The 57671-nt window shown below is 46.5% G+C and carries 59 protein-coding genes, 1 other RNA gene and 2 other annotated features (1 of these 62 running past the window's edge); of the genes, 7 read left to right on the top strand and 53 right to left on the bottom strand.

Features of this window, described 5'->3' with window-relative positions; genetic code table 11:
- Together cas3 and ACSNJE_RS01990 are read right to left on the bottom strand one after the other, a co-directional pair.
- A protein-coding gene (gene cas3, locus ACSNJE_RS01995; protein ID WP_495251868.1) for a CRISPR-associated helicase Cas3' crosses the window boundary here: on the bottom strand, nucleotides 1-1424 show its 5' portion. The gene continues 784 nt to the left of window position 1, outside the view; only the first 1424 of its 2208 coding nucleotides appear in the window; it begins with the start codon at nucleotides 1422-1424; its stop codon lies beyond the left edge, outside the window.
- Nucleotides 1425-1693: 269 nt separating this feature from the next.
- On the bottom strand, nucleotides 1694-3397 hold the full coding sequence (locus tag ACSNJE_RS01990; protein ID WP_495251867.1) for a peptidoglycan D,D-transpeptidase FtsI family protein: 1704 nt from the start codon (nucleotides 3395-3397) through the stop codon (nucleotides 1694-1696).
- A gap of 475 nt (nucleotides 3398-3872) precedes the next feature.
- Between ACSNJE_RS01990 and ACSNJE_RS01985 the strand changes: the two genes are divergently transcribed.
- Complete coding sequence (locus tag ACSNJE_RS01985; protein WP_495251866.1) at nucleotides 3873-5735, top strand: glycosyltransferase family 39 protein; 1863 nt, start codon at nucleotides 3873-3875, stop codon at nucleotides 5733-5735.
- Here ACSNJE_RS01985 and ACSNJE_RS01980 read toward each other — a convergent pair.
- The 10 genes from ACSNJE_RS01980 to ACSNJE_RS01935 all read right to left on the bottom strand — a co-directional run bounded on the left by ACSNJE_RS01980 (nucleotide 5693) and on the right by ACSNJE_RS01935 (nucleotide 14021).
- Nucleotides 5693-5926: a DUF4911 domain-containing protein gene (locus ACSNJE_RS01980; RefSeq protein ID WP_013120752.1), complete on the bottom strand. Its 234-nt coding sequence runs from the start codon at nucleotides 5924-5926 to the stop codon at nucleotides 5693-5695. The two genes, ACSNJE_RS01985 and ACSNJE_RS01980, sit on opposite strands and share 43 nt — an antisense overlap.
- A 12-nt stretch (nucleotides 5927-5938) precedes the next feature.
- On the bottom strand, nucleotides 5939-7180 hold the full coding sequence (locus ACSNJE_RS01975; RefSeq protein WP_495251865.1) for a peptidase U32 family protein: 1242 nt from the start codon (nucleotides 7178-7180) through the stop codon (nucleotides 5939-5941).
- A 28-nt stretch (nucleotides 7181-7208) separates the two neighbouring features.
- On the bottom strand, nucleotides 7209-7862 hold the full coding sequence (locus ACSNJE_RS01970) for an O-methyltransferase (protein ID WP_474660261.1): 654 nt from the start codon (nucleotides 7860-7862) through the stop codon (nucleotides 7209-7211).
- A gap of 108 nt (nucleotides 7863-7970) precedes the next feature.
- Nucleotides 7971-9137, bottom strand: coding sequence for an endolytic transglycosylase MltG (mltG, locus tag ACSNJE_RS01965; protein WP_052217180.1), 1167 nt, complete (start codon nucleotides 9135-9137; stop codon nucleotides 7971-7973).
- A 46-nt stretch (nucleotides 9138-9183) separates the two neighbouring features.
- Nucleotides 9184-9918 carry a P-loop NTPase family protein gene (locus tag ACSNJE_RS01960; protein ID WP_013120756.1) on the bottom strand — a complete coding sequence of 245 codons (735 nt, stop codon included), beginning with the start codon at nucleotides 9916-9918 and terminating at the stop codon, nucleotides 9184-9186.
- Between the two features lie 94 nt (nucleotides 9919-10012).
- On the bottom strand, nucleotides 10013-11539 hold the full coding sequence (locus ACSNJE_RS01955) for a VanW family protein (RefSeq protein ID WP_495251864.1): 1527 nt from the start codon (nucleotides 11537-11539) through the stop codon (nucleotides 10013-10015).
- A gap of 232 nt (nucleotides 11540-11771) precedes the next feature.
- The gene (locus ACSNJE_RS01950) at nucleotides 11772-12032 is read right to left on the bottom strand and encodes a DUF1292 domain-containing protein (RefSeq protein WP_013120758.1); all 261 of its coding nucleotides are present in this window, start codon (nucleotides 12030-12032) and stop codon (nucleotides 11772-11774) included.
- Nucleotides 12033-12164: 132 nt separating this feature from the next.
- Nucleotides 12165-12566 (bottom strand): Holliday junction resolvase RuvX, encoded by a 402-nt coding sequence (ruvX, locus tag ACSNJE_RS01945; protein ID WP_052217182.1) that lies wholly within the window; start codon nucleotides 12564-12566, stop codon nucleotides 12165-12167.
- Nucleotides 12567-12737: 171 nt separating this feature from the next.
- Entirely contained in the window at nucleotides 12738-13685 is a 948-nt protein-coding gene (locus tag ACSNJE_RS01940) for an aldo/keto reductase (RefSeq protein ID WP_052217183.1), read from the bottom strand.
- 78 nt (nucleotides 13686-13763) lie between these two features.
- Nucleotides 13764-14021, bottom strand: coding sequence for an IreB family regulatory phosphoprotein (locus tag ACSNJE_RS01935; protein WP_013120761.1), 258 nt, complete (start codon nucleotides 14019-14021; stop codon nucleotides 13764-13766).
- A 233-nt stretch (nucleotides 14022-14254) separates the two neighbouring features.
- Between ACSNJE_RS01935 and ACSNJE_RS01930 the strand changes: the two genes are divergently transcribed.
- Nucleotides 14255-14935, top strand: coding sequence for a hypothetical protein (locus tag ACSNJE_RS01930; RefSeq protein ID WP_495251863.1), 681 nt, complete (start codon nucleotides 14255-14257; stop codon nucleotides 14933-14935).
- Between the two features lie 56 nt (nucleotides 14936-14991).
- Here the strand turns inward: ACSNJE_RS01930 and alaS are convergent, their stop codons facing one another.
- From alaS to ACSNJE_RS01870, 12 genes are all read right to left on the bottom strand, one after another.
- Complete coding sequence (gene alaS, locus ACSNJE_RS01925; RefSeq protein WP_495251862.1) at nucleotides 14992-17646, bottom strand: alanine--tRNA ligase; 2655 nt, start codon at nucleotides 17644-17646, stop codon at nucleotides 14992-14994.
- A 75-nt stretch (nucleotides 17647-17721) separates the two neighbouring features.
- Nucleotides 17722-17942: a binding site (T-box leader), on the bottom strand.
- A gap of 51 nt (nucleotides 17943-17993) precedes the next feature.
- The gene (locus ACSNJE_RS01920) at nucleotides 17994-19034 is read right to left on the bottom strand and encodes an AI-2E family transporter (protein WP_474773245.1); all 1041 of its coding nucleotides are present in this window, start codon (nucleotides 19032-19034) and stop codon (nucleotides 17994-17996) included.
- Nucleotides 19035-19082: 48 nt separating this feature from the next.
- A complete protein-coding gene (locus tag ACSNJE_RS01915; protein ID WP_160315528.1) occupies nucleotides 19083-19259 on the bottom strand; it encodes a YtxH domain-containing protein in 177 nt (58 codons plus the stop codon).
- A 21-nt stretch (nucleotides 19260-19280) separates the two neighbouring features.
- On the bottom strand, nucleotides 19281-19451 hold the full coding sequence (locus ACSNJE_RS01910) for a YrzR-like zinc ribbon domain (RefSeq protein WP_013120767.1): 171 nt from the start codon (nucleotides 19449-19451) through the stop codon (nucleotides 19281-19283).
- Between the two features lie 21 nt (nucleotides 19452-19472).
- Complete coding sequence (locus tag ACSNJE_RS01905; protein ID WP_013120768.1) at nucleotides 19473-19979, bottom strand: PRC-barrel domain-containing protein; 507 nt, start codon at nucleotides 19977-19979, stop codon at nucleotides 19473-19475.
- Nucleotides 19967-20611, bottom strand: coding sequence for a DUF4126 domain-containing protein (locus ACSNJE_RS01900; protein ID WP_474773246.1), 645 nt, complete (start codon nucleotides 20609-20611; stop codon nucleotides 19967-19969). Before ACSNJE_RS01900 ends, ACSNJE_RS01905 begins: the two co-directional genes overlap by 13 nt.
- Nucleotides 20612-20623: 12 nt before the next feature.
- Entirely contained in the window at nucleotides 20624-21700 is a 1077-nt protein-coding gene (gene mnmA, locus ACSNJE_RS01895) for a tRNA 2-thiouridine(34) synthase MnmA (protein WP_013120770.1), read from the bottom strand.
- A gap of 11 nt (nucleotides 21701-21711) precedes the next feature.
- Entirely contained in the window at nucleotides 21712-22089 is a 378-nt protein-coding gene (gene nifU, locus ACSNJE_RS01890) for a Fe-S cluster assembly scaffold protein NifU (protein WP_013120771.1), read from the bottom strand.
- Nucleotides 22082-23266 (bottom strand): cysteine desulfurase NifS, encoded by a 1185-nt coding sequence (gene nifS, locus ACSNJE_RS01885; protein ID WP_052217188.1) that lies wholly within the window; start codon nucleotides 23264-23266, stop codon nucleotides 22082-22084. The genes nifU and nifS overlap by 8 nt, the downstream gene beginning before the upstream one ends.
- A gap of 37 nt (nucleotides 23267-23303) precedes the next feature.
- Entirely contained in the window at nucleotides 23304-23753 is a 450-nt protein-coding gene (locus ACSNJE_RS01880; RefSeq protein ID WP_013120773.1) for an RrF2 family transcriptional regulator, read from the bottom strand.
- Between the two features lie 311 nt (nucleotides 23754-24064).
- Nucleotides 24065-24319: a DUF1540 domain-containing protein gene (locus tag ACSNJE_RS01875; protein ID WP_013120774.1), complete on the bottom strand. Its 255-nt coding sequence runs from the start codon at nucleotides 24317-24319 to the stop codon at nucleotides 24065-24067.
- A 25-nt stretch (nucleotides 24320-24344) separates the two neighbouring features.
- The gene (locus ACSNJE_RS01870) at nucleotides 24345-25682 is read right to left on the bottom strand and encodes an AAA family ATPase (RefSeq protein WP_013120775.1); all 1338 of its coding nucleotides are present in this window, start codon (nucleotides 25680-25682) and stop codon (nucleotides 24345-24347) included.
- Between the two features lie 252 nt (nucleotides 25683-25934).
- Here ACSNJE_RS01870 and acsA point away from each other — a divergent pair, with 252 nt between their 5' ends.
- Nucleotides 25935-27632 (top strand): acetate--CoA ligase, encoded by a 1698-nt coding sequence (gene acsA / locus ACSNJE_RS01865; protein ID WP_495251861.1) that lies wholly within the window; start codon nucleotides 25935-25937, stop codon nucleotides 27630-27632.
- A 56-nt stretch (nucleotides 27633-27688) separates the two neighbouring features.
- Here acsA and ACSNJE_RS01860 read toward each other — a convergent pair whose 3' ends face one another.
- The 11 genes from ACSNJE_RS01860 to ACSNJE_RS01810 form a co-directional block, all read right to left on the bottom strand.
- Entirely contained in the window at nucleotides 27689-28591 is a 903-nt protein-coding gene (locus tag ACSNJE_RS01860) for a putative manganese transporter (protein WP_495251860.1), read from the bottom strand.
- 48 nt (nucleotides 28592-28639) lie between these two features.
- Nucleotides 28640-29059, bottom strand: a complete 420-nt coding sequence (locus ACSNJE_RS01855) for a Fur family transcriptional regulator (RefSeq protein WP_474773247.1) — start codon at nucleotides 29057-29059, stop codon at nucleotides 28640-28642.
- Nucleotides 29060-29234: 175 nt separating this feature from the next.
- Nucleotides 29235-29564 (bottom strand): thioredoxin, encoded by a 330-nt coding sequence (trxA, locus tag ACSNJE_RS01850; RefSeq protein WP_013120779.1) that lies wholly within the window; start codon nucleotides 29562-29564, stop codon nucleotides 29235-29237.
- A gap of 28 nt (nucleotides 29565-29592) precedes the next feature.
- Complete coding sequence (locus ACSNJE_RS01845) at nucleotides 29593-29871, bottom strand: metal-sensitive transcriptional regulator (RefSeq protein ID WP_013120780.1); 279 nt, start codon at nucleotides 29869-29871, stop codon at nucleotides 29593-29595.
- A 121-nt stretch (nucleotides 29872-29992) separates the two neighbouring features.
- Nucleotides 29993-30757 carry a tRNA threonylcarbamoyladenosine dehydratase gene (locus ACSNJE_RS01840; RefSeq protein WP_052217195.1) on the bottom strand — a complete coding sequence of 255 codons (765 nt, stop codon included), beginning with the start codon at nucleotides 30755-30757 and terminating at the stop codon, nucleotides 29993-29995.
- Nucleotides 30758-30794: 37 nt separating this feature from the next.
- Nucleotides 30795-30974: non-coding RNA, 6S RNA (ssrS, locus tag ACSNJE_RS01835), on the bottom strand.
- Nucleotides 30975-31133: 159 nt separating this feature from the next.
- Nucleotides 31134-32921: an aspartate--tRNA ligase gene (gene aspS, locus ACSNJE_RS01830; RefSeq protein WP_495251859.1), complete on the bottom strand. Its 1788-nt coding sequence runs from the start codon at nucleotides 32919-32921 to the stop codon at nucleotides 31134-31136.
- Nucleotides 32922-32960: 39 nt separating this feature from the next.
- Nucleotides 32961-34220 (bottom strand): histidine--tRNA ligase, encoded by a 1260-nt coding sequence (gene hisS, locus ACSNJE_RS01825; protein WP_495251858.1) that lies wholly within the window; start codon nucleotides 34218-34220, stop codon nucleotides 32961-32963.
- A 75-nt stretch (nucleotides 34221-34295) separates the two neighbouring features.
- Nucleotides 34296-34524, bottom strand: a binding site (T-box leader).
- Nucleotides 34525-34618: 94 nt separating this feature from the next.
- Nucleotides 34619-34990: a hypothetical protein gene (locus tag ACSNJE_RS01820; protein ID WP_013120784.1), complete on the bottom strand. Its 372-nt coding sequence runs from the start codon at nucleotides 34988-34990 to the stop codon at nucleotides 34619-34621.
- Nucleotides 34991-35204: 214 nt separating this feature from the next.
- The gene (hemZ, locus tag ACSNJE_RS01815; protein WP_495251857.1) at nucleotides 35205-36707 is read right to left on the bottom strand and encodes a coproporphyrinogen dehydrogenase HemZ; all 1503 of its coding nucleotides are present in this window, start codon (nucleotides 36705-36707) and stop codon (nucleotides 35205-35207) included.
- Entirely contained in the window at nucleotides 36691-37293 is a 603-nt protein-coding gene (locus ACSNJE_RS01810; RefSeq protein ID WP_474773252.1) for a GNAT family N-acetyltransferase, read from the bottom strand. Before ACSNJE_RS01810 ends, hemZ begins: the two co-directional genes overlap by 17 nt.
- A 56-nt stretch (nucleotides 37294-37349) precedes the next feature.
- Between ACSNJE_RS01810 and spoVB the strand changes: the two genes are divergently transcribed.
- Entirely contained in the window at nucleotides 37350-38909 is a 1560-nt protein-coding gene (spoVB, locus tag ACSNJE_RS01805) for a stage V sporulation protein B (RefSeq protein ID WP_474773253.1), read from the top strand.
- Here the strand turns inward: spoVB and surE are convergent.
- From surE to folE, 3 genes are read right to left on the bottom strand one after another with little or no spacing between them, the layout of a single operon-like run.
- Nucleotides 38895-39662 (bottom strand): 5'/3'-nucleotidase SurE, encoded by a 768-nt coding sequence (surE, locus tag ACSNJE_RS01800; RefSeq protein ID WP_474773254.1) that lies wholly within the window; start codon nucleotides 39660-39662, stop codon nucleotides 38895-38897. The two genes, spoVB and surE, sit on opposite strands and share 15 nt — an antisense overlap.
- Before the next feature lie 48 nt (nucleotides 39663-39710).
- Nucleotides 39711-39932, bottom strand: a complete 222-nt coding sequence (locus tag ACSNJE_RS01795) for a YpmA family protein (RefSeq protein ID WP_013120789.1) — start codon at nucleotides 39930-39932, stop codon at nucleotides 39711-39713.
- A gap of 41 nt (nucleotides 39933-39973) precedes the next feature.
- The gene (gene folE / locus ACSNJE_RS01790) at nucleotides 39974-40540 is read right to left on the bottom strand and encodes a GTP cyclohydrolase I FolE (RefSeq protein WP_013120790.1); all 567 of its coding nucleotides are present in this window, start codon (nucleotides 40538-40540) and stop codon (nucleotides 39974-39976) included.
- Between the two features lie 194 nt (nucleotides 40541-40734).
- Here folE and ACSNJE_RS01785 point away from each other — a divergent pair, with 194 nt between their 5' ends.
- Nucleotides 40735-41748, top strand: a complete 1014-nt coding sequence (locus ACSNJE_RS01785; protein ID WP_495251856.1) for a DUF2225 domain-containing protein — start codon at nucleotides 40735-40737, stop codon at nucleotides 41746-41748.
- A 222-nt stretch (nucleotides 41749-41970) separates the two neighbouring features.
- On the opposite strand, the gene ACSNJE_RS01780 is transcribed toward ACSNJE_RS01785, so the two are convergent.
- Entirely contained in the window at nucleotides 41971-42612 is a 642-nt protein-coding gene (locus ACSNJE_RS01780; RefSeq protein WP_013120792.1) for a hypothetical protein, read from the bottom strand.
- Nucleotides 42613-42714: 102 nt separating this feature from the next.
- On the opposite strand from ACSNJE_RS01780, the gene ACSNJE_RS01775 reads away from it, so the two are divergent.
- On the top strand, nucleotides 42715-43809 hold the full coding sequence (locus ACSNJE_RS01775) for a GGDEF domain-containing protein (protein ID WP_495251855.1): 1095 nt from the start codon (nucleotides 42715-42717) through the stop codon (nucleotides 43807-43809).
- Between the two features lie 23 nt (nucleotides 43810-43832).
- On the opposite strand, the gene ACSNJE_RS01770 is transcribed toward ACSNJE_RS01775, so the two are convergent.
- The 11 genes from ACSNJE_RS01770 to ACSNJE_RS01720 all read right to left on the bottom strand — a co-directional run bounded on the left by ACSNJE_RS01770 (nucleotide 43833) and on the right by ACSNJE_RS01720 (nucleotide 55408).
- Entirely contained in the window at nucleotides 43833-45056 is a 1224-nt protein-coding gene (locus tag ACSNJE_RS01770; protein WP_013120794.1) for a tetratricopeptide repeat protein, read from the bottom strand.
- Nucleotides 45057-45214: 158 nt separating this feature from the next.
- Complete coding sequence (locus ACSNJE_RS01765) at nucleotides 45215-46471, bottom strand: NAD(P)/FAD-dependent oxidoreductase (protein ID WP_495251854.1); 1257 nt, start codon at nucleotides 46469-46471, stop codon at nucleotides 45215-45217.
- A 15-nt stretch (nucleotides 46472-46486) separates the two neighbouring features.
- Nucleotides 46487-48394, bottom strand: coding sequence for an anaerobic carbon-monoxide dehydrogenase catalytic subunit (cooS, locus tag ACSNJE_RS01760; protein WP_495251853.1), 1908 nt, complete (start codon nucleotides 48392-48394; stop codon nucleotides 46487-46489).
- Complete coding sequence (locus ACSNJE_RS01755; protein WP_495251852.1) at nucleotides 48395-48895, bottom strand: 4Fe-4S dicluster domain-containing protein; 501 nt, start codon at nucleotides 48893-48895, stop codon at nucleotides 48395-48397.
- 126 nt (nucleotides 48896-49021) lie between these two features.
- Nucleotides 49022-50059, bottom strand: a complete 1038-nt coding sequence (locus ACSNJE_RS01750) for a tetratricopeptide repeat protein (RefSeq protein ID WP_474773260.1) — start codon at nucleotides 50057-50059, stop codon at nucleotides 49022-49024.
- Nucleotides 50060-50332: 273 nt separating this feature from the next.
- Entirely contained in the window at nucleotides 50333-50455 is a 123-nt protein-coding gene (locus tag ACSNJE_RS01745; RefSeq protein WP_474773261.1) for a hypothetical protein, read from the bottom strand.
- A gap of 189 nt (nucleotides 50456-50644) precedes the next feature.
- Entirely contained in the window at nucleotides 50645-51778 is a 1134-nt protein-coding gene (locus ACSNJE_RS01740; RefSeq protein WP_474773262.1) for an ABC transporter permease, read from the bottom strand.
- Nucleotides 51779-51785: 7 nt separating this feature from the next.
- Nucleotides 51786-52550 (bottom strand): ABC transporter ATP-binding protein, encoded by a 765-nt coding sequence (locus ACSNJE_RS01735; protein ID WP_474659353.1) that lies wholly within the window; start codon nucleotides 52548-52550, stop codon nucleotides 51786-51788.
- 54 nt (nucleotides 52551-52604) lie between these two features.
- A complete protein-coding gene (locus tag ACSNJE_RS01730) occupies nucleotides 52605-53633 on the bottom strand; it encodes an HlyD family secretion protein (protein WP_495251851.1) in 1029 nt (342 codons plus the stop codon).
- Nucleotides 53634-53672: 39 nt separating this feature from the next.
- A complete protein-coding gene (locus tag ACSNJE_RS01725) occupies nucleotides 53673-54425 on the bottom strand; it encodes an ABC transporter permease (protein ID WP_495251850.1) in 753 nt (250 codons plus the stop codon).
- Between the two features lie 2 nt (nucleotides 54426-54427).
- Complete coding sequence (locus ACSNJE_RS01720; protein WP_013120804.1) at nucleotides 54428-55408, bottom strand: daunorubicin resistance protein DrrA family ABC transporter ATP-binding protein; 981 nt, start codon at nucleotides 55406-55408, stop codon at nucleotides 54428-54430.
- 114 nt (nucleotides 55409-55522) lie between these two features.
- Here ACSNJE_RS01720 and ACSNJE_RS01715 point away from each other — a divergent pair, with 114 nt between their 5' ends.
- Nucleotides 55523-55921, top strand: a complete 399-nt coding sequence (locus tag ACSNJE_RS01715) for a TIGR04086 family membrane protein (RefSeq protein ID WP_052217214.1) — start codon at nucleotides 55523-55525, stop codon at nucleotides 55919-55921.
- A 117-nt stretch (nucleotides 55922-56038) separates the two neighbouring features.
- Here the strand turns inward: ACSNJE_RS01715 and ACSNJE_RS01710 are convergent, their stop codons facing one another.
- The 3 genes from ACSNJE_RS01710 to ACSNJE_RS01700 all read right to left on the bottom strand — a co-directional run.
- Entirely contained in the window at nucleotides 56039-57103 is a 1065-nt protein-coding gene (locus tag ACSNJE_RS01710) for a two-component system sensor histidine kinase NtrB (protein WP_495251849.1), read from the bottom strand.
- 115 nt (nucleotides 57104-57218) lie between these two features.
- Nucleotides 57219-57356, bottom strand: coding sequence for a hypothetical protein (locus ACSNJE_RS01705; protein ID WP_160315529.1), 138 nt, complete (start codon nucleotides 57354-57356; stop codon nucleotides 57219-57221).
- Between the two features lie 162 nt (nucleotides 57357-57518).
- A partial coding sequence (locus ACSNJE_RS01700; protein WP_495251976.1) for an iron-sulfur cluster-binding protein occupies nucleotides 57519-57671 on the bottom strand: 153 nt, incomplete at its 5' end.

Below are 57671 nucleotides of genomic sequence, written 5' to 3'. Positions count from 1 at the left end.
ATTTTTTCAAATATTAACCTGGCGTGTTTTTTGGAGTTGACTATACAAAGCACCTGATTATGGGATAGTAACTTTTTCGCCAGTAAATCGTCAGATAATGGCAAATCTCCAAGGTAGTTAACATTGACCCTTTGAAAAGCATTGTACAGTTTTTTGGAATCATCTATTATCTCTAAAGGTTTTATCTCCGATGGAAGGAACTTTTTTATGGCAGGCTGTGTAGCAGTGCACAAGACTACTGTCGTATGGTAGTTGGTAATTAATTCAACCAATGCGTTGATGCAAGGTTTGAGATAACCGGTAGGAATCATCTGAGCCTCATCAATTATTACTACGCTGTTGGCAATATTGTGGAGTTTTCGGCAACGGGAACTTCTGGCAGCAAACAATGATTCAAAAAACTGTACATTCGTTGTTGCTACAATAGGCATGTCCCAATTCTCAGCGGCCAATTTTAATTTTTCTGCAAGCCTCGTAAAGTTTTCAGAATCCGTTTCCCTAATATCATTTTCAGGATAATCGAAATTGCTGTGGTGCTCCAGAACCTTTTCTTCGCCAAAAATTTCCCTGAAAACCGCAGCATTTTGTTCAATTATACTAGTATATGGGATTACATAAATAACTCTATCCATGCCGTGGGTAACTGCATGTTTAAGGGCAAATGCCATAGAGGATAGGGTCTTGCCCCCTCCTGTCGGTACTGTCAATGTAAAAAGCCCCGGACTATTAACCGCCTTTTCCCTGCAGTTGGCCAGTATTTCTGCTCTGTGCCGATTAACTGGTGTAACAGGTGCGCTGCGGCATTTATTATCAAGAAAGGTATCAAGAATTGACAGCATTTCAGCCAAGGAGGCTCTGTTAATACGCTGTACCGATTTCCCAGGATCCAACGCCCGTTCCGTATCGAGAAAATCAGCATCTACAAGTGACGAATACAGGAACCTGATAAAGAATTGGGCGCTGAATCCACATCCCACAGGAGCCTTTTTTATTGGGAAAACCAGTTCTTCCGGCTCCATTAAATTAATTTCATTCATATATGCGCTATAATCCGGTAATGATTCTTTTTTCAACCGACTTTCCAGCGAAGTCTCATCTGCCACACTGCCCCAATCTGGAAGCCCGCAATGATGGCCGGCTATTACATAAGCCAATATCTTACCATACACTCCATAGCGCTTGTCTGACTCAATCGCTCCCGCCGTAGAATGATCGACCCTTATTTTGTCCCCTTCCAGACGTCTTTGAAATTCTTTTGAGTACTTGCCAATATCGTGTAAAAGACCGGCCAGGTAACCCAGCTTTTCCGCTCCAAAGCTCCCTGCAAAAACGGAAGCCAATTGTGCCGTATCCTCTAAATGGCGTTTTAGCAAGTGCCACTCCTTCTTGTTCTTTTGGCTGTCAGAATGCGCATAATAATTCATAACACCAACCTCTTGCTTATTTCAACCATTCTTACAATAGTTACTCAAAAATATCAACTCACCTTTCGCAAGATCACTAGCGCTGTAATGATGAAATAATAAATGCAAAAGTTGGATACCTTCTCTGTAATCATTTTACCATAATTGACATTTTTACTATTCGACATTATACATTATTTTCCTTGATACAAATTTCTACATAAAACGACACGTTAAAATTCATCAGTACTGGGAACAGTTGTTTAACCCTTATAAACATTGAAAAAAACTTATTTCAACAACAACATGGTTTCCATTATTTCCCTGAATACCGGCGCCGCCGATTTGCCTCCGCTCTCGCCGCCTTTAATCAGCACTGTTACTGCATATCTGGGCGCATCCAGGGGAGCATATCCCGTAAACCAGGCATCAACGATGCCCTGGTTCTTGTCAACCTGAGCCGACCCTGTTTTACCGGCGCTGCCCCATCCGGGTACATACGCCAGTTTTCCCGTTCCCATAGTAGTTACACCCTTAAACATCTCCCGTAGGGTACGGCTGGTTTCCGGACTGAGTGCCCGTTCACCTGCATCAGGCGCGAAGGCCTTTGTCAAATTATAATTGCTGTCAAGAATTCCCATAACCAGGCGCGGCTTTTTGTATATTCCGTTCCCGGCAATAGCCGCCATCATGGCCGTCACCTGGACAGGCGTAACCAGCACAGGCCCCTGTCCAATACTGCTGTTAACAATGGTGTAAGGTTCTGTCAGTTTGGCCAGGTTTTCACCGGCATCCCCGGCGTGTGGGATACCAATGATCCCGTTCTCGGCAAAGCCCAATTTGCGGGCATACTCAATCAAGTTAGCGGCGCCGATTTTCTGTCCTACCCGGGCAAAAACAGGATTGCAGGAATAAGCCATTGCTTCCGCAAAACTGATCAGCCCATGGCCTTCCTTACGGTAGCATTTAACCGGTTCATCTCGTTCACCCAGGCACAAAAACCTGGAATCGGGCCTGACAGCTCCCAATTCCAGCGCCGCTGCCGCGACAACAGGTTTAAAGACAGAACCCGGCTGTAAAAACTGGAGGCAGTTATCCAAAAAAACATTCCCCTGATCATTGTTTTGTAAAGCGGAACTTATGTTATTCGGGTCAAATACAGGTCGGCTGGCCAAAGCCAGGATATCGCCGCTCCGGATATCCATTACAACTACGGCGCCTGCCGCAATTTTATGCCTGTCCAGAGCCTGTTCCGCAATCAACTGGATGCGCTTATCTATGGTTAATATTAAATGATTTCTTCCGGGGTCTTTTACCTTGTTAACTTTCACGTCCAGCCCTTTAAGCGGCCTGTTTTTAGCATCAGTTGGAATTTGCAGGTACGTTTCGTAACGGGTACCTTTTAACCAGCGTTCATAATATCGTTCCAAACCGATTTTCCCTACCAAATCAGTCCTGGAGTAAGCTTTTTGCATTGGGTTGCTTGCATACCTGGCCAATTCCGCCCCGGAAATTTTCCCTAAATGGCCAATCAGGTGGACGGCCAGGGGATTTACGTCATATCTTTTCTTTATATAATATACTTGTACACCCTCCAGCCTCATCCTTTTTATAGCCTGGGCCTGCCTTAATGAAATCTCGTTCGGAAGCATTCCCGGCCGGCCGGCAAACCGTGCCAACAAAACCTGGGGATCCGCCTGCAGTATGCTGCTCAGACGATGAGCTGTGGTCACCTTGTCTTTCATCAAATAGGGTAAGACTACTACTTTAGGTACAAAACCGCTTCCCGTTAGAGGCACTTTATTTCTATCCATTATATCTCCCCGCGCCACTTCTTCCAGGGGGATAATCCGGTTTTGCTGGGCTTCGGCCTTGGCGGCATAATCGGCGGCATGCCGGATTTGTACAACAAATAAACGGCACAAAAGCAGAGCAAAACAAAAAATAAAGATCCAAAAGGTCTGAATAATGCGTTTTTGTCTGCGGAATTCCATTCCGTCAACCCCCTTGCCTAATTTTAGCATCGGCAAAAAGGCTGTTTTTTAAACAAACATTAATTAAACAAAAGGGTTGGGTTGTTTTACCGGGTTTTCCGGCTCGCCGCCTGTTTATCTAACTGCAAATTCTTCCGCAACAGGGCCTTTCCCCGAACTCGACGGCTCATCAAGCATTCTAAAAGGTCAGGCCGCCTCACGTTTCGGATAAACCGAAACTTCCCGGCGGCCTTCGCCGTCTTCAGACAAGACGGGGAATCGAGCCCTGTTACGCGGAAGTTTTGCAGTCAGATGCACCACGGCGGCAGTGCAACGAAAATCCTTTGTAAAACAACCCAACCCTTTATAGTGCCCTCGGACCCAAGAAACCCTGCCTGCCCCCATTTATGCCCGGACAGGTTGCAACTATTTCCTCAATAATGCTATACTTTGATAAGGAATGTTGACAAAAACGGTTTTTTCACGGAGGCTCAGCATGGTACGTTTATCAGGCTTGATTAAAACCAAAAGCCCTTACATATTTCTGGTCCTGGTTTTCTTGCTATGTTTAATTTTATTGGTTGTCGTTGGCGGCCGGGTAGCCAGCGATGGGTATAATTATTTCGCTTATCTCCGTTCTGCCGTAATTGACGGGGATTTGGATTTTCACAATGATTTTCAGCACTACCCCAAAGCCTTCTGGCTTACTTATAAACCGAAAGATACCGTAACGGGCCATTTTACCAATGTTTTTTCCGTTGGGCCCGCCATCCTCTGGGCGCCTTTTTACCTGGCTGCCCACCTTTTTGTGCTGGTTATAAACCAACTGGGCGGTTCCATACCCGCCGACGGGTTTTCCGCGCCATACCAGTTGGCCGTATCTTTGGCCAGCCAGGCCTATGCCTTTGCCGGCATCCTTTTGGTTTACCGTTTGCTGACCAGGTATTTTTCGGCTTCCATTTCACTGCTGGCCACTCTGACGGTCTGGCTGGGCAGTTTTTTGCTATACTACATGATTTTTGAACCGTCTATGTCCCATTGCGTTTCCTTTTTTGCCGTAACCCTTTTCATCTACCTCTGGCACCGGTCCCGGAAACACCGGAATATCCGGGACTGGTTTTGGCTCGGGCTGGCCGCCGGTTTAATGATGCTGGTCCGATGGCAAAACGGTATCTTTATGCTTCTACCGGCCCTGGACGCGGCAGTTGACTATTATAAGCTACAGCAACAACAGCGCAATTATGGCGATATCAGGCATCTGTTGGCCGGTCATATGGTGTTTCTGGCCTCAGCCATAGCAGCCTTTCTGCCCCAAATGATTGTCTGGAAAATTATTTACGGCGGGTTTCTGACCATTCCCCAGGGCAGTTCCTTTATGAAATGGACAGCCCCCTTTATGGCAGAAACCCTGTTTTCCTCCAGGCACGGGCTTTTCAGTTGGCATCCTGCTTTATATCTCGGCGCTTTGGGCTGGTTTATCCTGTTCAAGCGCGACAAAGGATTAACCATAAGAATCTTTTTCCTGTTCCTGGCCATGACTTACGTAAACAGCGTGGTCAAGGACTGGTGGTCCGGATGGGCCTTCGGGATGCGCAGGTTTGACGGCTTCCTGCTTTTCCTGGCCCTTGGGCTGGGCAGCCTTTTAACGGCAGTCACCGATTACATAAAGAAAAGGCCTGCCGTTGCGGTGTACCTCTGCATGGCAGCCTTAATTGCGGGCAATATCCTGTTCATGAATCAGTTCAGGGGTCGCGTTATCCACCAGGGCGGTGTGGTGGCTTTCGATACGGTTTTTAAGAACATGGTTGAACAAATATACAAAAGGACGGGTAATCCTTTTTCCTTCCCGGCCAACCTGTATTTTGCCGTTAAATACGGCGAACCGCCGCGGCGCTATGATTCCCTGGTTGGTGTTTATGTGGACGACCCTTATTTCTTCGGCCCGAAAATGGACCTGGGACGCCAGCGTTTTTACCTGGGCAAGGGCTGGTCCCAAACTTCGGAAACCTGGCAGGGACAGTTCGACTATCTGCGCAGCCTTGCAGTCAATCCCACAGTATACATGCCCCTCCGCAGCAAAGGCAACTATGTGATGCGAATACGTATGGCGCCACTTCAGGAAAGCCCTGTGGGTGTACAGGCATTCAGTGACAATTTTTCTTCTCTGAGAATAAAAATCAATAAAAAAGCCAGTGTGGAAATCCGGCTGGACAAAGCATGGAAAACCTATGAGATTTCCCTGCCCGAGCAAAACCTCTCGGCGGGAATTAACGTGCTGGAATTTTCCCTGCCGAAAGGCCAGGTAATAGGTATCGATTACATCGAATTTTCCCCCCGCCCTTCTCTGTCCAGGGAATAAACAAGCGGCCTGGGGAAATTTTGCAAAATTTCCAGCACCTCATCCCTGGTATCAGGCGTCACATGGATATATACTTCACCGGTTTTGGGGTTGCCCGTACTGACTATGCCCAAGCCGTCAAACCCCTCCATAATATTGTCCAGGTATATAATGTCCCGAGGGTCCATCTTGATATAAATCTTATTTTCCATCATTTACCCCCTTTAGGGCAGTTTGTGTTCCGCTTCCGGCTTGGCCCGGCGTATCAATGAAAAGGGCTCTACCCTGACCGGCATTTTTATTTTCACAATTTGCTGCGGGTGTGGGGCCGCTTCAATCGGTTGTCCGTCCTCATCCCACATCTCATTTATTTCTACTTCCATAGGCCCCATGTTAGGTCCCACAATCTCCACCCGGTCTCCCCGGGCAAACCTGTTCCGTTGTTCAACAACGGCTGTCTGCTCCTCCGCAAGGTACTCTTTGACCAATCCGACAAAATCATAGGTCCGTTTATAGGAACAGGAATAGTTTTCGGCTGCCGGCTGCCGGCCAAAATAGAAACCGGTCGTATATTCACGGTGGCTTACCTTCATGATTTCCTCCAACCATTCTTCCCGAAAACGATACTGCTCAGGGTTTTCCATAAAAGTATCAATAGCTTGCCGGTAGGCCTTGACCACCGTGGCCACGTAGTGAATACTCTTCATCCGGCCTTCTATCTTAAAGCTCCTGATACCGGCAGTCACCAGTTCAGGGATGTGCCGAATCATGCATAAGTCCTGCGAATTAAAGATATAGCTGCCCCGTTCATCTTCCATAATGGGGAAATATTGTCCCGGCCTGGTTTCTTCCACCAGGGCATATTTCCACCGACACGGCTGGGTACATTCACCCAAATTGGCCGACCGCCCGGTCATGAAGTTGCTCAAAAGACACCGTCCGGAATAGGAAATGCACATGGCTCCGTGTACAAAGGCTTCCAGCTCAATATCCACCCTGTCATGAATCTCTTTTATCTCTGCCAGGGACAGTTCCCTGGCCAATACTATTCTTTCTACTCCCTGCCGGCGCCAAAAGTCCGCGCTGGCCCAGTTGGTGGTATTGGCCTGAGTGCTCAGATGCACAGGTATTTCCGGCGCAATATCCCGGCAGATGGCAAAAATTCCGGGATCGGACACAATCAGGGCGTCCACGCCTATATTCCTTAACTGCTTTAAATATGCGGGCAAACCGGGCAGGTCCCGGTTATGGGCAAAGATATTGACGGTAACATAGACCTTGACACCTCTCGTATGGGCAAATTCCACACCCGTTTTCATATCTTCAATGGTGAAATTACCCGCTGCTGCCCGCAACCCGTAGCGGTGTCCTCCAATATATACGGCATCGGCTCCATACATAATAGCAATTTTCAGTTTTTCCAAATCTCCTGCCGGAGCTAACAGTTCAGGTTTGACCAAACACATGCCGAAACCCCTTTCCGTTAATACTTGGTTAGCCCGTTTTATAGCCCACTACCAACCCGTCCCCCATGGGGATGACTGACGCTACCAATCCGGGGTATCCGGTAATCATTTTTAAAAATTCACGTAAACGGCGTACCATCGTCCGCTGCCGCCTTTCGATATCTTCATCATTGCATATAACCAGGCCGTCGGCCAGAACATTATCGAATATGATCAGGCCGCCTGTCTGCAGCCTGGGGTACAGTTCTTCAAAAAAGCTGCTGTACTGGCCTTTGGCGGCGTCGACAAAAATAAAATCATATGTCCCGCTTAAGGTGGGCAGTATGTCGGCTGCGTGGGCTTTGATAATTGAAATTACGTCCTCCAGCCCGCTCTGTTTGATACTGTTTAATGCCTTTTCATATCTCCTCTGGTTAATTTCTATAGTCGTCACCCGGCCGCCATTCTGTTTGGCAACCCGGGCCAGCCAAATCGTAGAGTACCCTATGGCGGTCCCAATCTCCAGAATATTTTGGGCCCGGCTCTGCAAGGCCATCAAATGCAAAAACTGCGCTACTTCCGGCAAAACAATAGATACATACTCCTGTTCAGCTTTTTCTTCCAGTGATTTCAAGAGCAGGTCCCGTTCCGGAACCAGTTGCCGAAGGTAATTTTCTATTTCCCTGTTTACAACGTGCGCCAATTAAACCACCCATTCGTCAGTCCCATACATGGAAAATGTGTGGCCCAAACCACACACTCAGCCACATTATTTATATTATACCACAGTTCGTCAGGATTACCAGCAACACTAATCATTAAAGGTTTCCTTTATATATTTGGCTTTAGCCCGGTTGTGTTCGGCCAGGGTCCTGCTGAATACGTGCCGACCATCCTGCGAGACAACAAAGAAAAGATAATCTACATTGGCAGGATTCACAGCAGCCTGCAAGGAAGCCCTGCCCGGCGAAGCAATAGGAGTCGGTGGCAATCCGCTATATTTATAAGTATTATAAGGTGAATCTATCTGCAGGTCCTTGTTCAGCAGCCTGGCCTTTGGCTGGCCCAAGGCATACTGTACCGTTGCACATGATTCCAGTTTCCATCCCTTTTTCATGCGGTTTAGAAATACAGCAGCCACTTTGGGCCGTTCTTTATCTACTTTGGCTTCCCGCTCCACAATAGAAGCCAGGGTCACGGCCTGGTGCAGGGTAAGGCCCAGTTTCTGAGCTTTTTGCCTGAATTCGGGCGTAGCTTCACGGGCAAAACGGGCCAGCATCATATCAATTATTTCTCTTTCTGTGGTTGTGGCCGTAACTTTATAAGTATCAGGAAAGAGATAGCCTTCCAGCCTTTTTTCATTGTTGGGCAACCCGTTTAAAAAATCATAATCAAAGTCACCGTTAGCTACCAAATCAAAAAACACTTCTTTGTTAATCAGGTTTTTGGCAGCCAACCGGTCAGCTATCTGCCTGGTATTGAACCCCTCAGGAATGGTAAAAGTGATGTACTCCACCGAACCCCCAGTTATTTTAGACATTATTTGCGGCAAACTCATAGAAGTATTCAGGGTATAATTCCCTGCCTTCAGTTTACCGTCAAACCTGTGCAGCCTGGCATAAACCCGGAAAATAAATGAATTTTTGATCAATCCCTTTTCCTTAAGAAGGTCAGCAATTTGACCCGTTGTGGCCCCGGTGGGAACAGTCAGCTTAATCTCAGCGCCATGATCTGAAGCAACGGGTTTTAATCCATTTACATATTGGTTATAACCAACACCGGCGGTTAACCCTAAAAATAGGGCCAATAAAAAAAATGTTTTGGTCACTAACCTGAAAATAAACTGCGGACCCTTTTTTACAGGGGCTTGTCCCAAATGTGCCACCAATATCACTTCTTCCACATAAATTCGATTTTCTACATTATTATACAATGTTCGGCACTGGTAAACAATGAAAAACCACAAAAAATCGCCCATCGATACCCTGCCCTCTCGGGGCCACAGGAGATGGACGAAGGAATAATCAGGCCTCGTTAACTTCTTCTTTTTCCTGCAGGTCCAACAGTAAAAGTGGATCAATAAACCGCTTCAAAAGTTCATCAAGCACCAAATCCATATGTACACCCTGCGTGGCCACTACAGGTATAATTGGTTTGTGGCTGTAGATTCGCTTTAACAGTTTTAATGTGGTAGTCACAACATCCCGCGGAGTTTCATCTATTTTGGTGACCACAATGATATCGGCTTCGTCTAAAAGAATGCTTCCCGTTTCCATAATAATTTCATTTTTAATTCCGGCCGGTACAACCGTAACAAGGATATCGGCCAGTTTTCTGGTAGCTGTTGATTTATAACCGTCATTTATTCCTACAGCTTCTATCAGGGCAATATCAGGTAAAGCAGCCTCCCTGGGGATGTCTTTTTGACTTAGTGCTCCCAAATCCAGTACCGACCTGACTTTGTTCAATTCATCCAGGGCTTTTCTGGCGTGCTGAATCAGCGAGTTCCGTTCCTTAATCTGGTTGACAGCGTTTTTCGTTACGCGTTCAATATCTCCAACAACATCTTCACCCGGTGCCGGTATGGCAATGGTAAGATAAGTGGCATCAATCCCTTTCAATAAATAGGGCTTTTCATCCTGCACCCCGGATCCTATAGCCAAAGGCTGGATATCCTTTGCTTTCAGGCCTTTATACAACTCACCCAAAATGGTAGATTTTCCACTGTCATTTCGACCGGCTATCACTATTTTTTTCATGGCCGCACTCCTTTCAAACAGGTCGTTATCATTAAAGTATATGCCGGCCGCAAAAACTACATGCAAAAAATGCTTCGCGAACGCGAAGCATTTTTTAGCCTGCCGGATTGACCACGCCCGTATTGTTTTGGTTTCCTTGCGGCGCCTCGGGCTGGGGCCCATTGGCAGGCGGTGCCGCAGGAGGCTGGCCGGGTGATAGGGTCCCCTGGCCGGCCACGGGCTTTTTATGGTTATTGGTATTAGTAGAAATGGAAGTTTTGGTTTTAGCCACAACTTTTTTGGTTCCAACCAGTATGATCTGGTCCAAAGGCTTATAGTAACTCGAAGGCAATTTTTCAGCCCGAACTTCCTTTCCGTTTACGAATATGTGCCGCTGAGAAGCGACCTTGTACCCGTTGACGCCCTTTTGTTTAATTACCTGCTTACCTTTATACATTGTCGCATCTTGTTTATAAACCACCTTAAAGGGATAAGTCTTCAATATCTGATTGGTTATTCGAACATCTTTTTTCAGGGCAGTGTCTCCAAATATCTTGACAGTCAGCCTGTTGCCGACCACTTCCGTTTTGAGAACAACCCAGGAGGACAGGTTATTTTTGAATTTAAAGTCCTTTCCCCCGTAAGCTACCGCCGCGTCCTGCCCCATAGGAACGTAACTGACCACCAGGGAATGGTTGGCCCTTTCTATAATGGGCAAACCGGCCAGCAGGACAGCGTTGTAAAGGGTAGTCGATGCCTGGCATACGCCCCCGCCCAGGCTGTCAATAAACTCATTGTTTAAAATGGTAGGCGCCAGTTTATACCCTGCTTCTTTGCTCCTTGGTCCAACTACCTTGTTAAACGAAAAGGTTTCGCCGGGTTTGATAAAAGTCCCGTCTAAAGCGCCGGCGGCAACTTTAATGTTATATACCCTATTGGTTTTCTGGACATTGAAAAAGGTGGAAAAATGGGAAATAATGCCGTTTACATGCATGTTTTCCACCTCTTGAGTGGTCATTTCGGGCTCTTTGGTTTTCAGAACCAGGTTTAAAACAGGTTCCTGCTTTTTATTGAGTATGTCTTCTATTTGCGCCAGGGCATTCTGGGTATCAATAACTTTTCCCTGTTTTCCCGGAATAATCTGTATTGTATCCTGCCGGGTAATAACCAGTTTGGCATCCTGCGGCTCTATTGTGGCGCCAGCCCCCAGTTTTTGGGCCAGCTTTTCAAACTTAGTCCTGGAATAGTTAATTTTTAAAGGAATAATTACCCCCTCACGGGCAATCCTTCTTCTTTCCTGCCATTGGTCCAGAAGAGACCCTTTTCTGCCATACTCCCAGGCCTTTTTTAAAATTCCCTCAACGTCAATGGAGGCATCTATTTCTGCTAATTTAAAGGCCGCTTCTCCTCCAGGGTATTTGACCTGAACCTCTTTTCCACGAATTTGATCATTCAGCTCTTCTAACTTATTCCTGGCTTGTTCCCTGGTTAACATCCCCAGACTGATATCTTCCACCCAGACCCCGGAATAAATTTGGTCTTCCTCAGCTGAAACCGCTATAGCAACAAAAAAAGACAGAACAGCCGATATTGCCACGACTATTGTTGTCAACAAGAAAACTTTTAGTGTACTTAATGACACGGTTTCACCCCATTTCTACAAAAAACATAATTTTTGACCAAATTTCATTTTTATTATATTATACGCCGGTAAGAAAATTCCTTTTATAATTGGGCTATCATACTTCTAATTGGGGTATCATACTTCGGCATGAAAAAGGCGCTGATGACAAAAAATAAAGGCCTATGTATCCGGCAGGATAACAAATGCCTTAATTCACTTAAAATAATTTATTTGCCATATGGCGTAACTATTATTCGTCCTCTTCAACCATGCTGGCCCATGTATCTGCTACTTCTTCCCACTCTTCGTCATCTTCGATATCGACAAGAATTTCTTCTCCGTTCTCATCCTTTGTGATCTTCAGAATTATTGCCTCCTCGTCCTCATCGTCACCCATAGGTAGAAGAATAGCATATTCGGAATCTTTTACCTCGATTACGTCAATAACCGTAAAATCATGCTCTTGCCCTTCTTCATCCGTAAGGGTGATGACATTGTTATCTTCGGTCATTTTTATCACCTCAATTCACTTTAATATAAGTATTGTATATTAGATAATAATAAGTGTCAACAAATGGCAGTAAAAAGTGTTATATTGCTATTGTTTCCTATTGTGGCCCCTTTCATACTAATTTTGGCAATTTCATCTTGTTGAATCCAAATAGCCCTGTAATATTAACACAGCCGCAGTCTTGTCTACTACCTGCCTGCGTTTGGCCCTTGATAAGTCGGCCTCCAGCAGTATCCGTTCCGCTGCTACCGTTGTCAAGCGCTCATCATAGGTATGAACGGGCAGTTGTAAAGTTTCCCTTAACTTTTCAGTCAATTCCAATATTTCCTGGGCTTTTGGCCCCAGGCTGCCATCCATGTTTTTAGGTAAACCCACCACTATTTCGCTTACTTCCATTTGTTCGATTATCCTGGGCAGTTCGGTTAATTCCTCACCCTTTTTGATAACCGTCAACCCCTGGGCTGTCAACCGCAAGGGGTCACTGACGGCAACCCCTATTCTTTTTGTGCCTACATCCAATCCCATTACCCGCATATTTCCACTCCATTTTTAATTTTGCAAACCACAGAGTACACAAAGCACACAAAGATTAAAGTCTCTAATTATTATGGTAATAGTATTTCAATCAATTAAGGTGGGAATTCAGTTTACCCTTTTCTCTGTGTTTTCTCTGTGCTCTCTGCGCCCTCTGCGGTAAAAGCCGAATTAAATTATCTTCAAACAAAACTCCGGGCACACGGCGCCACAATATCCGCATAACAGACATTTTTCCCTATCCACGGAAACTTTCCCTTTTCGGATGGCCAGAGCTCCTACGGGACACTTTTCCGTGCATCGTGCGCAGCCCTGGCACCAGTCTTCCACGTGGAGCCGTTTTGGTATCTGTTTTACCTTGTGGTAAATCTCGTTGGTCAACGGCTCGCCGTTAAAGATGCTGACGTTCATGTCCACTTCCTCTTTAGTATACATGCCCAAAGCTATGGAATGCAAACAATCCTGCTGCAAAACAAAGGCCAGCGCCTCCGGTACCCGTTTATACAAATGCCCTCCGCCCAACGGCTTCATGCCATATATACCTTTGCCCGCCGCAGCAGCATCCTTTATGGCCTGCAGCATGTCTTGCGCTGAACCGTCAGAAATACCGATTCCGTCTCTGTTAATTAACGGGTGGATGACGTCTATTTCCTTAATCCGCGTTGCAGCATGAACACCGGCCACCTTGTGGGTAGAAATGCCTACAGCCCTGACGATACCTTTTTCTTTGGCCTCCAAAAGGTATTCAAAGGCCTCCCAATGGCCTCTGATGGTGAGTTCCGATTCCTGTTCGTGCAGCATAAAAATGTCTACCACATCCCGGTCCAGTTCCCGGCGGGCTTTTTCTACACTTTTCCGCATTCCTTCACGGGTATAATCGTAAGACTTGGAAGCAACAATGATTTCTCTGCCCATACCCCTCAAAGCTTCCCGAATATAAGGGTATGTTCCATACAGGTCAGCCGTATCAATGAAATTAACTCCCATGCGGAAAGCATGCCTTAAAACCTCTGCTCCCTCCCGCAGGGGCAGGTTGCGCTGCAGCGGCCCGATGGTCAAAGCGCCGAAACACAGGCGCGACACCTGAAGACCGGTCTTGCCAAGCTCTCGATATTCCATGCCATCCTCACTCTTTTCATCAGACATCAAGAAAGGGCGGTTAAGCCGCCCGCAAGCTTTCTATAAGTATTCTAACCGTTACTTTTGCAAATAACTCCTTACCAATTCCTCCATCAGGTCATCCCGCTCCAGTTTTCTGATTAGACTCCTGGCATTTTTATGGCTGGTTATATAGGCCGGGTCGCCGGAAAGCAGATAGCCCACAATCTGATTTATGGGATTGTATCCTTTTTCCCTCAAGGCTTCATAGACCTGAAACAATATATCTTTGGCCTCATTAATGTCTTCAATTTTGGCCTTAAATAACATGGTTTCCTCGAAAGATCCTTTGTTCATGGTCGCCCCCTCCATTCTGAAACTGGATAATATAAACTAGTATTCTCCAATGGGGAACTATTTCCTCCAGCTCGCTGAAAAATTTGTTATTTTGTTTTCTTGCATGCCTCCACCCCAATGGCCGTGGCAAAAAGGATTTTAGCAGTACCTACATTGCAGGAAAATCTTGTTTAAACTAGAAAATAATATTAAGGGAAATTGCTTGAGAATGTTTTCTTTAAGGAGTGATTAACTTGAAGAAAAAACTATTTTTCAGTGTGGCAATTATTGCTATCCTCGCTGTAACAATATTTTTAAATAATTCGTCCACTAAAGTTGTTCAGGCACGATTAAATAACGATATTAATCAAATGATGGAGGAAGTTGCCGATAATTCCGCAGATCCCAAAATTGCCATGAGTTCCAATCCCTACGATTATATAAAAAATAATGAAGGGTTTAATAACTTGGTTGCGTACGGTTTTGACGGTCTTCCAGAATTAAGAAATAAGATAAGAAACAGTCCGAACAATGGTTTAGAAGAGTACCTGCTGGCCATAACAATAGAAAAAATAACCAAACTTAACTTAAAAGGAGAAAATTATGGCTGGACCAATGCCAAGGAATTTTCTAAAGCCTTTGACAATCATTTAAAATCAATCCCAAACCAGGTAACAAATATAGTCAAATCTTCCGATCCCGATGACATTAAGATTAAGAATCTCATTAGGTTGGGTACTCCGGCAATACCGTACATAATGGACCAGATTGAAGCGGGAAATGAAAATTTAGTTCCGGCCTTGGCTGAGTTACTTAAGAATAACTCCAAAGTCGAGTTTAACGAAGATAAAATCAAAGATTATAAGCAATGGTGCAAAGATAATCAAGGGAAATTCCAGGTACTCAGAGACCTGGTTCAATCAGCCAATCAATAAACCGTTGGTAGTAAAAACCCTGTCCGGTCTATTACCGGGACAGGGTTTTTGCGTGCTTATTTTCCTTGCAACTGCTGTTCAATAACCTCGTAGGCCTTCTGTAACGCTGCCTCCAGCTTCGCCGGGTCTTTACCGCCGGCCTGCGCCATATCGGGCCGGCCGCCGCCCCCTCCACCGGCTACCCTGGCTACCTCTTTGATGATATTGCCGGCATGGGCCCCTTTGGCCACCAGGTCCTTGGTAACCATAGCCACAAAGTTTACTTTATCGCCAAGAGTTGCACCAAGCACGACTATACCGCTGCCCAGTTTGTCCCGCAGCATATCCCCCATATGGCGCAAGGCATCCATATCCGGTGCGCCGGTAGGTACCGCAAGTACTTTTACTCCGGCGACCTCCTTGACCTTGTCCATCAGGTTTTGGGATTCTTCCCTGGCCAGCCTGGCTTGCAGTTGTTCCAGTTCCTTTTCCTTTTCCCTGAGGTTGTCCACTATGTTCTCTACCCGCTTCACAACTTCGGCGGGAGACGATTTTACCAGTCTGGCAATATCTTTTAACCTGGCTTCTTGTTCAGCGATATACCTTAAAGTCCCTTCGCCGGTAACAGCTTCAATCCGGCGTAATCCGGCCCCTATACCGCTTTCGCTTAAAATCTTAAACAGGCCGGCTTCACCGGTACTGCGCAGGTGGGTACCACCGCAAAGCTCCATGCTGTAGTCACCCATCTTGACAACCCTGACCTTTTCGCCGTATTTTTCGCCAAAAAGGGCTGTGGCGCCCAGGGCCTTTGCCTCATCGAGGGAAGTTTCAAAAGCATGCACGTCCAAATTGGCCAATATCATTTCGTTTACCCGGTCCTCTACTTTTTGCAGCTCCTCGGGCGTTACTGCCCGGAAGTGGGTAAAGTCAAAACGTAAGCGTTCGGGTTCCACCAAAGACCCGGCCTGGTTTACGTGGTCGCCAAGTACTTCCTTCAGGGCTTTATGCAGCAGATGAGTAACGGAATGGTTCCGGGCGATCTGTTTCCTTCTCCGGGCGTCAACCCTGGCATCCATCACGTCGCCAAAGGATACACTACCCTTTTCCACCACACCCAGGTGGACTATCAGCCCGTTAAAGGTTTTTTTAGTGTCAGTTACTTTAATTACCGCGCCACGATTGGACTCCAGTATCCCCCGGTCGCCTACCTGACCGCCGCTTTCCCCGTAGAAACAGGTCCTGTCCATAATCACTTCGACTTGTTCGCCTGCCCTGACTTCATGCCGGAACTCTTTGTCAACAATCAAGGCCACCACATTGGCTCTGGTTTCCAATTCACTGTAGCCGGTAAATTCTGTAGCCCCCAGCTTCTGACCCACCTCGGCATATAACTCCTGACCGGCAAGCATGGCTTCATCCTGGCGGGCAGCCCTGGCCCTGGTTCTTTGCTCCTCCATAGCGGCGGCAAATCCGTCTTTATCAACAGTCAGCCCATGTTCTTCAGCAATGTCTTCCGTCAAATCCAGCGGAAACCCATAAGTATCGTACAAGAGAAACGCTTCCTGCCCGGAAATGGATTGCCGGCCTTCGGCCTTGACCTTCTCAACTATGTCGCTGACCAGCCGCATACCTTCATGGAGGGTTTCGTGGAAACGTTCCTCTTCAATTTTGATAACCTGCTCCACGTAAGTCTGCTTTTCCCTGATCTCAGGATAAGCATCACCCATCAAATCAGCAACAACGCCAACCATCTGGTAAAGGAAAGGCTTTTCTATGCCCAGAACCTTCCCAAATCTTACGGCCCTCCTGAGTATCCGGCGCAGCACATAGCCACGGCCTTCGTTGCTCGGGAGTACGCCGTCGCTGATTAGGAAGGTGCAGGCCCTGGCATGGTCGGCAATCACCCGGAACGGAAAGCCCCGTTCGTCTTGATAATATACAGAGCCGCTCAATTCTTCGACTTTGGCCATGATGGGTTTAAATAAATCAGTATCGAAATTGCTATTCACCTTTTGCATAACAGAAGCAATTCTCTCCAAGCCCATGCCGGTATCAATACTTGGTTTCGGCAGAGGCGTCATTTCCCCGGATTCGTCGCGGTTGTACTGCATAAATACCAGGTTCCATATTTCCAGCCAGCGGTCGCAATCACATGCGCCGATAGCGCAATTATCGGCTGCACACTTGAACTCTTCACCCCGGTCAATAAGCACCTCGCTACAGGGCCCGCACGGTCCTGTATCGCCCATGGACCAGAAATTGTCTTTCTCCCCCAGCCTGATAACCCGCTCAGGCGGTAAACCGGCGATTTCCTGCCACAGTTGGGCTGCCTCCTCATCATCCCTGTAAACAGTCGCATAAAGCCTGTCCTTCGGCAGACCCAACTCCTCCGTCAGGAACTGCCACGCATATGTAATGGCTTCCCGCTTAAAGTAATCCCCAAAGGAGAAATTACCCAGCATCTCAAAAAAAGTATGGTGTCTGGCCGTACGTCCCACCGTGTCCAGGTCGTTGTGCTTGCCCCCGGCCCTTACACACTTCTGGGAAGTAGTGGCTCTTTTATAGGGCCGCCGGTCCAGGCCCAGAAATACTTCCTTAAACTGGTTCATACCGGCATTAGTGAACAATAGCGTTGGGTCATCATGGGGAACCAGCGAAGAACTGGCGATAATGGTATGTCCCCTGTTCTCAAAAAATTTCAGAAATTTTTCACGTATTTCATTTCCTGTCAAAACCCATTCCTCCCTTACCAAGACATTGAAAAAATTTCAAACTAAAAAACCTTTCGTCTGGAAGGGCAAAGCCACTCCAGGGACGAAAGGTCTGTTTCGCGGTACCACCCTGGTTACCGGCTGCGGCCGGTCCCTCTGTTGGCTGTAACGTGCCACCACGTTTATACCTACTTTCGTCTTTTCGGCATAAAAACTCAGAGCCTGCTTCCCCTGACCCGGTATAGAAGCCTTTCAGCATTTAGCCTCCTCTCTGGGATACCAATGGTAAGAGTACTCCTGCCCGTCATAGCTTTACCTATTTCCAGTTCGGTATCAATTATACAGAAAAGGCCAATTAATGTCAATTTTCAATCCACTAATTTCAGGTACATATATCTTATGAGGCATTTTAATACCGCAGTAACCGGAACAGCCAGAAGCAGCCCCAATAGGCCGTACAGTTCCCCGCCGGCCATGAGAACAATAATGACTACCAGCGGAGACAACCCCAAACTGTCTCCGATAATTTTGGGGGAAATTACAGAATTCTCTATTTGCTGGATAACCAATACCACAATTAACACTTTCAAAGCCATTACCCTTGATTCTAATAAAGCCAGCATAAGAGCAGGCAAAGCCCCTATAAAAGGTCCGAAATATGGAACCAGATCGGCAATGCCCGCAAAAATGCCTAATATAAAAGCATATTCGAGGCCTACCAGAGCATAGCCCACACCCGTAAGAAACCCTACTATGACACAAACCAGCAAATGCCCCCTGATGTATTTGCTGAAGATTTCGTTTATGTCCACCGTTAAGGCCTGCACGTCATTTCTCCATCCCGCCGGCAGCAAAGCGAGGAAATTTTTTTTAATGTTTCCCGAATCTTTGAGCAGGTAAAAAGCAAAGACCGGGGCGATAATAAGGCTGAAAAGGTGAGAAAATATGCCGACCACTCCTTCGGCAAGTTCTCCGGTCAGTGAGATAAGTTGAGCTTCCACCAGTTTTATCTTTTGGTCAAAAACCTTTTTTACCGGGTCCGGCAGAACAAAACGGGAATACCTGGCTTCCGCTTCGTGCACAATCGACTGTACCTCCCTGGTAAAGTGCGGTACTGCCCGGGCAAAGGAAGTCAATTCATCCATGATGGCCGGAACCCCTACAGTAACCAGCCCGGTAATAAATACAAATACGAGGGCATATACCAACAGAATAGCTATCCCTCTGGGGAGGCGCCTACTTTCAAGCATGTTGACAAATGGGTTTAACAAATACGCAATTAATACGGCCAGGGCAAAGGGTATTATGATCCGCCGCACCCTGTATAATAGGTAACCCGTTAATACCGGAACTGTTATCAAGAAAATTAATCTGTAAATTTTTTTCCTGGTTAACTGCAATCCCTTCACAGCCTTATCCCCGTTGAAAAGAGGTGAGGATAACCCCACCTCTAAGATTTATTCCAAGAAATCTCTGAAAGTTTTTTTCATTCCTTTCATCGTCCTGCGGGCCTGTCGTTTAACAGTTCTGCCCTCAGCCAAGATATCTCTTTTCAGTTGGGGCGACATAAACATTCCCATGATCGCGCCTAAAATTCCGCCGGCAAGTAAACCGTTGAAAAAGCCTTTCCGCATCTTTTCACCCCCTTGAAATACTTAACCTTCGAATTTGTCCTGGCCATAAGCAATTAAAGACCCGTCTTCCGCAACTTCAAAAATGTTGAGTTCGTTTTTGTTTTGCCTGAACTCCACACAGCAATCCCAGCAATAATACTGATCCATGCCTACCTTGCCAACTGCTTTGCTTCCACATACAGGACAGCCCATCCGGGTACACTCCTTTCGAGACTAAATACTATTTTTTACATTAGTGCCGGCGGTGACGATCACCACATCATCGGAAATAACCATATTATCAGGAACCGCCAAGACTTTTCTGCCCTTCAGGATATCGTCAATTACTCCGTTGGAAAGTTCGTAACCGGTAATCCTTCCCGCAGGGTTTATAATTATATCCTGAATGGTACCCATTATTTCCCCGGCGCCCGATATTAACTGACAACCCCTTATGTCTATTCTATCCTGATACATCTTGTTATAATCAGAATGGTATTTGGTATTATGAATTTTGCCGGCATCACTGACCATCACCATATCCCGCCCAATATAAAGGGCCTCTTCGTAGGGGAGAACTTTGGCTCCCCAGAACCAGCCGTTATCAGCTATCAAGAAGGCCATAACTTTATTTTCAATAGGACTGTATAAAATGTCTTTTACTTCACCCAGGTTTTTTCCCGAATTTAATTCAACTACAGAAAGCCCTATTAATTCACGGCCTTTTCTTAATTTTTCCATAATCGCAAGTTACGGACCCTCCTCTGGTCGGCCGGTACGTTTATCCGGCTTCTGAACAGCAGTAGGATTAACAATGTCCAAACAACATAAGCTATAAACGGGAAGATAATTAATAGCACAGTGGCCGCCAAAGCCAGCAGGTCCATAAATGTTTCGGTTTTTTGTGTATCGCCTACTTTGAGTACTGTTGGAATTACTTTCATAACTGCCAAATAAGAAACCAAGGCCACGGCTCCGCCAAAAAGAAAACCGATAAACAGGGAAAAAAAATTGACAAGACCCGCAAAAACTATTGCGCCGGCCAACACTCTGATAACAACTTTTATCCCTTCATAGCCAACAGCGCCTTCAGAAAACATGGCAGCATAAAAGTCCAAGATTAATGCCGTGACCGCCAATAATAAGATAAACCAACTGCCTAAAAAACTTATAGGTTCTCTCAAAAATACCTTATCGGTATAACGAGTCAGCAGGCCCAAAAACAACAGCGGGTACCTGGCTCGAATACCAGCCGCACCGGCCAATCCCAGCCCCATAGCCAATTCAGCCAATACTCCCATAATGTTCTGCCACCATCCTTCAGTGTTAGTATGGCCCTGTAGAAAACAAAACATGCGCTTATAAAAGCGCATGTTTTTGGCACCCTAGCTGATTCGCTGCTTGATGGTGCCACCGCCGACAACGTAGTCATCCTTATAAAAAACGGCTGCCTGACCCGGTGTCACGGCCCGTTGGGGTTTTTCAAATTCTACCCTCACCCCATCGTCGTGAGGATAAATTATGGCTTTGGCCGGCTGGGCGCTGTACCGTATTTTCACCTCTACTTCCATGGGGTCCTTCAATTCTGGAATATAAATAAAGTTATTGTCCGTTGAGATTAATCCCCGGGCGAAGACATCCTCATTACTGCCCAAAATTACCGCATTGCGTTCGGGGTCAATATCTACCACGTACATGGGCTTCCCCAGGGCAATGCCCAATCCCTTGCGCTGTCCTATTGTATAAAAAGGAATGCCCTCATGTCGGCCCAGTACGTTACCTTCCAGGTCCAAAAAGGGTCCGGGTTTAATTTCCTGGTCAACGTTTTCTTCCAGGAACCGGCGGTAGTTGTTATCAGTAACGAAACATATCTCCTGACTATCAGGTTTATTGGCAACTCTAAGACCTAATTTAGCCGCCATCTCCCTGGCCTCGGCTTTTGTATAATTTCCCAAAGGCATAAGGGTATGTTTCAACTGGTACTGGGTGAGGTTATACAAGGCATAGGTCTGGTCTTTACCTCTGTCCAGGGCACGCCTCATCAGGTAACGGCGCCGGGCCTCATCATAAGATAGCCGGGCGTAATGCCCCGTAGCAATGTACTCGGCACCCAAAGCGAGAGCCTTTTGTAACAAGGCTTCAAATTTGACTTTACGGTTGCAGACAATGCAGGGATTAGGCGTTCTCCCCGCCATGTACTCAGCACAGAAATCGGCAATCACCGTTTTCCGGAACAGATCCCGGAAATTCATCACATAATAGGGAATTCCCAAAGTGTCGGCTACCCTGCGGGCATCTTCAACAGCCGCCAGGGAGCAGCAGCCGCCCTCGGCCTGTTCTTCAGCAGGCCAGATCTGCATGGTGACACCGATGACATCATAACCCTGTTCCTGTAAAAGAGCAGCGGCGAGAGAACTGTCAACACCGCCGCTCATAGCTACAACCACTTTGCTTTTTGGCATAATACCTCCTGTCACTGGCCACCGGCCGCTTTGTTCTTATAATCTTCAATTGCCTTATGTAGGGCGTCAGCCGCCAGGTTAGAACAGTGCATTTTTTGCGGCGGTAACCCGCCCAAAGCTTCAGCCACCGCTTTATTGGTAATTTCCAGCGCTTCATCAATGGTTTTACCTTTAACCATTTCCGTTACCATGCTACTGGTGGCGATGGCCGCGCCACAGCCGAAAGTCTTGAATTTTATATCCTTGATTATGTTGTCCTCTACTTTTATAGAGATGCGCATAATATCGCCACAGGTAGGGTTGCCGACCTCGCCAATTCCGCTGGCCTCTTCAATTTCTCCCACGTTCCGGGGATTGGTAAAATGGTCCATTACTTTTTCATTATACATTCGGACAACACTCCTTTTTCTTTTGGTATAAAGGAGACATGGCCCTGAGACGGTCCACAATCTCTGGCAAAACCTCCAAAACGTAATCTATCTGTTCCTCCGTATTATCTTTCCCAAGGGTCATCCGTACCGACCCATGAGCTATTTCATGGGGCAGTCCTATGGCCAGCAAGACATGCGAAGGGTCAAGAGAACCGGAAGTGCAGGCCGAACCACTGGAAGCGGCTATTCCTTTCATATCCAGGCTTAAAAGCAGAGATTCGCCTTCAACAAATTCAAAACTCATATTAACATTGTTCGGCAAACGTTTGGTCGGGTGGCCGTTGAGCCTGACGTGCTCTACCCGCTCCATAATGCCTTTGATGAGCTTGTCTCGCAGTCTGGTCTGGTAAGGGATCTGCTCATCCAGGGAATTTACGGCTTTTTCCATAGCCAGGGCAAACCCGACAATTCCCGGAACATTTACTGTGCCCGGGCGCTTGTTACGCTCCTGGGAACCGCCAAAGGTAATCGGTAAAACCCTGGCGCCTTTGCGCATATACAAACAGCCAACCCCCTTGGGTCCATAGAACTTGTGGGCAGAGACGGAAAGCATATCCAAATTTAATTCATCAACATTAACGGGTATTTTACCTACTGTCTGTACGGTATCGGAGTGAAACAATATTCCCCTTTCCCTGGCTAACGCCCCGATTTCCTTAATAGGTTGAATGGTACCGATTTCATTATTGGCATGCATAATAGTAATCAAAATTGTCTCATCGGTGATGGCCTTTTCCACGTCAGCGACATTTACCAACCCGTGTTCATCCACGGGAATATAGGTTACCTTAAATCCTTCTTTTTCCAGTGATTTGCAGGTATCCAATACGGCGTGATGTTCTATGGTTGAAGTTATGATATGGTTACCCTTTTTCCTGTTGGCATAGGCCGCGCCTCTGATAGCCAAGTTGTCAGCTTCCGTACCGCCGCTGGTAAATATTATCTCGCTGGGTTCGGCCCCAATACACCTAGCAACTCGTTCCCGGGCATCTTCCAGGTGTTTCTTTGCTTCCCGCCCAAAGGAATGGACGCTCGCCGGGTTGCCAAAATGATTAACCATAAAATCACACATCACTTTGGCCACTTCGGGGTCAGTTTGTGTTGTTGCACTGTGGTCAAGGTAAATCTTTTCCAACGTAGTCAACTCCTCCTATAATATTGGGTCTAATACTTTAAATATAATACATGTAACCCTGAGCCATTTGGGCTTCTTCTGCATCCTTAAGCATATCTGCCAATGTGATTGAATCCAACACTTCCTCAATACTTTTTTTTACCTTTTCCCAAACACTTTTCGTCACACAAAAATCAAATTTCAGGCAGTGTTCCGGGTCATCCTGGCTAACACACTCCACAGGAGCTATAGGCCCTTCCAAAACCCTGATTATGTCTCCAACTTTAATATCTCTGGGCTCCCTGGCCAAAATGTAGCCGCCCTGCGCACCCCTTACACTTTTTACCAAACCGGCCTTACGTAAAACGGCAATCAACTGCTCCAAATAAGGCTCCGAAAGCCCCTGTCTTTCGGCAATGCTTTTCAGGGAAACGGGGCCTTCACCGAAATGTTGCGCCAGGTCAAACATTGCTTGCACCCCATAGTGCCCTTTAGTAGAAACTTTCAAGGCCTCTCCCCCTTTTAATCGTTTAATTCCTAGTGTTGCACTCGGTTATGGTTTTAGCAATATATTAGCATACAGTTATTTTCTGGTCAAGAAAAATTCCAACTAAAATACTAAGATTTTTTATAATTGTTCAATCTTATTTTGGTCATCTACGCTTTTTCTTATCCAAAGACATCGTCAAGATGTCTCATGCTGTTGACAAAAGTCGTTAGGATAAATCTGGGGAGGTTAAATGTTGTCCAAAACCATTTAACCTCCCCTGTTTCTACAAACTTCTTGGCCATTAATCGGCGGACATCAGCAAAATGCCTTTAACTTTGTTTATAAATGCCGTCCAGCCGTTCGTCACCGGAACCCTTTCTGACAAAGGTTTTACAACAGGTCTCCATACAATTGCCCGTTGGCGTCTGGTCCAAATTTACGGCCTGGGTGGCATCAACCCTGTCTGGCGTTGCAGCAGCAAAGGCATCGGAAACCACCACTATCTCACTGGCATCGCACTTGTTCCCTGAAGCCCAGTAATGGCAAGTATTCACAGTACAGTGAATATGCTGTTGTTGTGGCATCTGTCATCACCTCCTGAAAAGTAGGTTACCCCTTTTCAGGGTGAGTGATGCCTCCTTTTAATCTCCAAAGCCTTCCTTTTATTTCTACCTCCAGCCCCTGGTCTGACGGATGGTAATATTGTCTGCCCACCAGGTTATCGGGCATGTACTGCTGGTCAACATAATGTCCGGGATAATCATGAGGATACAAATATCCCTTGTGCCCCAATTCCCTGGCGCCTTTATAATGGGTATCCCTTAAGTGCGGCGGCACCTCCCCGGCCCGTTCTTTTTCCGCATCAGCCAAAGCTTTGTCAACGGCGCATATAACGCTGTTGGACTTGGGGGCGGTAGCCAGGTAGATGATACACTGGGCTATCGGAATCCTTGCTTCCGGCATACCCACAGTTTCCAAAGCATTCCAGGCCGCATGAGCCATCAGCATAGCCTGCGGATCGGCCATGCCGATATCCTCCGAGGCATGGACAATCAGCCTGCGCACAATAAAACGCTGGTCTTCGCCGGCATGAGTCATCCTGGCATACCAGTACAAAGCGGCATCGGGGTCAGAACCCCGGATACTTTTGATAAAAGCCGAAATAACATCGTAATGATAATCGCCCGATTTATCATAAAGCACCGCCCGTTTCTGGATAGATTCTTCCGCCACTTCCAGAGTAATTTTGCGCACGCCCTTTTCATCGGGAGCCGTAGTCAATACGGCCAGTTCCAGGGCATTTAATGCTGTCCGCGCATCACCGGAGGAAATGTCTACCAAGTGTTCCAGGGCTTCTTCCGTCAGATCAACTTTGTAATTGCCTAAACCTGCTTCTTTATCCTGCAAGGCTCGCCAAAGCAATTTACGAATATCATCATTGGACAGGCTTTCAAATTTAAATATCCTGGAGCGGGAACGCAGAGGCGCGTTAACTTCAAAGTAAGGGTTTTCTGTAGTGGCACCTATCAAAATAATAGTCCCGTCCTCCACATAAGGGAGCAAAGCATCCTGCTGTGATTTATTGAAACGGTGTATCTCATCAATAAAAAGGATAGTTCTTTGACCGTACATGCCCAATCGTTCTTTGGCATTTTGAATAACTTCCCTTAATTCGGCTACGCCGGAAGTTACGGCATTTACCTGGACAAAAAAGGCCTTGGTTGTATTGGCAATGACTTTCGCCAGCGTAGTTTTTCCCGTTCCCGGCGGCCCGTAAAAAATCACCGAACTCAACTGGTCCGCCTCGATTGCTCGGCGCAAAAGCTTGCCGGGACCAACTATCTGTTCCTGTCCCACAAACTCATCCAAAGTACGGGGCCGCATACGCACGGCCAAAGGGGCTTCTTTTTTTAACTGATTCTGCCGGTTTAGTTCGAAAAGGTCCATCTGTATCACCACTGTCAGTATTATTTGTCCCTTAATTTTTAAGTATCTACTTTTTTCGCTGCCGCAAACCAAAACCCTGCTAAATTTTTCATGGTCTAAATCATGCAATTTGGAAGGATTTACAATTTAAATGCAGAAATGTCAAAATATATAGACATATTACAATTAACTACCGGCCTATGAGGAGGTGACAAATTTATAAGGCCGCCACTTTTGTCTATTGCCAAAATCAATTGAGGGAAGGGATCTTTCTTGGACGGAAATTTAATTCAGGCTCTACCGGGGCCGCATAACCTGGACAACTATGAAAAAGTATACAAAAACTTTGACTTTGCCTCCGTGGAAAAAGAATTCAGTTGGTTTGAAACGGGGCGCATTAACATAGCATACGAGGCTCTTGACCGCAATGTGACGGAAAAAGGATTGGCAGACAAAACAGCCCTTTACTATACCAACGGGCCGCGCGTAGAAGAATATACTTTCGGCCAACTAAAAAAATTATCAGATAAATTTGCCAATGTCTTAAAAAAATTTGGCGTAAAAAAAGGTGACCGGGTAGGTATGTTCCTACCCCGGAGCCCCGAGCTTTACATCAGTTTTCTGGGCATTTTGAAAATCGGCGCCATTGTGGTTCCCCTGTTTGAAGCCTTTATGGAAGAAGCATTAAAAGACAGACTCGGCGATTGCGAAGCTGTCGCTGTAGTAACTTCACCGGACCTGAAAAGCCGCCTGCCTTTACAACACCTGCCGGCCTTAAAACATGTCTTTGTAGTTGACAATGAAAAAGGCGGCAATGTCAGCGCCACTGAGATCGACTGGCATCAGGAAATGCAGGCAGCGCCTGATACAGAAGCTATGGTCTGGGTGGACAGGGAAACGCCCATGCTGGTCATGTATGCTTCAGGAGCTGACGGCAAAGCCAAAGGCGTCATTCACGTCCATAATGGCATGGTCGGCCACTACATAACCGGCAAATGGGTGCATGACCTGCAACCGGACGATGTTTACTGGTGTACCGCCGACCCCGGCTGGATAACGGGGATAGTTTACGGTTTCTTAACCCCCTGGATGTTTGGCCTACCTATCGTTATAAAAGGCGGGCGGTTTAAAGCCGAAGACTGGTGCGAAACCCTGGAAAAGTACGGCGTCACCGTTTGGTACAGCGCGCCTACCGCTTTCCGTATGATCATCTCCGGCGGAGACGAACTACTGGAGAAATACGATCTCTCCAAACTGCGGCACATTTTAAGTGTTGGTGAGCCCTTGACTCCGGAAGTTATGGAATGGAGCATGGCCAAGCTGGGCATCCCCATTTACGATACCTGGTGGATGAGCGAAACAGGCATGAACATGATCTGCAACTACCGCTGCCTGCCCATTAAACTGGGTTCCATAGGTAAGCCATTTCCGGGCATAACCGCCGCCATTGTCGACGATGAGGGCAACGAATTGCCACCAAACAAAATCGGCAACCTGGCCCTTAAGGCCGGCTGGCCTTCTATGTTGCGGGGCATCTGGGGCAGTGAGGAAAAATACAAAGAATATTTTAAGTTTCAGCCCTGGTTCATTTCCGGCGATTCCGCTTACAGGGACGAAGACGGCTACTTCTTTTTCCAGGGGCGGGTGGACGGTGTCATCAACACCGCCGGTGAACGGGTGGGCCCGTCGGAAGTGGAAAACAAACTTCGCGAACACCCGGCCGTGAAAGATGCCGGCGTGGCAGGCAAACCCGACGCCCTGCGGGGAGAAATTGTCAAGGCTTATATTGTGTTAAACGAGGGCTACGAATGGAACCCCGATTTATCCGAAGAACTGCGCAACTACGTCAAGAAAGGCCTCGCCGCTCACGCTGCCCCGCGGGAATTTGAAGTAGTTCCCGGCATACCGAAAACAAAAGAAGGCGCCAACGACCGTAAAGCCCTCAAAGGATGGGCCCTTGGGTTGAAATAAACTGTACGCCAATTTAAAAACACCGGCAGAGCTATGGCTTTGCCGGTGTGATGCTCCTACTTATAAAAATACTGAATAACTATTCCCGAAATAACGCTGGCGGCGTAAAGGATACCGATTATCCGCAGGGTATCCTTCAAATTCCTATTTTCTTTGACAAGAACCAAAATACCCAATCCGGCGCTGGCGGACAGTCCAGCCACCGCAGCGCCAAATCCTATACCGCCGCTTAAAAATATCTGTGTCACAGCCAGGGATGCAGCACAGTTGGGAATCAAACCTACCAAAGCGACAATTACCGGCTGCCAGATACTATTCCCCAGGAGCAGGCCGTGCAGGTTTTCTTCCCCGATTTTAAAAATCAGGAAATTCAGCAGTAAAGTCACACCGAACAGAAACACAAATATTTTCAGGGTATGAACCAGAGGGTGTATTATGATTTCCCTGAAGGGAGGTTTTTCAGCACCGCAACTGTGGCCGCAACAGCCCTTCTCATCACTGTCCTCCCCAGGTAAATGGCCGTCTTCTAAAGTCGCACATATTTCACTTTCCATATAGGCATTGCTCAAACGACCGCCTACCAAATCAATACTGTATCCGGCCACCACTCCGATGATAATTTTAACCGTTAATAAAGGTAACAGTACTCCCACTTTGTCCGGCTGGGCCAAAATAATCGGTATTGCTTCGTCGGACGTAGACAGGTAAACAGCAAGTAAAGTCCCTGTTGTAATAAGCCTTTGCGTATAAAGAGCCGTTGAAATAACAGAAAAACCGCATTGCGGTACCGATCCTAAGGCTGCTCCCACCAGGGGTCCCGCTTTTCCGGCTGTCTTGATTTTTTCCCTGATTTTGCCGCCGAATTTAAATTCTATAAATTCAATTGCCATATAAAAAACAAACAGCCACGGCAGCATTTTCGCCGTATCAACCAACGCATCCACAAAAAGATCAAACATACTTATCCCGCCTTAATAACTTTTTAGTAATCGTAGCACCGTCCTTTTTCAACTGCGGCAATCTTTGCAGTAACCGAACAATTCAAACCGGTGGTTTGTTACCTTAAAATCAGTTGGTATATTATTTATATTCAGATTTTCCATGGGACAACCGTCAATTTTCCAGGCACCGCCGCATTTGAGGCAGACCAAATAATGGTGATGTTTCGGACCGCGGTCTATTTCAAAGCGGCTTTTTCCATCGTGAAAATCTAACTGACGGACCACCTGCAGTTCCTTTAAAATAGCCAGGTTTCTATAAACGGTATCAAAGCTCATCTTCGGATTTCTTGTCCTCAGCCGGTCAAAAATTTGTTTTGCGCTCAAGGGAGCCTTTGCCTGAATAAGGGTCTTAATTATTTCTTTGCGCTGGGGAGTGATTTTGCAGTTGTGAGTAGTCAGTTCTTCCAAAATTCGCTGATATATCAAGGTTTCATCATCCCCCAATCAGAATCATTCTTATTTAGATTATAGGATTACCCTGACATTGGTGTCAACCAATGTTTATCCAAAAAAAAATTCGTATTTCGTCAATCTTCTAAAGGTTAACCCAATTTCCCCCAATTTAAACAAAGAGCCGGGCTTTTTACACCCGGCTCTCTGTTTAAACATATTTATCCAGTTCTTTTTTCAGGTCTTCCTTGGGCCTGAAACCGACCAAACGGTCAACTTCTTTGCCTCCCTTAAATACCAGTAAAGTAGGGATACTCATAACACCGTATTTGGCAGCAGTAGCCCGGTTTTCATCGACGTTGACCTTACCAATCTTCATCTTACCGTCATACTCTACGGCAAGTTCGTCGATAACGGGAGCAATCATGCGGCAGGGCCCGCACCAGGATGCCCAGAAATCCACCAATACAACGCCTTCGTAATTTTCCACCTGTTCGCCAAAATTAGCGTCAGTTAAAGTAAGTACCTTATCACCGGCCATGATAAACACTCCTTTCTGGTTTTGTTATTTATTCAGCAAACCTGGTTAAAATCTTAACCAGTTTTTGAAGTTCTTCCAATTTACTTTCCATATCGTCAGACTGCATTGACTTGGACATACATTCAACGGCATAATGATTTAGAATCAGGTTACCGACCATTTTCAGCGCAGCCCTGGCGGCAGCCACCTGAGTCAGGATATCCTGGCAGTTTTTGCCTTCCTGAATCATTTTCCTGATTCCTTTGACCTGTCCCTCGACTCTTTTCAAGCGTTTTTCCAACTGGTCTTTAACATCAAGGTTCTGCATCTGGAAATCCTCCTCCAATATCCACCTACCCCTACAGGGTATGCAGGTAACTTTATTATAATAGCTTAGTCTTTGTTTGTCAACGTTTGTTGGCACTTTCTGCCTGCGTACTCCCTGACAGTCATACTCTTTGCATCCCGAGCAAATCCCTGACAACTTCCCCGGCTATGATAAGGCCGGCTACAGAAGGTACAAATGAAATGCTGCCCGGAATCTGCCGCCGCAAGGTACAGTTGGCCGTTTCTTTATTCGTACATATACAGGCGGTTTTGCAATCAATTTCCGTAGCCCGGGGCGTAAGCGGCGGTTCCTCAGAATAAACCACTTTTACCCCCCCAGTTATACCCCGCTGTCTCAATTCCTTGCGGATTACTCTGGCCAGGGGATCCACTGAAGTTTCCGAAATATCCGCCACCCGAAAACGGGTGGGATCCAGTTTATTACCCGCCCCCATAGCCGATATAACCGGCACTCCCGCCTTTAGTGAACGTTCTATCAGATCCAGCTTCCCCGTTACGTTGTCAATCGCATCAACTACATAATCGAGGCCCCGGGCAAAGAATTGCCCGCCATTTTCAGGAGTATAAAACTCCCTGATAGCATCCACCTGAATCCTGGGATTAATATCCTGAACCCGTTCTTTCATTAATTCCACCTTGGGCTTACCCACCGTTGACTGTAGGGCATGCAATTGCCTGTTGATATTGGTAAGACATACATCATCATGGTCAACCAGCACCAGGTGGCCAATGCCGGCCCTGGCCAAAGCCTCAGCGGTGTAGGAGCCTACCCCGCCTACCCCGAAGACGGCCACCTTGCTTGCAGCAAGCCTGTCCAAACCCTCCTGGCCAATAAGCAGTTCCGTTCTTGAAAACCTGTGTAACATCTGTATCCTCCGGTTGTATTGGAATGAAGCGCAATAAAATAACCCCACACATGTCGTGAGCCGCTGTAAATTGAACCTGTCTCTCACAGGTGGGTGCCCTCCTGCCTGCTTTTTGTGTCCACTCGAAGGAGGCATACAAGCCACAGACAGAGTCAGGCTCCCTTAGTATTGGTGTTGGCTCAATACTAATCGGCTTTCACGAACATAGTAGGGTGTTGCTACAATTTGGATATATTCGATTACACTATTAATATATCATACATGTTTTGCCCTTATCAAGAGCCAATAAATGCTATTTTATGGTCTATATATATTATTTCTCTAGGGCTCGCCGATTATTCCACCGAATTGCACTGTTAATTCAGGGAACCACAGACTATTTTGGGGCCACCACATTAAGTTTGATATGTAGTTCTCTTAACTGTTTTGCCGTAACCTCCGAAGGAGCCTGCGTCATCAAATCTGTAGCGCTTTGTGTTTTGGGGAATGCGATTACATCCCTGATAGAATCCCGACCGGCCATAAGCATAACCATGCGGTCGAGACCAAAAGCAATACCGCCATGCGGAGGCGTTCCGTATTCAAAAGCTTCCAGCATGAACCCGAATTTTTCAATAGCTTCTTCCGGCGACAAGCCAAGGAGAGTAAACATTTTTTCCTGTACCTGCCGGGAATGAATCCGGATACTGCCACCACCGAGTTCCACCCCATTGAGGACCACATCGTAAGCCTTGGCCCTGACCACCAACGGATTGGAATCCAACAGGGGAATATCTTCATCCATCGGAGAAGTAAAGGGATGGTGGATGGCCACATACCTTCGTTCTTCCTCGTCATATTCGAGCAGGGGGAATTCAACAATCCATACAAATTTAAATACCTTATCGTCAATCAGGTTTAGCCTCCTGGCCAGCTCGACCCTCAGATGACCCAGGGCATCTGCCACTATCGACGGCTTGTCGGCAACAAAGAAAAGCAGGTCTCCCGGCTCTGCCTCGAACCTTTCCAAAATGACTTTAATTTCTTCTTCTTTAAAAAATTTCAAAATCGGCGACTTGAGTCCGTCTTCCGTTACCACAATATAGGCAAGGCCTTTGGCGCCGTATATACCCACAAATTGCGTCAGGTCATCAATTTCTTTGCGGCTGAACCCGGCACAGCCCTTGGCATTAATTCCTTTGACCTGACCGCCACCGGCAGCTACGGAAGCGAAAACCTTAAAATCAGAGTCTTTGACTATATCGGTAAAGTCTTTCAGTTCCAGACCAAACCGCAGGTCGGGTTTATCTGAACCATACCTGTCAATAGCTTCTTTGTATGTTAGACGCTCAAAGGGCGTTATAATCTCTATTCCTGCCGCCCTGAAGGCATGGGCCAGCATTTCTTCTGTTAAAGCCAGGACATCATCTATATCAACAAAAGACATCTCCATATCTACCTGGGTAAATTCCGGCTGGCGGTCGGCACGTAAGTCCTCGTCACGGAAACAACGGACTATTTGGAAATATTTTTCCATGCCCGCCACCATTAAGATCTGCTTAAATATTTGCGGCGACTGGGGTAAAGCGTAAAATTTCCCGGGATTAACCCGGCTGGGAACCAGGTAATCGCGCGCTCCCTCCGGCGTACTCTTGGTAAGCATCGGGGTCTCAATTTCCAGGAAACCGGCCTTGTCGAGAAACTCCCGGATCGCCATGGTGGTTTTGTGCCTTAAAATCATATTCCGCTGCATATCGGGCCGCCTTAAATCCAGGTAACGATACTTCAGCCTGAGGTTTTCATCCACGTCAACATCTTCTTCGATGTAAAAAGGCGGAGTCTTGGCTTTATTTAAAATGCGCACTTCCAGGCAGTTAACATCTATTTCGCCGGTAGGCAGGTTTTCATTAACAGTTCCTTCCGGCCGCGCCACCACCTGTCCCCTTACTGCCAATACATATTCAGACCGGATGATCTCTGCCTTGGCAAAGGCTTCCTTATCCACATCGGGGCTGAAAACCACCTGGACCAAACCAGAACGATCACGCAGGTCAACAAAAATCAGGCCCCCATGGTCCCGCCGACGTTGTACCCAGCCCATAAGCACAACTTCCTCGCCAATGTTGGTCTTCCTTAATTCTCCACAATGATGGGTCCTTTTTAATCCTTTCAGCGATGCCGTCATTCCTTCTCCTCCTTGCACTTTTCCTGGTCAAAATTACCTTTAGTCTATCTTTTTTAAATAATTTATTAATTCGTCAAGGGCTATTTCTTCCTGCTGCCCGTCGGCCATGTTTCTGACAGCGGCAATTCCCCGGTTCAGTTCGTTTTCCCCGAGGATAACCACATATTTAGCCTTGAGTCGGTTGGCAAATTTCATTTGTGCCTTGAGACTGCGGTTCAGGTTATCTATTTCAGCAGCAAGGCCGCTCCTGCGCAGGATATCCAGTATCCGGAAAGACTTCAGTTTAGCCTCCTCGCCCAGAGGAGCCAGGTAAATGTCACACCTGTTTTCCACAGGAATTTCGATACCCTGCCTTTCCATGGTGGCCAGGATTCTTTCCAACCCGAGAGCAAATCCTATACCGGGCGTGGGCGGCCCACCCACCTGTTCTATCAGGCCGTTGTAACGACCCCCACCGCCAATGGAACTTTGGGCCCCAATATCAGCGGCCATAATTTCAAAGGCCGTTTTTGTGTAGTAGTCCAATCCCCGAACCAGGCGGTCATCAATTATGTATTCGATACCGATGGCATCTAGGTAATTTTTTACTTTTTCAAAATGCTCCCGACAATCGTCGCAAAGACAGCTCAGAGTAGTTGGCGCCCCTTCGCTTACCAACTGGCAGGCTTCTTCCTTGCAGTCAAGAATACGCATGGGATTGCGGTCGTACCTGGACCGGCATAAAGCACAAAGCCTGTCCAATTTCCCAGCCAAAAATTTCTGCAGTTCCTCTCTATGCTTCGGTCGGCATACAGGACAGCCCACACTGTTGATATGCAGCTCCAGGTCCCGCAAACCTAACCGGTTGTAAAAATCCATGGCCATACTGATTACCTCGGCATCAACCACCGGGTCATCGCTGCCGAAAACCTCCACTCCAAACTGGTGAAACTGCCTGTATCGCCCGGCCTGCACATTGGCATACCGGAACATAGGTCCCTCATAATAGACCTTTATGGGCAGCGGCTGGGCATAAAGCTTGTGTTCCACAAAAGCCCGCACGGCCGATGCCGTCATTTCCGGACGCAGGGTCAGGCTGCGTTTTCCCTTGTCCTGAAAGATGTACATTTCCTTTTCCACTACGTCAGTGGTATCGCCAACCCCGCGTAAAAACAATTCCGTATGTTCAAATATTGGCGTTCTGATTTCTGCATATCCATACTCACGGCAGATTTCCTTGATAATTTTCTCTAGGAAATGCCATTTTTCCACCTGCCCGGGCAGAATATCATTTGTCCCTTTAGGACCCGTTGTTAACATTTATGACACCTCGCTTACCGAATAATGTGCCGATAACAAAAATTAAACTCCCGTCTCTGACAATAACTATTTATTGACAGGGACGAGAGTTAAAAACCCCGCGGTACCACCCTGGTTGGACAATTTGCATTAATTGTCCCCCTCAGACTTTTTAACGGTAGTCAACCGGAAAAACCTACTAAAATAATGTTCAGTATTCGACTTCCGGGTGTTTTTTCGCTGACATTTTTTAAAGATACTTTCAGTCACGGTATCTTCTCCCTGAAAAAAAGAGGTCAGTTACTCTCCCGTTCATCGTCTTTGCTCTTTATTAATTTACAGATTCAATTTCAATTATAAATTTTATCCAAATATACAGCGCTTGTCAACCTGACCCACGTATGTATTTCCTTGGCCGCTTAGAGGCTCCAACGCCACTTTATCCGGTCGCCCTTTAAAACACCCTTATTTACCGGGAGCCAGGCAAAGTGGGACGGAATTTTATGAGTCGGGTTTTTTAATACGATATGAATTGCTCCTACACAGGCGCCAAAATAGTCGTAGCGCAACATTATAATGTCTTCATCAGGTACCGGTAAACTCTCCCTGAACTTTTTTAAAATCTCTTCTCGGGTGGCAGCTCCTATTTCCGGCCGCCTGGGGTTCCAAACAGATTTATAAACGTACCTCTTTTCGTCATCGGTCAAACGCATCCATTCCTCAAAAGTCAAGTCTTTCGCCAGCTTCGCCCGGTCCAACTGTGTACTTCCCTCAAGCATAGTCAGACTCATAAAATCACACTCCTTTGTGTGGATTTGCCCGCCATTTGTTCTCATTTTCACAAACCATGTAAAAATTTAACCTGCATATCCCGTAATATCTTATTCAAGTACCCGCCAATTAAATGCAAAATGAACAAAAAATATATTGCAGCCACTTAGTTTGAAAATGACTTGTCATATTTATACAAATTTTCTTCTTCATAGAGCTTTCTACAAATGGCCATCATTTTCCTTCCCTTGCCTGGTATTTATTTTTTACCTGTTCAAGCCTGGATATCTTTTTTTCGAGCAGTTCATCCACGCGATTTATATAAGCTTCCGGGTCTTTCGGGTTATAAAGATTTGTCAATGTCCAGTCGGCAGGGTTGACAAATTTGGAACCGGCTCCTGCTCCCAAACCGATAATGGTCTGTCTTTCCTCGATAACCTGGATATTATAAATACAGTCATAACCCTCCACAGCATATCCCCTGTTTTCCGTTGGACCGACCATATATTTCTGCCTGTAAAGGTAGTAAGGGTGCATACCCCATTTCTCCGTATATTCCTCTGTAATTGCCAGCATTTTGGTTATTTCCGTTTCTTCAGGCAATTCGTACCGTTCCCTGTTCTCCCGAATCTGGGACGCCCTTTTCACAGCCAGGGTATGTACCGTAAGATTTTCCGGCGCCAGGGGTTCAATTTTCAGTAAAGTATTTTCCACATCAGGCGCTGTTTCGCCGGGTAAACCAATGATGATATCCATATTAATATTATTAAACCCTGCTTGCCTGGCCATTTTAAAGGCAGATTCAATATCTTCGGGCGTATGCAGCCGGCCGATGTTATTTAACGTCCTGATGTTCATGGACTGGGGGTTAATACTTAACCTGGTAACCCCCAATTTCCTGCTTACAGCCAGTTTTTCTCTGGTCAGCGTATCAGGACGTCCGGCTTCAAGGGTTATTTCCCGCACCGTTGTAAACGGAATTGCTTTATCCAAGGATTCCAGCAGTTCTGACAGTATTTTCTCCTCCAGGGCGGTAGGCGTTCCGCCTCCTAAATAAATGGTCTGCACCTGCCAGCCTTCCGCCCGCAGAAAGCCGGCAATCCCAGCAATCTCCTTTTTCAAAGCAACCACAAAAGGAGCAATCATACCGGCGTATTTACTTACCGGGTACGCCGGGAAGGAACAGTAGGCACACCTGGTGGGGCAAAAAGGAATCCCCACATAAAGACTGACGGTTTGTTCCGCCTCTTCAGGCCCTAAAATGTATTTGCGGTTGTTTAACGCCACTTTTAAAAGACCCTCAGCTTTGACTTCGTCCATATCATAACTTTTCAACAGATGTTCTCGTATTGTCTCTTTGTCCCATCCCATATCCAGCAGGCGGTGAACTATTTTCGTGGGACGAATGCCTGTAAGGATTCCATAAGGTAGGGGTTTCAACCCGCATACCTTCAGCACAGACCTGTATACGGCCTGTTTAACCATGCGTTTGAGCTGGTTATGAGCTTCCCCGGCAATCAAAACGTCTTCTTTAATACATTCCATGTCCCGGCTCCCGCCTTTTACTACCGTTGCCCCGGCGAAAAGTTTCCGCCCGGATGTTGCGGTAATACTTATATCCAGGTCAGCCTGGCTTAAAAAACCAGGCGCCACAAATTCAACGGGCCCCAGCAGCGCCCGTAATATATCATGGCAGACCCGGTCGAAACCTTTTTCCGCATTAATTCTGACTTTCATGCTTTTTCCCTTCCCCTGGTCCGGCCGGGATACCCACTATCGCCGCCAATTCTTTTCGCCGCTGCAGAAAATCTTTTTTCAGCAAGCCCATTAGGATGATATCAATATATGTACCGTTTTTGTAAAGTCCTTCCCGCTGGACTCCTTCCTGGACAAAACCAAGTTTTTCATAGAAGCGGCGGGCCCGTTCGTTATATCGAAATACTTCAACTCCTACCCGGTTAAAGCCCAGCTTGTTAAATAAATAATTGATAACAGTAAGAAGAGCGTCGGTACCATATCCCTGGCCCCAATATTTTTTTTCTCCGATAAGCATACCCAATTCTACTTTCCTGTTAAATTTATCGATTTCCGTTACAGACATAAAACCGATGGGAACACCCTTTTCATTCTCAATTATCAACCGCAGGACGCTGTATTCTTCCAACTGGCGTTCAAATCGCTTCTCTTCCAGCTCCAGTGTAGTTATGACTGGATTGCCACACACCATTTCCCCAATTACCGGGTCGTTTTTCCATTTCACCAAAAGTGGTAAATCTGGCCTGGCTATTGTACGTATCGACGTCTTCTTCCCTTCCAGGTGCATGTGCTGCCTCTCCTTTTCTTGGGAATGTAATCGAAGTTTTCTCATAATTATAGTATATGAGGTCCAGGTCTTTTTTTATCGGAACTTTAATATTAGCTTTAGCTGCGGGCATCAACCGCCTAATGGGGTTCGTGTTTCAGGCGGCAGTTTACCGCTTGATAGGGCCGGAGGGAATAGGCCTTTTCAACTTGGTTTATCCTGTTTATATTCTTATTTTAATCATTACAACGGCCGGAATCCCCCTGGCCGTTTCCAAAATGGTAGCTCAGCATCTCGCCCAAAACAATTTCCGGGCCATCAAAAAAATATTTCGTGTTGCCTTGTTCCTGGTTTTCTTCAGCAGCATCTTTTTTACAACCGTTACCCTGGTCCTTTTCCCTTACCTGGTAAAATACATCTTTTACGACCCCCGTGTATCCCTTTGTTTTGCCGCCACTATTCCAGGGATATTCATTGTATCCCTGAGTTCTGTGTTCAGAGGTTACTTCCAGGGCTTACATGATATGGCTCCCACAGCCACAGCCCAGGTCATTGAGCAAGTAATCCGCATCACAAGCGGGCTGCTTCTTGCCTATTACTTGCTGCCCCGGGGAATAACACTGGCCGCAACCGGCATCGCAGCGAGCGGAATTATCGGTGAGTTTTTCGGTTTCGGCGCCTTAATAGTCATGTACCTGAAACGGCATAGGGGAGGTTTGTCCGGGAGCGGCGCCTATCTGCGCACAAAATATATTCTGCACGAATTTTTTAATTTGTGCGCACCCATTACCGCAGGCAGGTTTATCTCTACATTACTTGTTTCCGTCGATGCTTTTGTAATTCCCAGGCGGCTGGCTGCAGCAGGTCTTACAAGCGTTGAGGCCACCAAGACCTTTGGTCAGTTTACCGGTGTGGCTTTAACATTGATCTCTATTCCCACGCTTTTAACAATCTCCCTGGCTACATCTCTGGTTCCGGCAATTGCCGATGCCGAGGCCAAGAATAACCTCACTTTACTGCGCAGCCGGTCAGATGATGCCATCAGGGTAACATTTTTGGCCGCCCTGCCTTTCTGTCTGTATTTTTACCTGTTTGCCCAAGAATTAACTCAATACATTTTTAATGCCCCGGAAGTCGCCGGACTGGTTCGAATTCTGTGCTTAGGAGCGCCTTTTCTGTATATTATACAGACAACAACAGGTATCCTGCAGGGATTGGGTAAACCCCTGGTCCCCGTAAAAAACATGATCATCAGTTCCGTCCTCAAACTGGCAGGCATCTGGCTTTTGACCGCCAATCCTAACTTATCAATCAGAGGTACCGCTTATTCTTTTGTCTTGTTTTTCGTCTCTGCTGCATCCTTAAACATCATATCCCTGGCACGCCTGTCCAGGTTTCATTTACCCAGAGGCGTTACCCTGTCCAAAAGCGGTTTAGCGATATTGTGCCTTTGTTTAGTGTCGGCCATATTAAGACAACTATGCTTAACCTGGGACCTTTGGCAACCCGTCTCCCTAGTTATCATCGCTATCCTAGGTTTTCTGATTTACTTTTTCATCTTGCTGCTAACGGGTTTAATAACCAGACAGGACATCAGGAGGTTCTCTTTCCTGCGCAAATACCTACCCTTCCAGTGAAAGATTCCATTCCTGCAACTTCTTTATGAGCTGATAATTGGTAATGTCAAATACAATCGGTGTAACGGAAATTTCGTTACGTTTAACAGCGTTAATATCCGTATCCGGACCTCCGGCCAGGTCCACTGCCTCGCCGGCCATCCAGTAATAATCCCGTCCCCTGGGGTCTTTTCTCTTTTCAAAAGTATTTTTGTATATCCTTTTTCCCAACTTGGTGACGGTAATGCCCTTAATTTCCTTTTCTGGCACAGCGGGAACATTAATATTTAGCAGGGTTTCATCAGGCAGACCCTTCTCGACAACCGCTTTCACAATTTGTATAGCTGCTCTGGCCGCCAGTGTATAATCTTCCTTCTCGTAGCTGGCCAAAGAAACAGCAATGGAAGGTATACCGTGGATTACTCCTTCCAAAGCAGCCGAAACAGTACCCGAATAAAGAACATCGGTTCCCAGATTTGGTCCAAAATTGATACCGGAAACCACGATATCCGGCCTTTTCGTAAGCAATCCTTCCAGGGCCAGCTTTACACAGTCAGAGGGGGTCCCGTTAACTGCATATCCTTTGGTGGAACTGTTGGAATACCTTATTTCGTCAACTCTTAACGGTTTATGCACGGTAATGCCATGCCCTGATGCACTTTTGGGCCGGTCGGGGGCAACAATAACCACTTCCCCAACAGTTTCCATGGCTTCTCTCAAGGCCTGAATCCCTGCCGCATTAATGCCGTCATCATTACTCAATAAAATCTTCATTTGACCACCTCTACGCTAAATGCTTGGGGAAACCCCAAGCATTTTCTTTTAAACTTCATATATAGATATTGTCATAGTTTTCTTTTCTGTATTCTTGGTCAGACCAAACATTACCTTTTTATGTTTCAAGGTTTTGTTCAAAAAATCAATTACCTTGTACATCTGGTCATATTCACCAAAACTTTTAGCCGCAATTAATTCCAATTTATCCTTATCTTTTTTCTCAGTATTTGGATTGGCCTTTTCAAGGTTTTCGTTGTTCGTATCCATGTCACCCTCCGTTTATTTTATTCCTGATATATTTCATTATGCTACTTTTGGCTCCTGATTAATGCAAATGCCTCCGCCCTTGTAGCTTCCTGCGTCTTAAACAGACCGCGCACAGCGGAGGTCACTGTCATGGAACCAGGTTTTTTGACCCCCCGCATGGTCATACACATATGCTCAGCTTCCACAACTACAAGGACACCTAATGGATTAAGGCTTTCCATAATAGCTTCGGCTATCCCGCAGGTCAGCCTTTCCTGAAGTTGAGGCCGTTTGGCAATAGTTTCGACAGCCCTGGCTAATTTGGACAGGCCGGTAATTTTCCCTCTACGGGGAATGTAAGCTACATGAGCCCGCCCGAAAAAGGGCAGTAGATGGTGCTCGCACATGGAATAGAAGGGGATGTCTTTTACCAATACCATTTCTTCATGATCCTCGGTAAATAACACCTTCAGGTGATCTTTCGGATCTTCTTCCAGCCCTGAAAATATTTCCTGGTACATCCGGGCCACCCTTTTGGGGGTATCCACCAGACCCTCGCGGGTAGGATCCTCTCCAATGGCTTCTAAAATCATTTTTACGGCCTGCTCCAGCTTTTGTTGGTCAAACATATTATCCTCTCCTTATTATAACTGTCCTGGTGGGTCCGGTATAACGCACAGGCAACAAATTTGCGAAATATTTTTACTTTTTCTACGAAAGAATAATATTTCCTCCTGTTTCGCACCGAAAAATTATTGAAAGAAGGAAAATGTCATAAAAAATCGAATATTTTAGGTAAGTACTGGTAAAAGGAGGAATTAAAGTGGTCAGCGCATTTTTCGAGCAAGTAAAAACCTGCCCGGTATGCGAAAAAAAGTTTACTGTTACCAGGGTAAGGAGTTCTGCCTGCTATGTCATGAAAAGAGAATCGGACTTCAATACCATTTACAGGGATGTCAACCCGGTCCACTATACCGTTTGGGTTTGTCCCCATTGCCAGTACGCGGCACCGGATAAAAACTTTTCCGACGAACTTCGCCCGGCCGAACTGGAAAGGCTAAAAAAGGGGTTGGCGCTCCTGCGCACCAATGAACCTGATTTTAGCGGCGAACGGACTCCGGCTGTTGCATTAAGGTCATTCGAGCTGGCTATCCGCACCGCTCAGATAAGGCAGGCGGGTCCGGGTTTTAAAGCCAGCCTCTATTTAAGGGCAGCCTGGATCTGCAGGGAATTGGGCAAAGAAGAACAAGAAAAAGAAATGCTAAAAGAAGCTTTAAATCATTACAAAGAATCTTTTGAAAAAGAAGTGAATCTTGCTTCCAGACTAAGCGATGTCAGATTAATGTACATTATCGGTGAACTTAACCGCCGCCTGGGCTATCTTGACGAGGCTATTCAATGGTTTAGCCGGGCAGTAATGAACAAGGATATTAAACACGAACCTGAGCTGGAAAGAATGCTGAGAGACCAGTGGGACCTGGCCCGTGAGGAAAGAAAAAAAGTGGACAGCGTACCGTTAAAGGAACAATCTAAAGATAGCCAATTCGGTGATAACCAGGCAGAAAAAACAGAAGAGCCATCCCAACCCCTGACTTCTGCCACCCCTAAGCCCAGGCACCGGAATAAGGTAAAGATGTTTGCCAGTATTTATACGGACCAGGTAGAGTGGTTAAAGGAAATGTCCAATTTATGCTATAATAAAACCCAGGTACTGTTGGGAAAAGAAGCCGTTTTACGTGCCGTCCTTGACGCCATTATAGAAGCAAATATACAAATTGAAGGTTCTGATACCGAAGAAGGCCTGAAGGAACAGATACTGAGTGTAATAAAAAAATAGCCGATTAGATTAATCGGCTCAGATTGAAGACAAAGAGTTACATAGTAGGACAAAGGGAGGTTAAATGATTCCTCCGCTCTGGGCGAAATCTCCATCGGATAACCGCTCCCGCTTCCGCGGGTCGCGGACCGATGGACGATTTTAGCCCCGCTCCGGAAAACATTTAACCTCCCCTGGCCTTTATCGACAGTGTGAGCCGATCAAATTAATCGGCTATTTTTTTTAAGGGGTTTCGGGGTTATAGGGTGGGAGCTTGATTTTCTGCAGTTCTTTATGGTATCCCTGCAGCCTCAGGAAAGCGTCTTCTGCTTCTCTGCCGTTAAAATCAAGGCCCGGCTTGATTAAAGTGGCGTATTCTGTGACCATCCGGTCCAGGACTCGTACTGTTTCATTTAGAGTCTTGATCTGCTGGGGAGTTACCGGTTTTCCTTCATCAATCTGCTTGTTTAATGGTTCCAGCAAATCACTGTATAGGTGAGAAAATACATCCCTTTTTTTCATCACTATGTTCAACATAGGCTGAGCAATAATGTCTTTTTTCATCGCCGGTGATATGCTTTCCAGCTTCGTCAGCCGGTCATATTCGTATTCAGTAGGAAAAACCATCGCCTGCAGTGCGCCAATGGTGATGCCCAAATACTGCGGTTTAGACGGATTAATACTGTATTTATAAAGTGAACCCCTGATAATTGTCAATTGAGTATAATCTTCGGCGATAGCGCCACTGAGTCCTTGAACAGCATCATCTTTTAATGCTTTTTGATAATCCAACTTCTCTCCGTCACCGTTACCGGAGCAGCCAAATGAAAAAAAGAGAAATAAAAATATCAAAAATACTTTTAAAAATCTTTTTCCAGTAATCAAAAATGACCCTCCCCGGGGATACTAGTTTTAATATTCTATTTCTGTGTCTTACTGGCAAACTCCTCTTTTTGCAACCATTACTTTTGGAGGCCCTGACTACATATGAAACCGTTGCCGGAGAACAGGTCCGAACTTTTCATTACCAGAATGCGATGGCTTGTCGTATTGGGAAGTCCGCTTCTTTTTTACCTTTCAGGTTTAAATACAGGCTTGGTTTTATGGGGCGTGGTAATTGGCACTGCTCTGGTTAATTTTTATGTTCATTTTTACATGCTGTCGCAGCCCATTAGCCGAAACTGGTCGCACCTTCTGTCCGTTTTAGATACCCTTTTTGTATCGACCATGCTTTTTTTACGGGGCCAACACCAGACTGACCTCCACCAGTTATACTATTTTCTGATCCTGGTATTGGGAATCCGTTACGGAGTAAAGAAATATTTCGGTCTTGTTTTCGTTATCAGCATTATTTACCTGGCCGTTTCCTTGACAGGCGCAGCTTTTTACCGTACCGGCATTGACAAAGTACAACTGGCTACCCAGTTAATTTACTTTATAGCTTTCGGTATCCTGGCCTCTTTCATTTTGCAGCGGGAATACGAACAACAGCAGGAAAAAGAGGAACTCATCAAAGAACTGCAGGCGGCATACCGCCAGTTATCTGCCTATAATGCACAAGTGGAAGAAATGGCCATCAAAGACCCTTTGACTGAATTATATAATTACCGCTATTTTGTTGGCCGTTTGCGCGAAGAAATCCAGTGGGCGCAAAAGTACAACAAACCTCTTTCCTTAATCCTGCTGGACATTGATTATTTTAAACAGTTTAATGATACCTATGGCCACCCGGCAGGAGATGCCGCGCTGAAAAAAGCGGCCAAAATCTTCCAGGAAAACATCCGTGACCGCGATATAGTGGCCAGGTACGGCGGCGAAGAATTTTTTGTACTGTTACCGGATACTGCCGTCGATGAAGCTTATCTCTGTGCGGAACGAATCAGGAAAGCCATCGAAAAAACCGATATAAAGGTGGAAGAAAAAAAAGCCACTGCCAAAATTACTGTTAGCGCAGGTGTGGCAACTCTTTCAACCGGGACCCGTACTGTCAAAGACCTTCTCCAAGTGGTTGACCAGGCCTTGTACCAGGCAAAAAAACTTGGCCGCAACAAAACACAAATTTATAGGCCCGAGGGCTTTTAAATCCCCGAGCCTTTTTCCGCCTTTTACGACGCCTTCCCCGTGAGGCCGAAAGCGCTATTATAACAGTCAACGGCTTCCTTTACCCGGCCCAGTTCTTCCATGAGCGCCCCTTTACTGGTCCACGCCCCCGTATGCCTGGGGTTAAATTCTATAACCCGGTCAAAACAGGCCAGCGCTTCATCATATTTATTCATTTTCGCCAGGCATTCTCCCTTATTTAATAACAGTATATCGTTCCGTGGGTCAATTTCCAGTGCCTGCTCATAAAATCCGAGGGCTTCCTCATGCCTGCCCATGGCATCAAGGCACAAGGCCTTATTATTAATAAGGGTAACGTCTTCAGGTGCAATCTCCAAGGCTTCATCAAAGCATGCCAGCGCTTCTTCATGCCGCCCGGCTTTGCCAAGGCACGTTCCCTTGTTGCTCAGCAGGTCCACATCCTTTGGCGCCATTTCCAACGCCCGGTCATAACAAACCAGAGCCATTTCATACCAACCCAGTTCCACCAGGGAATAACCTTTGTTATTCAGCAGGTCCACAGTGCAATACTCCGCCTTTTCGGCTTCTTCATAATATTCCACCGCTTTTTTGTGGTAACCCACCTTGCTTAAACAAAATCCTATATTAGCCTTCAGAACAGGTCCGTTATCCTTGAGCTGTTCCAGCCGCAGGAAACATTCCAGGGCTTCCCCGTACTCTCCCAGTTCAATCAGGCACAATCCTTTGGCATGCAGAGCTTCTTTGTTTTTCGGGTCATAAATAAGAGCTGTATTGTAACAACTCAGCGCCTCCTTCACCCGCCGTTCAAGGTAATAGCAGTTGCCTTTGGCCAACAAGGTCTTGACAGATTTCGGTTGAAGCACCAAGGCCCGGTTATAGGAACTTATGGTTTTATCCGATGAACCCAGGTTGGAGTATACCTCTCCCAGCCACATGAAATATTTGGGTTTATCATTTCTGATTTCGGCCGCCCTTTGAAAATATCTGGCTGCTTCCCGCAGTTGGCCTTTTTTCAGGTGGACATGTCCCAGCCGGTAGTGGACAATTGACCATGAAGGAGCCATACTCAAAGCTGACAGGTAATTTTCGTGCGCCTTGTCTATTTCGCCCAGGGCCTCATATACAAACCCTGCCATAGTAAGATAAGCCGGTTTACTGAAAATACTCCTGGCCAGCAGGGCTGACTTTTGCAGCACGCCCACCGGATCAGGCTTGAACTCTTCCTTGGAAACCTTACTTTCCAGCACAGATTTATCTCTCCCTTCCATAATTGTTGGGGAGAATTTCTATTGTTTTAGCAAGATTCCCTGCTGATTTTTCCAACTTTCGTACGTCAAATTCTTGCCTGAAACGATAGCAAAAACCCCCGAAAAGTGTAGCTTTTCGGGGGCAAAACCGTTCCTGGCTATAAGGCGCCTGCAAATTTGGACGCTGACAATTTTGGATAATTAATTCGGCCCATACAAATTTCATCTTTATATGTCGATACGTCAACCTGTTCTTTAACCAGGGCAGACAAAATTCCCGCTTTTTCTGTGCTTCCCAGCAGTATGAAACCAACCAGCTTGTCGTCACGGAAAACAATTCTCCGGTATTCCGGTTTTGCTGCATTTAAGTACTCGTATATTTCCAACTCCTGACCGGCCCCATTGCTTAAGCCCGCAGCAATAATGGACAGGCCGCCCACATTTACGGAATTCATAGTCAAGGCGCCGGTATATTTTTTCCGCCTCCCGGCCATATTCATACCGGCGGTTTTTCCTTCCTCAACAGCAGCAGGCCATAAAGGAACCAATTCGGCTGCACCGGCGAGTATCTTCCGCTTTTGGGCCACATCTCCGGCGGCATATATGTCGGGTATATTGGTCTCCATGTAATCGTTAACCGGTATTCCCCGGTCACATTTAATAGGAGTGTTCATTACCGGTTCAATATTCGGTCGAACTCCGACAGCCAGGATGACAGCATCTGCCTGCAGGCGGCTACCGTCGGATAACTCCACTTCATTTATGTTGTCGGCCGCATCCTTGGCCACTTTATTGATGGTTTTTCCAGAGTAAAATTTAATACCGACCTTCCGGGCAAGGCATTCTTCAATTAACTTACCGGCCTTCTGATCCAAAAAACCCGCCAGTAAATGCGGAGCCAGGCCCACCAAAGATACATCGATGCCTCGTTGGCCCAATGCCTGAGCAGTAGTTACCGCCACCAACCCATCACCTAAAACTACCGCCTTTTTTATTATTGGCAGGTTCTGTTCTAAGGTTTTGGCATCGTCCAGGGTCCGCAGGGTATAAATCTGTCCTGTTCCCTCAAAGGTCGCCCTGGGGACTATGGCTGATGCTCCTGTGGCAAGCAACAGTTTATCGAACTTAACCGTCTCCCCGTTGGACAGGAGCACCTCCTTTACAGAAGGCCGCACCTGTACCGCCCTGACACCGGTTTTCAAAGTAATGTTTAAAGCCTTAACCTCAGCCTCGGTCAATAAAAACATCTGGTCTTCCCTCACCCGGCCGGACAGATAATAAGTCAACAGGCACCGGGAATAAACGCTATGGGGTTCCTCCGTTATGACGGTGATTTCCGCCCTGTCGTCTGCTGCACGGATAGCCCGTACGGCAGCCAATCCGGCGGCACTAAAGCCAATGATAACGTGTCGCATGGGAATCCCCCCATCTTATATCCCGAGCTTGGCGCGTTTATCTTTAATGTGCGCGATGATTCCCTGGGCCGCAGCTATGGGGTCAGTCTCCACATAGAATTTTCCACCCAGCAGGTTTTCGGCCGTTTCTCCCGTGAGCGCGCCGGCCACCACCTGGCTGCCCAGTACAGGCGGAACAACACCCAGGTGGGTAAATACTCCCAGTGCCACTGCCCAGGTGCCGATAGCAATAGCCTTTTCATGCTGGTATTCGGGGGCCGATGCTGCTACCGGCAGGTCTTTGACGGCTACATTCAGGTAAGCAGCTAATGCTTTGAGCAAGTCGCCGATACGGGAATTATCCACACAACTGCCCATATGCAACACCGGCGGCAACGGCGCCTTTAACCCGGCTGCCTCACCCACCGCAGTCAGTACAGCCTTAAGGCTGTCACCGGCGTACTGCAAAGTGGCCTCCGGCGTCAGGAAACCTGCCTTCCCAAGGGCATGGGCGGCACAACCGGTGGCAACAACCAGCACGTTGTTTTTCAATAACTCCTTCACCAGGGCTACATGGAAGGAATCCTGCACCACCTTGGCGTTGTTGCATCCCACTACGCCGCAGGCTCCCAGAATATTACCGTTAGCAATATTATCAACCAGCGGCTTTAAAGGATTGTCAGCGTTCAGTTTGGCCAGGGCGCCTACCACAGCCTCTACGCTAAACCCGGCCACTACTTTGGACCTATGACCTGGAATCCTGACCTTCTCCGGGTCTCTGTTTTTATAAGCTTCAATAGCTATGCGCACTATTTGCCGGGCTGTTTCATCAACTTTTTCTATATCAAAGGGCACATGCTCGGCACCGGGTACTTTGGCTATGGGCATGGTCGTAATCAGTTTGGTATGATAGCAAGCCGTTATGTCAGCCAGGGACGGCATGATGCACTGTACATCCACCACCATGGCATCAACCGCTCCCGTTGTTACGGCCAGTTCCTGGGCCAGGAAGTTGGTGGCCAGGGGTACCCCCTGCCGCATCAAAACCTCATTGCCCGTACAGCAGATTCCCGCCAGCTTAATCCCCCTTGCTCCGGCAGCTATGGCCTCGTTTTCCAGCTTCCGGGCCCACTCCACCACTTTTTCCGACAAGAGGGGAACATGACCGTGAATAATAATGTTAACATAATCTGCATCAAGCACACCTAAATTTGCATCCGATACCACAGGGCTGGGTGTCCCAAAGAGGATGTCCTGAATATCAGTAGCCAGGTGCAGTCCGCCGTAGCCGTCAACCAAACCCATTTTAACCGTAGCCAGTATCAGGTTGACAGGGTCAGAATCCACACCCATGCTGGTTTGGTGCATGGCCGTGCGGATCTCCCGGTCAGGATTTTTGGGTAATAAACCCAGCTTACCCCATGTTTCCACCCGCTCGGCGGGAGCAGTGGCAGTTAGCCATTTCATGGGCGCAGCGCCATGGTTGGCAAAATCAGCAAAGGCTGCCTCCGCAACTTCTCTGGCCAGGGTATTTTTGTCTTTTCCATCCACAGAAATACCTAATTTACCGGCAACAGCTTTTAATTTTGCCTCATCTTTTATTTCATAGGGCGCCTTCCCCACGGCAGCCTGGTATAAAGCTTCTACTGCCTCATAAGCGTGGTCAATATGGGCCGCTGCCCCACCTGTCGCGGAACGCAACAGGTTGCGGGCCACCATCAGGTCGGCATTGGCGCCGCATATGCCCTTTTGCGGTCCTTCGCCAAAGGGATCTATACGGCATGGTCCCTGCACGCAATTTCTACAGCAAATCCCCAGCAAACCAAAGCCACATTGGGGCTGTTGACTTGCAAATCTATGCCAAACAGTCTCTAATCCGTCATTCTCCGCTTTTTCAAGTAATTCCGGAACTGCCGGATCGATAGAAACATCTTTAACACTCATTTATCTCCCCTCCTCCTGATAGAAAATGTTGCTCAAATAACTTACCCGCCTGTTTTTACTGAAGTCATCAACAGGTAAATACATAATGGCCTTAGTAGGACAAGCCTTTACACATTGCGGATCCCCTGTTTCCGAACACCGGTCGCACTTGACCGCCACCTTGCCTTGCTTGTCCTGGCCCAGGGCGCCGAAAGGACAGGTCATCACACACATCCAGCAGCCCACACACCTGTCGGCATGGTGCATGACCACGCCCGTATCCGCATCTTTCTTCAAAGCTCCGGCCATGCAAGCCTGCACACAGGCAGGTTCCTCGCAATGCCGGCACTGCACAGGAAAATTCAGGCCGTTCCCCTGTTCGACAAAAACCCGTTGCCGCGGCTTATGCGCTTCCGCGATGGCGGTAAACAGGTTTTGGGTTACCGAATGTCCAACAGCGCAGGCAATTTCACAAGATTTACAGCCAAGGCATCGTTTTACATCGACAAGAATTTGTTTCAAGAAAACCCCTCCCTTCCGTTTTCAATTCAATAGCCGATTATTTTAGGTTAATTATCTATTTTCTGTTTTCTTTTACCTTTCCTGTCTGAATTCAACAAAATATTTTTATTTTTCACATAATACAAATTAGGGCGTGTTTTGTGACCAGCGTTTTTTCAACAAGAGAATTTTTTCTTCCAGTGACTGGCCTTCTTCCAGCCCCGGACCAACACCCTTTTCGGTTATTTCCTTCACATAACCCGTTCGTTCCAGATATTGCCGTGCCTTTTTATGGCCGGGTAACCGCTTTAGCACGGCCACAAAGTTTTTGGCAGCCAGTTCTTTTTCCTGCAGGCAAAAATAAGCATACCCCAGGTAATAATAAGCTGCCGGGTTCCGCTTGTTCAGTTGGATGGATTTGTGCAAAGCGGCTACAGCTTCCCAGTATTGTTTATTTTTTATATAGGAAATACCCAGGTTTTTCCACAAGTAGGCAGCTTTGGACGAGCACTGTACAGCCTTCCGGTGATTTTTAATTGCTTCAGTGATGTTATTGGTACGCCAGTGAATGCGGCCAATCTGGTCATAGATGTATTCCAGCTTGGGGTTTATTTCGAGGGCTTTTTGGAAAACAGCCAGGGCTTCTGCCGTCTTGTTCATACCCTGAAACGCCAGGCCCAGTTGGTACCAGGCAAAATCAAAATCAGGATTATAAGCTACCGCCTTCTCCAGGTATTCTTTCGCCTTATCCCACTGACCTAAGGTATTATGTACCTTGCCCAGGTAAAAATGCGCCTTGGCGTGGTTACTTTCCAAAGCAATAACTTTTTTCAAAAGTTCCTGGGATTTATCCAGGTCCTTTATTTCCCAATACAGATAACCGAGCCGGTAATAGGCCTGTACGTAATCAGGATTAATATTGATTGCTCTTTGGAATCGAAGAACGGCATCGTCATATCTTTTCTCTTTTAAATATATGTAACCCAGCCCGTACTCCGCCAGGTAGAGGTCCGGTTCCACGGCCAGGGCTTTTTTGTAGGTTTCTTCCGCCTCCCTGTACATGCCGGATTTTGCCAGGGCATACCCTAACCGGAGCAAAGCCGCCGTATCATTGGGGGCATTGGCCACCGCCGTTTTATAAAATTCCACTTGTTGCTTTAAGGAGTTTTCCTTTGATTCTCTCATAGGCCAAAATCACCTCCCTAAAGCATATTAGGCAACAACTGTAGTTAGAACAACAATCAACAAAAAATGGAGAGCATATTATTCTTCCACTCACGGACGAAATCTCCTCCGGCAGCCGCTCCCGCTACGTGGCTCGCGGGCCGGAGGACGATTTTAGTCCCCGTTCCAGAATAATATGCTCTCCATATACCGCGAAAACAGGAGGACGATTTTAGTTCCCGCTGAGAATACTATGCCCTCATGATACAAGAGGAGAATAGAGAGTTAACAGACTTAAGTTTTTTTCAGCAATTTGGCCATCGTCTTGTAAAGGGCCACAAACAGGCCGCTGCCCATGATGATCAACCCGGCGGCTATAAGAAGAGCAATGACGGATACAATTTGCACCCAAAGCATATGCAACACCTCAATGCTATATATCGGCATTTGCGCAAAATACTTTAGCCATGAAAATTAAGGCGACAAATTACCGCTGTACCGGTGAAACAACCGTTGCTCTAATACTACGAAATGCCGCTGTGGAGGTAAACAACCGTTGATTCACCATACAGCGGCTATTGCTGTTACAAAACAACTTACGGCTACTCAATCCAGACGTTTGCTCAGGCGGAGGGCGGCCATGGTAATGATGGAAACACTGAAAGCCGCAAGGATAGAAGCGTTTTTCCAAAGGTACTCCAGACCGACACCTTTTAAAATTATGCCTCGCAAAATTTCCAGGAAATACGTAAGCGGCAGTAAGGCACCCAGGAACTGCACAAAAGGCGGCATAGAATCCCTGGGAAACATAAACCCCGACAGCAGTACACTGGGTAACATCAGCAAAATACTCATCTGCATGGCCTGCAACTGGGTTTTTGCTACCGTGGAGATGAACATACCGAAACCTAAAGCCGCCAGTAAAAATACAAACGACAAAAACAAAAGAAGGAAAAGATTTCCCCTTACAGGAACATCAAACCAGAAGGTTCCCACCATGAGGGCCAGCAGAACATCCATAAAGGCTATCACCACGTAGGGAACCAACTTACCGGCAACAAGTTCAACGGGCTTTACCGGGGTAATAATCAACTGCTCCAGTGTTCCCCGCTCCCTTTCCCTCACCAGGGCAAATCCGGTGAGCATAACGGTAATATTCTGCATAATCAAGCCGATCAACCCCGGGATATTAAATTTTACACTTTCCATGTCCGGGTTATACCATATTCTGTAGCGCAAATCGATAGACTGCCGGGCATCAACGGGCAGCCCCGTTTTTTTGATATCCTGCAGCTTCAAAACAAAGGATTTATGCTGGGCTATTACCTGAGCCGCAGACAGGGCCGTCCTGGCCACCAAGGGGTCGGACCCGTCCACCAGCAACTGCACCTGAGCGCTGTCCTTCCGCTTCAACCGTTTGGTATAATCGGGCGGAATAATCAGGCCCGCCTTGGCCGTACCGCTGTCGATCTTGCTCTCCACATCCCTGTAATATTCAACAAACTCCTGGATAATAAAATATCCCGAATTGGTAAAGGCATCCACTAACTGCCGGCTTTCCGCTGTTTTGGCCTGGTCAAATACTACTATAGATATATTCTCTACGTCTGTCGTAACAGCATAGCCAAACAACAAAAGCATCATTACCGGCATAACAAAAATAATGGCTAAACTGGCCCTGTCCCTTTTTATCTGGATTATTTCTTTCACTATGATAGAACGCAGCCTTTGCCAGTTCATAAAATTATCATCCTTCCCGCCGGAACCTTTTCTGTACGGCTTCCAATTCTTCTTTACCCACAAACGAGATAAACACACCTTCCAGGCTTTCTTGTCCAAATTTCTGTTTTAGTTCTTCAGGCGTGCCAAATGCTACCAGATTGCCAAAATGGATTAATCCAACAGTATCGCATAACTCCGCTTCATCCATATAATGGGTAGTTACAAGAATGGTCATTCCTTTACCGGCCAGGTCCTTGATAATTTCCCAGAAAATCCGCCGAGAAACGGGGTCCACACCGGCTGTAGGCTCATCAAGAAACAAAAGAGACGGGTTATGCAGCAGGGCGCATCCAAGGGCCAGTCTCTGCTTCCATCCCCCTGACAAATTACCGGCTAAATGTTTTTCCCGACCGTGCAAGTTGGCTAATTCGATAATTTCCTTTTTCCTTTTTTCTGCCGTTGCCCCGGAAAGTCCGTATATCCCGGCATAAAATGCGATGTTTTCTTCTACGGTCAGGTCTTCGTAAAGACTGAACTTTTGGGACATATAGCCGATATTCTGTTTAATCTGTTCCGCTTCCCGCACAATATCAAACCCCAATACCCGGCCCTCCCCTGACGAAGGGGTAAGAATGCCGCACAACATGCGGATAGTGGTTGATTTACCGGAGCCGTTGGCGCCCAGAAAACCAAAAATCTGTCCCCGCTGGACCTGAAAAGAAATATTATTTACTGCCGTTAAAGAGCCGAATTTTTTGGTCAGGTTAATGACTTCAATTGCCTTCTCCATCTTACCAACCCCAATCCAAACATGGGCCTTTTTCGTTACGGTTATGGCTGACGCCTACAATTTTATTGTTATATCTGCGGGTAGGCCCGGTTTAAACTTCTCAATTCCTTCTTTAATTTGAATTTTTACGGCAAAGACTGTCTTGACCCGTTCCTCCTTAGTCTGCAGATTTTTGGGCGTGAACTCGGCCTCCGGTGAGATATAGGAGACTTCCCCAGCAAAACTCTGACCAGGATAGGCATCTATGGAAATCAGCGCTTTCTGGCCTAATTTAATTTTTGGTATATCCTTTTCAGGAATATAAACCTGCACCCATAAATTCTCCGGTTGAAGCAATGTAACCACGCTAGCCCCAACAGCGGCAAATTCCCCTTCTTTGAAATTCACGCTGCTTACCACCCCGTCCACCGGAGACGTAATAATTGTCTTCAACTGCTGCACCTTGGCCATTTCCAACGCAGCCTGGGCCTGAGCCACCCCTGCATCGGCCATGTTAATTGTTTCCGCCGTAGCGCCGTTGCGCAGCAAGGATAACTGCTGCCTGGCGGCATTCATTTGCGAAACATAAGCCTCAAGCTGAGCTTTTACATTCTGCAGTTGCGCTTCAGCGTTATCAAGCTGCTGCTCAGTGGCCGCCCCGGCTTTATACAGGGCCTTGATTCTCTGGTAATTTGCCTCGGCATTCCGAACCATAGTTTTAGCTCCGTTCACAAGGGCCGCCACCTGCTGCACATTGGCCTCCGCCTGTTTAATAAGTTCATCCCTGCTGCCGCTTTTTGTCTCCCGCGCCTTAGCTTTAGCGGCCGCAACAAGGGCTTCGTTTTGCTTAACCTGCAAATCATAAACAGAAGTATCTAATTTGGCCAAAATATCGCCTACTTTTACTTTTTGGCCTTCTTCCACTTTTATTTCCTTCAGTTTGCCAGGCACCTCGGCCGCCAGGTCTATTTCGGAAGCTTCTACTGTGCCGGAAGCAAAAATCTCCTTGTCCCCTGTCTTTCCCGCACCGCTCACTTTATAAAGGGCGCCTATACTGATAAAAAGGACAATAATTAAAATAAAAACAAGCGGTTTCCTAGGCATGACCTATTTCCCCTTTCTTTGCCCGCGGGCAATCTTACCCTATCCTTCTTTATTAAACAAAAATACAGCTATGAATATTGCCAACATGCAGAAAACGGCCAAAACAACTATATCCTGGCCTATACCCATCTCATTGGCCCCTATCAGCATCCCTTTAAGAGCATCCACACCGTAAGCCATGGGGTCAATGCGGGCCATCAATTTCATCCACAATGGCAGGTTGTGGATTGGAAACATGGCCCCGCTTAAGAAAAACATTGGCATAATCAAAAAGTTCATGACCAATTGAAAACTATGAAAGGATTGCATTTTAGCCGCAATGACAATGCCACCGGATGTGACGGTGAAAGAAATGAAAAGCAGCAGTAAAATTGTTTTTATAATCACTGGCGCCTGTAAGTTTACCCCTATCAGGGGAGCAAAGAGAAGTACCATGACCCCCTGCAAGGTAGCTGTAGTACTGCCGGCCAGGGCTTTACCGATTACCACAGCAGTCCTTGGCACAGGAGCCACCAGCACTTCCTTCAAAAACCCAAACTCCCGGTCCCAGACGATTGATATTGCTGAAAAAGAGGCAGAAAATAATACCGTCATGGCTATGACTCCGGGAAACATGAACTGTACATAGTCCACATTCATAGGCCCCCGAAAAGTAGACCCTATCCCCTTGCCCATAATAAACAGCCATACAGCGGGCTGGACCAGCGAAGTAACAATGCGGGCCTTTTCACGCCAAAACTTTATTATCTCTCTCTGCCAGATAACATAAATGGCCCTCAGGGCATCACTCATATTTATCTCCTCCTGGCCCTTCTTTTCTGAATCATTATTTCCCTGCCGGAGGTCAGATTTTCATCTCTGATATTTCGCCCCGTGAGATTCAGGAAAACATCGTTCAGGGTAGGTTTATGTACCAGGACAGAAATAATGTTTCCCTGTAAAACCGCGCCAATTTTATATAACGCCTTTTCCCCTTCACTGATACCTAAAATAATTCTATCCCGGTCCAAAATTACCTTGTCTCCGAATTGCTCTTTCAATAATATAAAGGCGGCCTCGTTATCTATTGCCTTTATTTCAAGAAACTCTGACCCAAATTCACGTTTCAGCTTTTCCGGAGTGCCTTCGGCCACAATTTCACCGTTATCAATCACCGCAATTTGACTGCAGTTTTCGGCTTCTTCCATATAATGGGTAGTTAAAAAAATGGTGATGTTTTCTCTTTTTTGCAGCAGGCCGATATAATCCCAAATATGAGCCCTGGTCTGCGGATCCAGGCCGATAGTAGGTTCATCCAAAAACAGCACCTTGGGATAGTGTAACAGACCCCTGGCAATCTCCAATCGCCGCTTCATGCCCCCGGAAAAGGTCTTCACTATGCTATCTTTTCTGTCATAGAGCTCCACCAGGTCCAAAACTTGTTTAATCCGCTCCCGGATAACACTTCTGGGAACGCCGAATAGTACGGCATGAAAAAAAAGGTTTTCCGTGGCCGTAAGGTTTTCATCGAGACTGGGGTCCTGAAAGACAATACCGATTGACCTGCGGACAGCCTTTGGATTTGCCACAACATCGCAGCCATTAAGTATTACCCTGCCCCGGGTAGGTTTCAATAGGGTGCATAAGATCTTGATAGTAGTAGATTTCCCGGCGCCGTTGGGACCAAGAAAACCGAAAGTTATCCCCTCAGGCACATGAAAGGAGACGTTTTTTACCGCTTCCACGTGACCAAAACTTTTCGATAAATTTTCTACCTCAACGATATTTTTCGGCAAGTGTTATCACCACTTTTCTGTAGTTAAAAGAATTAACAATTATTCCACTTCTTTATGACATATTTGCCGTCATTTTTAAATAGTAATTTTTAAAAAGCACAAGGAGGTGACACTTTGTTGACAAAATTTTCATCCCCACCTGTATCAAGGCCCTTCAATTTTAACTCAACTCTTTTAGGTACTGCTCTAGCTTTTATAGTAGCTGTTTTGTTGATAGTTGTCAGCGGTACAATATTATATTTTTCCCCGGCAACGGACAAATGGATTCCTGCATCGGGCCTGTTAATATTTTTCCTGAGTGTTTTTTCCGGCAGCTTCTTTGCAGCCAAAAAGGCCGGGACTAAAGGTTTGTTCCACGGTTTAGGCGTGGGTGTCCTGTTTTTTGTTCTTTCCCTGATAATTGGGCTGTTTCTGGGAGCAGAAATTATGGGCCTGGCCGTAGGCAAAAAACTTATTACAGCCCTTTTGGCAGGAAGTTTGGGCGGCATTTGGGGAGTAGGGGATAAAAGCTGATGGCTCTTATTAACACCAAATGCTTGCTCCCGTTTTTCACTAGCGCTTAAAAACCTTAGTTTTTCAAAACTAAGGTTTTTGTCTTTATATGTATACCAACTGCTACTCATTTCACAGCTATGTAAGGGGCAGAATAACCCTGAAGGTTGTACCTTTACCTACCTCACTCCGTACTTCAATTTTCCCTTCGTGGTTTTGTACTATCTTGTAAGATACGGTCAACCCCAATCCGGTACCGTCAGCCCTGGTTGTAAAAAAGGGGTCAAAGATTTTCTCCAGTGTGAAGGGGTCAATTCCCTGCCCTGTATCAGAAATAATAACATGTACTTTGTTCTGGACAGCCTCATATTCTGTCTCTATAGAGAGCAGTCCCCCGTTGGGCATGGCATAAATTCCGTTTTTGCATATATTTAATAAAACCTGCTTAATTTGTTCCCGGTCTATTGCGACCAAGGGTAGCCCCTTGGCATAATTCGTTTGTATCTCAACCCCGTAACGGCCCGCTTCAACCTGTAACAAGCAAACTACCTCTTCTATCAGTTTGTCCATAGCTGTGCCCTTTTTTATTGGCAGTACAGGTTTAGCCAGTAGCAAAAACTGTTTGACTATGGCGTTAGCCCTGTCGATCTCTTTTTGCATTATTTCCAGGTATGCCTTTTTAGGATCTTCCGGGCCAGTATTTTGGGCAAATAATTGTAAAAAACCCTGCACAGAAGTGAGTGGGTTTCTTACTTCGTGGGCTATACCGGCAGCCAACTCTCCGATAGCAGAAAACTTTTCCGTCTGATACATCTGTTCCTCCAACTGCTTTTGCGGTGTAATGTCCCGTAAACTCAAACAAGCTCCAATGACCTGACCTTCGGAGTTTTTCACCAGATCAGTGTAAGCCATAACGTTAATAGGACCGGAAGCGGACTCAATCACAGCCTCCACATGTTCATAAACGGACCCGCTGTGCAGAGTGCTGAGAAGTAAACTGTCCGTATTACCAGTCATATTCTGCAGAACGGAAAAAGGCCGGTAAAGTACCTCCCGCGCAGAAACACCAAATATATTCTCCGCGGCCTCATTAAATATGACCAGGTCTTCATCATTATTGATAGCTACAATTCCAGTACTGGAACATTCAATGGTATAATAATAAAAATCCTTAATGTTAAAACCATCCCGTTTTGATGGCATGGTTAAAGGCCCCCCACCAAAAAAACTCGTCTACAACATTTTCTCCTTTTTTCTACATTCTCCTTCCTATGCTTGGCAATTTTATTAAACTCCCTTTAAATAGGCCGCTGGTCACTTACCATCTTTGCAAGAAAAAATTAATTAATAAAGTGGCCACACCACCGATAATAAAGGCAAATCCCAAATAAAGACGAAATGATCTGGCAGTATATTTTCTTTCCGGACGTTTCTTGGTTTTGGCTAAACCACCCATATAGTCACCCCTGCTCAAATGTTTACTAAACAATATTCCGTTTGGTGACGTATATGAGTAGAAATGTGAAACAATCATTTTACCTCAAAGCATAAGTTTCTAAATACTAAGAAATAGGGCTGTTCTAAAATTTACTGTTAGAACAGCCCCGTGTTTTTCTTTTTAATATTCAGGTGGCAACTTCTGAATCTGGGCCGCGTTAAATACCGGTCCGTCAACGCAGATATACTTCTCGCCAATGTTGCAACGTCCGCATTTACCTACGCCGCATCTCATGTTCATTTCCAGGGTAGTGATGATTTCCTCAGGTTTAAA

It is taken from the genome of Thermincola sp. GK-1 (genome assembly GCF_059412445.1).
Note: the sequence above shows the minus strand (reverse complement) of the source record. Positions and strands in the feature narration are given on the sequence as shown.

Bases quoted from the DNA above. Each gene is read 5' to 3' on its own strand.
- ACSNJE_RS01795 (WP_013120789.1), bottom strand. From the start codon at position 39,932: ATGGATACGAACAACGAAAACCTTGAAAAGGCCAATCCAAATACTGAG.
- ACSNJE_RS01985 (WP_495251866.1), top strand. From the start codon at position 3,873: ATGGTACGTTTATCAGGCTTGATTAAAACCAAAAGCCCTTACATATTT.
- mnmA (WP_013120770.1), bottom strand. From the start codon at position 21,700: ATGCCAAAAAGCAAAGTGGTTGTAGCTATGAGCGGCGGTGTTGACAGT.
- ACSNJE_RS01765 (WP_495251854.1), bottom strand. From the start codon at position 46,471: ATGCGACACGTTATCATTGGCTTTAGTGCCGCCGGATTGGCTGCCGTA.
- ACSNJE_RS01860 (WP_495251860.1), bottom strand. From the start codon at position 28,591: ATGTTTGATCTTTTTGTGGATGCGTTGGTTGATACGGCGAAAATGCTG.
- ACSNJE_RS01905 (WP_013120768.1), bottom strand. From the start codon at position 19,979: ATGGAAAAATTAAGAAAAGGCCGTGAATTAATAGGGCTTTCTGTAGTT.
- hisS (WP_495251858.1), bottom strand. From the start codon at position 34,220: ATGTTAACAACGGGTCCTAAAGGGACAAATGATATTCTGCCCGGGCAG.
- ACSNJE_RS01710 (WP_495251849.1), bottom strand. From the start codon at position 57,103: ATGCCATCAAAACGGGATGGTTTTAACATTAAGGATTTTTATTATTAT.
- ACSNJE_RS01915 (WP_160315528.1), bottom strand. From the start codon at position 19,259: ATGCGGAAAGGCTTTTTCAACGGTTTACTTGCCGGCGGAATTTTAGGC.
- ACSNJE_RS01735 (WP_474659353.1), bottom strand. From the start codon at position 52,550: ATGGAGAAGGCAATTGAAGTCATTAACCTGACCAAAAAATTCGGCTCT.
- aspS (WP_495251859.1), bottom strand. From the start codon at position 32,921: ATGACGGCATCGCTGAAAGGATTAAAAAGGACCCATCATTGTGGAGAA.
- ACSNJE_RS01980 (WP_013120752.1), bottom strand. From the start codon at position 5,926: ATGGAAAATAAGATTTATATCAAGATGGACCCTCGGGACATTATATAC.
- hemZ (WP_495251857.1), bottom strand. From the start codon at position 36,707: ATGAAAGTCAGAATTAATGCGGAAAAAGGTTTCGACCGGGTCTGCCAT.
- ACSNJE_RS01940 (WP_052217183.1), bottom strand. From the start codon at position 13,685: ATGGAATATCGAGAGCTTGGCAAGACCGGTCTTCAGGTGTCGCGCCTG.
- spoVB (WP_474773253.1), top strand. From the start codon at position 37,350: ATGAGGTCCAGGTCTTTTTTTATCGGAACTTTAATATTAGCTTTAGCT.
- surE (WP_474773254.1), bottom strand. From the start codon at position 39,662: ATGAAGATTTTATTGAGTAATGATGACGGCATTAATGCGGCAGGGATT.
- ACSNJE_RS01975 (WP_495251865.1), bottom strand. From the start codon at position 7,180: ATGTGTTTGGTCAAACCTGAACTGTTAGCTCCGGCAGGAGATTTGGAA.
- nifU (WP_013120771.1), bottom strand. From the start codon at position 22,089: ATGTATAATGAAAAAGTAATGGACCATTTTACCAATCCCCGGAACGTG.
- trxA (WP_013120779.1), bottom strand. From the start codon at position 29,564: ATGGCCGGTGATAAGGTACTTACTTTAACTGACGCTAATTTTGGCGAA.
- cooS (WP_495251853.1), bottom strand. From the start codon at position 48,394: ATGAGTGTTAAAGATGTTTCTATCGATCCGGCAGTTCCGGAATTACTT.
- ACSNJE_RS01875 (WP_013120774.1), bottom strand. From the start codon at position 24,319: ATGCCACAACAACAGCATATTCACTGTACTGTGAATACTTGCCATTAC.
- ACSNJE_RS01775 (WP_495251855.1), top strand. From the start codon at position 42,715: ATGAAACCGTTGCCGGAGAACAGGTCCGAACTTTTCATTACCAGAATG.
- ACSNJE_RS01935 (WP_013120761.1), bottom strand. From the start codon at position 14,021: ATGAACAAAGGATCTTTCGAGGAAACCATGTTATTTAAGGCCAAAATT.
- mltG (WP_052217180.1), bottom strand. From the start codon at position 9,137: ATGGGCGATTTTTTGTGGTTTTTCATTGTTTACCAGTGCCGAACATTG.
- ACSNJE_RS01845 (WP_013120780.1), bottom strand. From the start codon at position 29,871: ATGCAGAACCTTGATGTTAAAGACCAGTTGGAAAAACGCTTGAAAAGA.
- folE (WP_013120790.1), bottom strand. From the start codon at position 40,540: ATGTTTGACCAACAAAAGCTGGAGCAGGCCGTAAAAATGATTTTAGAA.
- ruvX (WP_052217182.1), bottom strand. From the start codon at position 12,566: ATGCGGGTAATGGGATTGGATGTAGGCACAAAAAGAATAGGGGTTGCC.
- ACSNJE_RS01870 (WP_013120775.1), bottom strand. From the start codon at position 25,682: ATGGACCTTTTCGAACTAAACCGGCAGAATCAGTTAAAAAAAGAAGCC.
- ACSNJE_RS01705 (WP_160315529.1), bottom strand. From the start codon at position 57,356: ATGGGTGGTTTAGCCAAAACCAAGAAACGTCCGGAAAGAAAATATACT.
- ACSNJE_RS01730 (WP_495251851.1), bottom strand. From the start codon at position 53,633: ATGCCTAGGAAACCGCTTGTTTTTATTTTAATTATTGTCCTTTTTATC.
- ACSNJE_RS01750 (WP_474773260.1), bottom strand. From the start codon at position 50,059: ATGAGAGAATCAAAGGAAAACTCCTTAAAGCAACAAGTGGAATTTTAT.
- ACSNJE_RS01740 (WP_474773262.1), bottom strand. From the start codon at position 51,778: ATGAACTGGCAAAGGCTGCGTTCTATCATAGTGAAAGAAATAATCCAG.
- ACSNJE_RS01725 (WP_495251850.1), bottom strand. From the start codon at position 54,425: ATGAGTGATGCCCTGAGGGCCATTTATGTTATCTGGCAGAGAGAGATA.
- ACSNJE_RS01820 (WP_013120784.1), bottom strand. From the start codon at position 34,990: ATGAGTCTGACTATGCTTGAGGGAAGTACACAGTTGGACCGGGCGAAG.
- ACSNJE_RS01745 (WP_474773261.1), bottom strand. From the start codon at position 50,455: ATGCTTTGGGTGCAAATTGTATCCGTCATTGCTCTTCTTATAGCCGCC.
- ACSNJE_RS01840 (WP_052217195.1), bottom strand. From the start codon at position 30,757: ATGTTACACAGGTTTTCAAGAACGGAACTGCTTATTGGCCAGGAGGGT.
- ACSNJE_RS01910 (WP_013120767.1), bottom strand. From the start codon at position 19,451: ATGGGCTGTCCTGTATGTGGAAGCAAAGCAGTTGGCAAGGTAGGCATG.
- ACSNJE_RS01960 (WP_013120756.1), bottom strand. From the start codon at position 9,918: ATGAAAAAAATAGTGATAGCCGGTCGAAATGACAGTGGAAAATCTACC.
- ACSNJE_RS01990 (WP_495251867.1), bottom strand. From the start codon at position 3,397: ATGGAATTCCGCAGACAAAAACGCATTATTCAGACCTTTTGGATCTTT.
- ACSNJE_RS01950 (WP_013120758.1), bottom strand. From the start codon at position 12,032: ATGACCGAAGATAACAATGTCATCACCCTTACGGATGAAGAAGGGCAA.
- ACSNJE_RS01810 (WP_474773252.1), bottom strand. From the start codon at position 37,293: ATGCACCTGGAAGGGAAGAAGACGTCGATACGTACAATAGCCAGGCCA.
- ACSNJE_RS01900 (WP_474773246.1), bottom strand. From the start codon at position 20,611: ATGCGCTTTTATAAGCGCATGTTTTGTTTTCTACAGGGCCATACTAAC.